The organism is Sunxiuqinia elliptica, from assembly GCF_900113005.1.
Taxonomy (GTDB): domain Bacteria; phylum Bacteroidota; class Bacteroidia; order Bacteroidales; family Prolixibacteraceae; genus Sunxiuqinia; species Sunxiuqinia elliptica.
Map to the genome: position 1 here is coordinate 820,667 of NZ_FONW01000001.1, position 57,671 is coordinate 878,337.

43 protein-coding genes and 1 tRNA gene (2 of these 44 running past the window's edge) are annotated in these 57,671 nt (G+C 42.6%); 27 read left to right on the top strand and 17 right to left on the bottom strand.

Features of this window, described 5'->3' with window-relative positions; genetic code table 11:
• The 4 genes from BM156_RS03300 to BM156_RS03315 form a co-directional block, all read right to left on the bottom strand.
• Nucleotides 1-949: the 5' portion of a DUF6850 family outer membrane beta-barrel protein gene (locus tag BM156_RS03300; RefSeq protein ID WP_399165446.1), read on the bottom strand. 620 nt of this gene lie to the left of the window's left edge; the window shows 949 of its 1,569 coding nt (coding positions 1-949); its start codon is at nucleotides 947-949; its stop codon lies beyond the left edge, outside the window.
• A gap of 60 nt (nucleotides 950-1,009) precedes the next feature.
• A complete protein-coding gene (locus BM156_RS03305) occupies nucleotides 1,010-2,227 on the bottom strand; it encodes a DUF4876 domain-containing protein (RefSeq protein WP_093918385.1) in 1,218 nt (405 codons plus the stop codon).
• 32 nt (nucleotides 2,228-2,259) lie between these two features.
• A complete protein-coding gene (locus BM156_RS03310; RefSeq protein WP_093918386.1) occupies nucleotides 2,260-5,133 on the bottom strand; it encodes a TonB-dependent receptor in 2,874 nt (957 codons plus the stop codon).
• Nucleotides 5,134-5,396: 263 nt separating this feature from the next.
• Nucleotides 5,397-5,777, bottom strand: a complete 381-nt coding sequence (locus tag BM156_RS03315; protein WP_093918387.1) for a discoidin domain-containing protein — start codon at nucleotides 5,775-5,777, stop codon at nucleotides 5,397-5,399.
• 429 nt (nucleotides 5,778-6,206) lie between these two features.
• Here BM156_RS03315 and BM156_RS03320 point away from each other — a divergent pair, with 429 nt between their 5' ends.
• A complete protein-coding gene (locus tag BM156_RS03320; protein ID WP_093918388.1) occupies nucleotides 6,207-7,829 on the top strand; it encodes a BSAP5a family pore-forming toxin in 1,623 nt (540 codons plus the stop codon).
• Nucleotides 7,830-8,063: 234 nt separating this feature from the next.
• Here the strand turns inward: BM156_RS03320 and BM156_RS03325 are convergent, their stop codons facing one another.
• Entirely contained in the window at nucleotides 8,064-9,521 is a 1,458-nt protein-coding gene (locus BM156_RS03325) for an alpha-L-fucosidase (protein WP_093918389.1), read from the bottom strand.
• A gap of 250 nt (nucleotides 9,522-9,771) precedes the next feature.
• On the opposite strand from BM156_RS03325, the gene rpsO reads away from it, so the two are divergent.
• The 6 genes from rpsO (at nucleotide 9,772) to BM156_RS03355 (ending at nucleotide 17,705) form a co-directional block, all read left to right on the top strand.
• Nucleotides 9,772-10,041 (top strand): 30S ribosomal protein S15, encoded by a 270-nt coding sequence (gene rpsO / locus BM156_RS03330; RefSeq protein WP_093918390.1) that lies wholly within the window; start codon nucleotides 9,772-9,774, stop codon nucleotides 10,039-10,041.
• Between the two features lie 106 nt (nucleotides 10,042-10,147).
• Nucleotides 10,148-12,427, top strand: a complete 2,280-nt coding sequence (gene pnp, locus BM156_RS03335) for a polyribonucleotide nucleotidyltransferase (RefSeq protein WP_093918391.1) — start codon at nucleotides 10,148-10,150, stop codon at nucleotides 12,425-12,427.
• 51 nt (nucleotides 12,428-12,478) lie between these two features.
• Nucleotides 12,479-12,964 (top strand): hypothetical protein, encoded by a 486-nt coding sequence (locus BM156_RS03340; protein WP_093918392.1) that lies wholly within the window; start codon nucleotides 12,479-12,481, stop codon nucleotides 12,962-12,964.
• Between the two features lie 66 nt (nucleotides 12,965-13,030).
• Nucleotides 13,031-15,136 carry a prolyl oligopeptidase family serine peptidase gene (locus BM156_RS03345; RefSeq protein WP_093918393.1) on the top strand — a complete coding sequence of 702 codons (2,106 nt, stop codon included), beginning with the start codon at nucleotides 13,031-13,033 and terminating at the stop codon, nucleotides 15,134-15,136.
• Between the two features lie 78 nt (nucleotides 15,137-15,214).
• Nucleotides 15,215-15,853, top strand: coding sequence for a deoxynucleoside kinase (locus BM156_RS03350; RefSeq protein ID WP_093918394.1), 639 nt, complete (start codon nucleotides 15,215-15,217; stop codon nucleotides 15,851-15,853).
• Nucleotides 15,854-15,950: 97 nt separating this feature from the next.
• Entirely contained in the window at nucleotides 15,951-17,705 is a 1,755-nt protein-coding gene (locus BM156_RS03355; RefSeq protein WP_093918682.1) for a tetratricopeptide repeat protein, read from the top strand.
• A 276-nt stretch (nucleotides 17,706-17,981) separates the two neighbouring features.
• On the opposite strand, the gene BM156_RS03360 is transcribed toward BM156_RS03355, so the two are convergent.
• The 3 genes from BM156_RS03360 to BM156_RS03370 form a co-directional block, all read right to left on the bottom strand.
• Nucleotides 17,982-19,949, bottom strand: a complete 1,968-nt coding sequence (locus tag BM156_RS03360) for an ATP-binding protein (RefSeq protein ID WP_093918395.1) — start codon at nucleotides 19,947-19,949, stop codon at nucleotides 17,982-17,984.
• Nucleotides 19,950-20,091: 142 nt separating this feature from the next.
• Nucleotides 20,092-21,543: a hypothetical protein gene (locus BM156_RS03365; RefSeq protein WP_093918396.1), complete on the bottom strand. Its 1,452-nt coding sequence runs from the start codon at nucleotides 21,541-21,543 to the stop codon at nucleotides 20,092-20,094.
• A gap of 26 nt (nucleotides 21,544-21,569) precedes the next feature.
• The gene (locus BM156_RS03370) at nucleotides 21,570-22,463 is read right to left on the bottom strand and encodes a porin family protein (RefSeq protein WP_139218200.1); all 894 of its coding nucleotides are present in this window, start codon (nucleotides 22,461-22,463) and stop codon (nucleotides 21,570-21,572) included.
• 279 nt (nucleotides 22,464-22,742) lie between these two features.
• Between BM156_RS03370 and BM156_RS03375 the strand changes: the two genes are divergently transcribed.
• Together BM156_RS03375 and BM156_RS03380 are read left to right on the top strand one after the other, a co-directional pair.
• On the top strand, nucleotides 22,743-23,153 hold the full coding sequence (locus tag BM156_RS03375) for a very short patch repair endonuclease (RefSeq protein WP_093918398.1): 411 nt from the start codon (nucleotides 22,743-22,745) through the stop codon (nucleotides 23,151-23,153).
• A gap of 277 nt (nucleotides 23,154-23,430) precedes the next feature.
• Nucleotides 23,431-24,201, top strand: coding sequence for an HNH endonuclease (locus tag BM156_RS03380; protein ID WP_093918399.1), 771 nt, complete (start codon nucleotides 23,431-23,433; stop codon nucleotides 24,199-24,201).
• Between the two features lie 103 nt (nucleotides 24,202-24,304).
• On the opposite strand, the gene BM156_RS03385 is transcribed toward BM156_RS03380, so the two are convergent.
• A complete protein-coding gene (locus tag BM156_RS03385; protein ID WP_093918400.1) occupies nucleotides 24,305-24,928 on the bottom strand; it encodes a transposase in 624 nt (207 codons plus the stop codon).
• A 285-nt stretch (nucleotides 24,929-25,213) separates the two neighbouring features.
• Nucleotides 25,214-25,957: a hypothetical protein gene (locus tag BM156_RS03390; RefSeq protein ID WP_093918401.1), complete on the bottom strand. Its 744-nt coding sequence runs from the start codon at nucleotides 25,955-25,957 to the stop codon at nucleotides 25,214-25,216.
• 1,222 nt (nucleotides 25,958-27,179) lie between these two features.
• On the opposite strand from BM156_RS03390, the gene BM156_RS03395 reads away from it, so the two are divergent.
• The 3 genes from BM156_RS03395 (at nucleotide 27,180) to BM156_RS03405 (ending at nucleotide 30,258) form a co-directional block, all read left to right on the top strand.
• Entirely contained in the window at nucleotides 27,180-27,368 is a 189-nt protein-coding gene (locus BM156_RS03395; protein ID WP_093918402.1) for a hypothetical protein, read from the top strand.
• A 604-nt stretch (nucleotides 27,369-27,972) separates the two neighbouring features.
• A complete protein-coding gene (locus tag BM156_RS03400) occupies nucleotides 27,973-28,338 on the top strand; it encodes an endonuclease domain-containing protein (protein ID WP_093918403.1) in 366 nt (121 codons plus the stop codon).
• 339 nt (nucleotides 28,339-28,677) lie between these two features.
• A complete protein-coding gene (locus tag BM156_RS03405) occupies nucleotides 28,678-30,258 on the top strand; it encodes a calcineurin-like phosphoesterase C-terminal domain-containing protein (RefSeq protein WP_093918404.1) in 1,581 nt (526 codons plus the stop codon).
• A gap of 895 nt (nucleotides 30,259-31,153) precedes the next feature.
• Here BM156_RS03405 and BM156_RS03410 read toward each other — a convergent pair.
• The gene (locus tag BM156_RS03410; protein WP_093918405.1) at nucleotides 31,154-32,329 is read right to left on the bottom strand and encodes an aldo/keto reductase; all 1,176 of its coding nucleotides are present in this window, start codon (nucleotides 32,327-32,329) and stop codon (nucleotides 31,154-31,156) included.
• Between the two features lie 221 nt (nucleotides 32,330-32,550).
• Between BM156_RS03410 and BM156_RS03415 the strand changes: the two genes are divergently transcribed.
• Together BM156_RS03415 and BM156_RS03420 are read left to right on the top strand one after the other, a co-directional pair.
• Nucleotides 32,551-33,489, top strand: coding sequence for a cyclase family protein (locus tag BM156_RS03415; RefSeq protein ID WP_093918406.1), 939 nt, complete (start codon nucleotides 32,551-32,553; stop codon nucleotides 33,487-33,489).
• A 171-nt stretch (nucleotides 33,490-33,660) separates the two neighbouring features.
• On the top strand, nucleotides 33,661-34,656 hold the full coding sequence (locus BM156_RS03420; RefSeq protein WP_093918683.1) for a bile acid:sodium symporter family protein: 996 nt from the start codon (nucleotides 33,661-33,663) through the stop codon (nucleotides 34,654-34,656).
• Between the two features lie 86 nt (nucleotides 34,657-34,742).
• Here the strand turns inward: BM156_RS03420 and BM156_RS03425 are convergent, their stop codons facing one another.
• Both BM156_RS03425 and BM156_RS03430 read right to left on the bottom strand, forming a co-directional pair.
• Nucleotides 34,743-35,495 carry a hypothetical protein gene (locus tag BM156_RS03425; protein ID WP_139218201.1) on the bottom strand — a complete coding sequence of 251 codons (753 nt, stop codon included), beginning with the start codon at nucleotides 35,493-35,495 and terminating at the stop codon, nucleotides 34,743-34,745.
• Between the two features lie 48 nt (nucleotides 35,496-35,543).
• Complete coding sequence (locus tag BM156_RS03430; protein ID WP_093918408.1) at nucleotides 35,544-35,972, bottom strand: hypothetical protein; 429 nt, start codon at nucleotides 35,970-35,972, stop codon at nucleotides 35,544-35,546.
• A gap of 389 nt (nucleotides 35,973-36,361) precedes the next feature.
• Between BM156_RS03430 and BM156_RS03435 the strand changes: the two genes are divergently transcribed.
• From BM156_RS03435 to BM156_RS03455, 5 genes are all read left to right on the top strand, one after another.
• Nucleotides 36,362-37,885 (top strand): sensor histidine kinase, encoded by a 1,524-nt coding sequence (locus BM156_RS03435; protein ID WP_093918409.1) that lies wholly within the window; start codon nucleotides 36,362-36,364, stop codon nucleotides 37,883-37,885.
• 4 nt (nucleotides 37,886-37,889) lie between these two features.
• Complete coding sequence (locus tag BM156_RS03440) at nucleotides 37,890-38,570, top strand: response regulator transcription factor (protein WP_093918410.1); 681 nt, start codon at nucleotides 37,890-37,892, stop codon at nucleotides 38,568-38,570.
• Between the two features lie 143 nt (nucleotides 38,571-38,713).
• Entirely contained in the window at nucleotides 38,714-39,094 is a 381-nt protein-coding gene (locus tag BM156_RS03445) for a hypothetical protein (protein ID WP_139218202.1), read from the top strand.
• A 64-nt stretch (nucleotides 39,095-39,158) separates the two neighbouring features.
• On the top strand, nucleotides 39,159-40,223 hold the full coding sequence (locus BM156_RS03450; protein ID WP_093918412.1) for a hypothetical protein: 1,065 nt from the start codon (nucleotides 39,159-39,161) through the stop codon (nucleotides 40,221-40,223).
• A gap of 3 nt (nucleotides 40,224-40,226) precedes the next feature.
• On the top strand, nucleotides 40,227-41,219 hold the full coding sequence (locus BM156_RS03455) for a beta galactosidase jelly roll domain-containing protein (protein WP_139218203.1): 993 nt from the start codon (nucleotides 40,227-40,229) through the stop codon (nucleotides 41,217-41,219).
• Nucleotides 41,220-41,331: 112 nt separating this feature from the next.
• Here the strand turns inward: BM156_RS03455 and BM156_RS03460 are convergent, their stop codons facing one another.
• Nucleotides 41,332-43,743: a PAS domain S-box protein gene (locus BM156_RS03460; RefSeq protein ID WP_093918414.1), complete on the bottom strand. Its 2,412-nt coding sequence runs from the start codon at nucleotides 43,741-43,743 to the stop codon at nucleotides 41,332-41,334.
• Between the two features lie 381 nt (nucleotides 43,744-44,124).
• Here BM156_RS03460 and BM156_RS03465 point away from each other — a divergent pair, with 381 nt between their 5' ends.
• Entirely contained in the window at nucleotides 44,125-45,900 is a 1,776-nt protein-coding gene (locus BM156_RS03465) for a DUF4091 domain-containing protein (protein ID WP_093918415.1), read from the top strand.
• Nucleotides 45,901-45,969: 69 nt separating this feature from the next.
• Here BM156_RS03465 and BM156_RS03470 read toward each other — a convergent pair.
• Nucleotides 45,970-46,044 (bottom strand) — tRNA-Val (locus BM156_RS03470).
• A 166-nt stretch (nucleotides 46,045-46,210) separates the two neighbouring features.
• Here BM156_RS03470 and BM156_RS03475 point away from each other — a divergent pair.
• The 7 genes from BM156_RS03475 to BM156_RS03505 all read left to right on the top strand — a co-directional run bounded on the left by BM156_RS03475 (nucleotide 46,211) and on the right by BM156_RS03505 (nucleotide 56,451).
• Nucleotides 46,211-48,778 (top strand): LamG-like jellyroll fold domain-containing protein, encoded by a 2,568-nt coding sequence (locus tag BM156_RS03475; RefSeq protein WP_093918416.1) that lies wholly within the window; start codon nucleotides 46,211-46,213, stop codon nucleotides 48,776-48,778.
• 291 nt (nucleotides 48,779-49,069) lie between these two features.
• A complete protein-coding gene (locus BM156_RS03480; RefSeq protein ID WP_093918417.1) occupies nucleotides 49,070-50,602 on the top strand; it encodes an SUMF1/EgtB/PvdO family nonheme iron enzyme in 1,533 nt (510 codons plus the stop codon).
• A gap of 14 nt (nucleotides 50,603-50,616) precedes the next feature.
• Nucleotides 50,617-51,966 carry a Gfo/Idh/MocA family protein gene (locus BM156_RS03485; protein WP_093918418.1) on the top strand — a complete coding sequence of 450 codons (1,350 nt, stop codon included), beginning with the start codon at nucleotides 50,617-50,619 and terminating at the stop codon, nucleotides 51,964-51,966.
• A gap of 107 nt (nucleotides 51,967-52,073) precedes the next feature.
• A complete protein-coding gene (locus tag BM156_RS03490) occupies nucleotides 52,074-53,006 on the top strand; it encodes a glycosyltransferase family 2 protein (protein WP_133464253.1) in 933 nt (310 codons plus the stop codon).
• Nucleotides 53,003-55,075, top strand: a complete 2,073-nt coding sequence (locus tag BM156_RS03495) for a hypothetical protein (RefSeq protein WP_093918420.1) — start codon at nucleotides 53,003-53,005, stop codon at nucleotides 55,073-55,075. The genes BM156_RS03490 and BM156_RS03495 overlap by 4 nt, the downstream gene beginning before the upstream one ends.
• A 13-nt stretch (nucleotides 55,076-55,088) precedes the next feature.
• Nucleotides 55,089-55,343, top strand: coding sequence for an LPXTG cell wall anchor domain-containing protein (locus tag BM156_RS03500; RefSeq protein ID WP_093918421.1), 255 nt, complete (start codon nucleotides 55,089-55,091; stop codon nucleotides 55,341-55,343).
• A 634-nt stretch (nucleotides 55,344-55,977) separates the two neighbouring features.
• A complete protein-coding gene (locus BM156_RS03505) occupies nucleotides 55,978-56,451 on the top strand; it encodes a hypothetical protein (RefSeq protein WP_093918422.1) in 474 nt (157 codons plus the stop codon).
• Between the two features lie 57 nt (nucleotides 56,452-56,508).
• Here BM156_RS03505 and BM156_RS03510 read toward each other — a convergent pair whose 3' ends face one another.
• Together BM156_RS03510 and BM156_RS03515 are read right to left on the bottom strand one after the other, a co-directional pair.
• A complete protein-coding gene (locus BM156_RS03510; protein ID WP_170846846.1) occupies nucleotides 56,509-57,450 on the bottom strand; it encodes a Gfo/Idh/MocA family protein in 942 nt (313 codons plus the stop codon).
• Nucleotides 57,451-57,452: 2 nt separating this feature from the next.
• Nucleotides 57,453-57,671, bottom strand: partial view of a nucleotide sugar dehydrogenase gene (locus BM156_RS03515; protein WP_093918424.1) — the final stretch only. It continues 1,089 nt past the right edge of the window; the window shows 219 of its 1,308 coding nt (coding positions 1,090-1,308); its start codon lies off the right edge, out of view; the stop codon is at nucleotides 57,453-57,455.

Consider the following 57,671-nt stretch of genomic DNA (forward strand, 5'->3'; position numbering starts at 1 on the left):
CTTTATTGGGAGTCCATTTAAAGTGTTGACTGAAATTAGCATTTGTTGACTCCCAGTCTCCTGCATAAAGTTTTTTATTTTTTACACGTTCATCGTCGGTCTGCTGTATTCCTTTATTGAATTGAATCTCAGTGAGTGATTTGAGGTCGTTAAATTGGTTTTCTATTTGAAGAGCAGCGTACAGGTTGTTTTGAGATTGGTATCGACTGGTTTGCTGGTCAATTGCACGGGTGTAGAAACCAAACCCTTTAAAATAGAAATAACTGTAGTTAAAGTTTGTTTTTTCAACTTTATAATCTATTACTTCTTTGCTTGTATGTATTCCTATATTAAAACCTATTTTGAAGGAGCTGGTTTGATAGATTAGGGAGGGAGAGATATCAATTCCATTCACTGTGTTTTCAGGACGAGGATCTAGGGCTTTAGCTGCTATTGCTGCATAGTAGCTGATATTTCCCCCGATTATCCAGCTGTCTGAAAATTGGAAAGCTGCTTTTCCTTGTAAGTTATAATCTTCGTAAGTATAGCTTGCACCAGTTAAGGTGTCGGCTATAATATAGGGACTGCCTTTGTAGGGATCATAGGTAGCGTTCCATCTGATACTATCTTTATTGGTCTTTTGGTAAGAAAAATTTCCATAAAGAACAAGTCTGTCATTTATCGAGTTATAACCTTCTGCTTTTATTTTGGTAAGGTTTCCATTATCTGTATCGTGAACTTTATGAAATGCTCCATTCATTAGTTCATAGCTACCTTCAAAGGAAGTGTAACGGGGATTGGTATTGAAGAATATCCCAGCTGCATTAGCAGTCGTTAGCCAACGGTTAGTGTTATGAAGTTGTAATTTGCTATTAAAGGTGTTCCATCTGGTACTATCGGAAGCAGAGCTGAGAGTCGTATGAAGCATTGTAATAAGCAGAAATAATATTTTAACGAAAAACCTGAACATGGTGATGGAATTGTAGCTGCCGAGATTTTATAAGATCCCGACAGCTAATATGGATAATGGTTATTTTTCAACAGTTGATGGGTGCTGGCCGGGAGTAGGAGTAAGATCATGTAAAAAGTCTTCTGATGAGTTGTTGGTGTCTTGGTAGATAACACGACCATCAACAATCATTTTAGCTTTTCGCCTTACTGATAAACCACAATAGGAACCACCTTCAAGATAGGTATAGCCGGCATCTAAGTCATCAGGTAGTCGCTTGTTACGTTTATCTTCTTCTACCCGAACTATTTCAACAGCATCAATCACCATGTTTTTGTCAATCATAAAGTATTCAGTAGCTGAAGTGCTTCCTGGCAGTGTCATATAATTGTTGGCGTTGGCGGCGTAAGTTTTCCAATCGATATCTTTGGGAAAGCGGAAGATAACAACAGCAGACCCGAATACAGAGTGAAGCCAGTCATGCATTCTAGTAGATGTTGTATACATCATGGTCATATTAGGCACCCCGGGGGCGTCTATATCTTTTCCTGAAATTTCAACGTAGCTTTCCCAGTTAGCGTTCCCCAGGTTAACTGGAGAGTTGGGGTTGCCATTTTCGTCTGTTTGATGGTCGATTCCATCTTGAGCAATAACTATACTTTTGCCAGGATAGATTGGGTAGTCTGTACCACTTCCTTTAATGGTCCAAATATGATAGGTAAGTGGAAGACGGTCCATGAAATTTCCTTCATTATTTAACCATACATTTGCTTTGGTGCTTGATTGCTGTAAAACTCCTATGCATAGTCCATCAGCATAAAGTGTATCGTTAGAGTTGTTATAAATTTCGTGAAACTGATCTGAGAAATAGCTCTTGTTCTCTGGGGTCTTAGTGCCAGAAAAATAGACTTCTTTGATTATTAGGCCCCCAGTATTTGTAGCCATAACCAATGTGATTTCTTTCGCTAAATCTGAAGATAATTGAAGGTTCGATAATTTCCCATTAAAAGTATACTGTTGGTTTGCTTGGTCGGTAACGCTAAAGCTGGTAGCAATAGAATAAACTCCTTGGGGGAGGCTTACGGTGGCTACACCTGAACTATTTGGCACAGCTTTGGTAACCCTGGAGCCCGAATCAAAACCTATTTCTATTTCTCTGGGAAAATCAAAATCAACTCCTTCAGGATAGATTAGCTGGATTGATAGATCGAACGTTGGGGTAATGTCATCATCCTCAGAACAGCTCCAGAAAGCAATGCCTAACGATAATATTATAGAAAAGAAAACTATTTTTTTCATTTTGAAGAATATTTATGTGGTTAATAATTTATCTATATTGTTAATTTTACTTCTGCTCCAAAATAGGTGGGTTGATTTGCTCGATAGTATGTGTCATTGATGCGAGATGTTCGTAGTGGTCTGTGATTTAGTATGTTGTTTGCAAAGAAGGATATTTTGGCATGCTTCCCAATTTCTTTGGTTAGTTTCATGTTTAATTGCCAGGTTGGAGGATTCTTGTCCATGTTAAAAAAATCAGCTCTTCTTTGTTTGATCATAGTTTTATAGGGTAGCTCTCTTTCTACGCTCGCATCCCAAGAGTGATAATTCATGTCGAAGTCGTAATATCCTATTGGGTCTATATAGAGCATATCTTCTCCATTTGTTACTCCATATTGTTTATTCCCCATATCATCAAGAGAGTAATACAAGGGAGTGTTATTGTGATTATTCCAGAAACGTGTTGATTTAGAATGCCAAATAAACATTCCTGTTAAAGAGCAAATCATTTTAATTTTGGGGATATGTGTGTTTATTCTCAGGTTAGAATTCAGGCGTTGTTTGGTATAACCATCATTTCCGGCATAAACGGGGAGATATGGAAACCGATCACCAAGGTAGCTAGTATTTATCCGTTCCAAAGATGTGGTGTTGTTATTTGTTCTGGTAATATGAAAATAGGCACCGTCTAGAATAACAGATGATCTTATTGGTTTTATGCGTCCAAAATCAATAATATATTCCAGCCCCTTTTTTTTGGTCTCATAGGTGTTTTGTGGCAGTTTATAACTGCTAAACTCTTGTTGCCAAGTATAATCTAGTATTTTTCTGCTGCCGTCAGGGGTAGTGTAATAAATATCACCATCCACAAATTCTGGCATAGAATCGGTATTATCAAGTTGAGCCCATTTTCGGAAATTCATTGTTGTGTATTGGTTGTTCCAGCTGAATCCATTGGTTAAGTGCTCTTTGAATGCTGTGAGTTTTAAATTAACACCTTGAATGTTGATATCAATTCCAGCTTCTAGCTTTCTGTTACTGGCTGGTTGTAGTTCGGGATTAATCATATCGTCAATTGCCAGCGTCGTAAATACATACAAGTCGGGATAATAGTTAAAGCTAATTTCATCTTTGTAAGATTTATCTGGATATAAATAAATCATAGATGGAGATTTGGAGGAGACCCCGTATCCTGCTCGAAGCTCAAGGTTTCTTAAGACACCTTTGCGCCTTTTCTTGATTAAGATGTAATTAGTATTTATTCGAGGTTCAAACGTCTGATATCCTTTTGTTGAAAAAAGTCCTTTGGGGAGGAAATTGTTGTAGCGGAATCCGGCTTGCGTTTGTAGGGTTGTTGTCCCAAGTGTAATTTGTAGTTTTTCTTCCACAAAAACAGATAATTCATCGCTGTTGGGAATCTCATTAAATGCACGTGGACGTGTAGATGTTCCTCCAAATGGAGGAGTTGCTAGATCGTATAGTTTCCCCAAACCATTATTTCCAGAAACTCGATAGTCTATACCTGTATAAAAGCTACTTATAAGATTTCCCCAAACATTGGATGTCGTAGTTTTAAGGTTTGCAAAATAACTAAATGGTCGCCCGTCTATTGTTAGTTCACTAAAGTAAGATGTTGGCAGAAGCACACCAATAGATTCTCCTGACTCCCATGATTTCGGAGTTGGAGTCGAAGCTCCTGATGTAATTTTATATTCGTAATAATCTTGTTTTTCAAAGCTGCCCGATATGTTATAAGTGATACTATTTAGCCAAGAGAGATTTGTTGCCCATTTCCCAAACAACTTAAAGTTAATGTTTTGTTCCTTGTTTTTATATAACTCAGTGGTTTGTGCATCTTCATCTTCTTTTTCGTTGTCAATAGTGCTATAAATACTCAATTTAGCATTGATGGTTAAGGGAGTACTGTTTTTTGCGATGATGTTTGAGTAGCCTAGCTGACCAGTAATGCGTTTGAAACTTTTTGTAGGAGTACGTAAGTCATTGACAGCATTTAGGTAATCCAGATCAATATTGACAGCGCCCCAGTTTTCTTTGGGAATCAGGAGTCCTTTGGAGATAGCTAATTGTTTAATATTAATGTCAGATTTCAGCTTTACATTTAATGGTGCTTCTCCAGCTTTTGTTTTTACTACAAGTGCTCCCGATGTTAAATCTCCATATTGAGCAGAAGGAATTCCTCTGATTACCTCAACTGATTCAATCTGATCAACAGGGATTTGTCTCAAATCAACTCCCTGGCCTGCGCTGGAGTATGATTGTGAGATTCCTCCACTTGACGTGTTCAGAGTTTGCATGTTAGCATCATTGCTTAGTGGAGTTCCATCAATTATAATGGAAGTTCCAAGAGAACTATTGGCATCCGGATTTTGTCCGGGCGTGTTAATATCGCGTATTGTAATTTGATTTTTTGCAGATAGATCTGGGTTGACTGTTATTTGTCCTGGCACTAATTGCATTAAATCACCGATTGTATTTGGTTGTATGTGGTCGAGGGCTGACCTTTCAATTTTAGAAGATGAACTTAAGGCACTATTCTCCTTGGCAACGATAACGACTTCCTCTAGTCCCAAACTAAGCTCTTTGAGCTTTAATTTTAAGTTTGTGATATCTCTGTTGATAGTGATCGGTAGTTCATATTTTTCATATCCTAAGCGGCTGGTCTGTAGGGTGAATGTTCCTTCCGGAACATCCCTGAACCTAAAATTACCATATTTATCAGAAACAGTCCAAGAAAGGGTCTCCTTTAGCTGGATAACAACCATTTCAATAGGTTCTCCACTTTCCAAGTGCATTACTGTTCCTGATAATTCATACTTGTTTTGTGCATGCAGTTCCGTTTTGCTCAAACCAAACCAAGCAAGAACCATCATGAATAAGAATGTCTTTTTAAGAAATTCTAGTTTCATCAATTTCGTTGTTTGTCATATTTCGTGATAAGCAGCAAAGGTAGGGGGCGTAAATCATAATAAAATCCCTAAAACTGGGGATTTTATTATGATCATATGCTATCTATTGGGGGTTTTGTAAGTACAAAAAGGGAGAAGCGATTTTGAAACGGAGAAAGAATAAGAATATTGGTGGGGAAAAAGAAGGCAGGTTTCAGGATGGGGGAGTCCGGAAGCCTGCCTTTTGGATATTTGAATCCCCAAATCGAGGGATTGCTTGCTAGTTAATAAATTTCGAGATTGGAAATTACGGGACAAGCTTTAGAGTCCTGAATTGTAATTTTGAGTTTATTGGTAACCACGCTTTCAACGGGCACAATTCGTTTATAACCAATGGTTGTTCCTTTGCCAATCGTTTGCCATTGGTCATCGATCCTGGCTTCTATGTTGAACGATTTAATACGTTGCCCTAAGGTGATGTACTCCTGAAGAAGAACATAGTTGATGGTTTGTTCCTCGGGAAATTCTATTTCAACTTCACCAGAGACTTGATCGTCATTGGTTGTCCAATAGGTTTCAGCCTGATTGTCAATCAAGTTTTGAGCGCCATATGCTGGCTCATTTCCTCGTGTTGCGGAGCTGCTTACTTTTGATTTTGGAGCCAGGTTGGATTATTTGTTCAGAAAGACATGAAAATTAGCAGAAGTACATATGAGATTCTGAGTATATCATTGACCGATAAAACTCAACTTCGAGACCTATTCTAGAGAATTAAATTTCAAAATGACAGAGAACGTTTTAGGCTTAATAAGTCAAATTTGTTTTACTATAAAAATGTCTCAATTTTAATGGGACACTAGTGTTATATCACTAGATATGGTGATATTTATTTTTATAGGGAATGGAGCTATTTGTCTTGTAAATGTCCAGTAATTGGCTTCTAGCTGATGATCGAAAAGGATATATTACTCTCAAATATCATAATAATTGGGTATTGTTATGATGTTTAAAATGAGCATAATTTCGTATTAGATTAATCTAAGGAGTATAGTAATTAGTTGTATTCCTAATTATCAACATTAAAAGTCCAAATTATGAAGAAAGGAATTTTTCCTATTGTAATGGCTGTGTTACTGACTGCAGGCTTTTATGCTTGTGACAACAGCATTGATTTGTCTGAAAAAACGGATATGCAAGACCAGAGTAAGAGTAAGGCAATCGTTTTAAAGGAACGTGATCCCAATTCGCCTCTTATTTTGTCGAAAAAGGTTGCGGATGAACCTGAAAGAAAGCTTAAATCTGGTAGTAGACCATTTGAAAAGTATTTGGGGAGGTCATTTAAAATGAGTACGCTTCCTTTAGCAGATTACAAAAATTTTGGAGGTAGAGTCATAGAAGTGGAAGACTATCTAAAAAGCAACCCCAATGGCTCAAGTACTGATAGAATAGGTTATACCAATACCTATTCATTTGCATATACCAACTTTCGTAAGTATGTCGAAAAATCGGAAGTCCAAAAGAAAGTGAAAGGTGGGTTTAAGTTAGATTTGGGTTTATTTTCAATTGGTGCAAAAAAAAGTATGGAACGTACCTTTAGTAAAACCAATGTACAGGAGCACAATCGAGTTTTTGGGGAGTTACATTATCTGTATATGGATTCTAGATATTGGCTTACAACCAATAGCTATGACGTGGAAAAAATAAAGAAATACCTAGCTAAGAACTTTTTGGAGCACCTATACAATAATACTCCATCTGAGTTTTTTGAAACTTATGGTGGTTTTGTGATGTTTGATTTTATTGTGGGAGGTAAAGCTATGGCACTCTATTCTGGTGTATATCAGGGGAACGAATCAAGTGAAACCAGAGGTAAGAAAATGGAGACAGATATAAATGCGTCTTATGGAAAAAAGGCATCAGGTGATTTTGGTTTTGGTAGAGGTTATTCAACTGGCAAAGAACTCTCTAATAATTTTGTCGATTTAAGAGCATCTGTTACAACCCTTGGAGGTATGGGGGCAATAATCAATTTTTCTAATCCAGAAAAGGTAAGTAGTATTAATATAAATTTAACGAATTGGTTGTCTTCATTAAATAACAAAAATAATCATAGTATTATTGAATTTTCAGATGATGGCTTGTTTCCTATTACTGAGTTCATAAAAGAAGATAATTTGAAGTATGCTGTTGAAAAGGGTATAAGCAGTCGTTATTTAGTTTCTAAGTTTAGAGAACCGGTGCTTGTTTATGCATACGAAAAAGACACTAATTGTGAGTTGATATTCTTGGTTACAAGATACGAGGATGCAGTAATACTACATTACAGCGAATATAAGGATGAGAATTATACAGCGAATATTTTAAAGAAATACACTTCTAAGTATAAAATTAGGACAGAGGATAGAAGTGGATGGTGGAATTCTGAGAATCCTGTACCAGGAGATCCAAGTTTGGCTCTTAGTGCTTTTCATTTAGGTTATGTTCCTGATTTTAATCCAGAAATAAATCCACTAGATCTTGTGGGGGATAAAATGAAGAAATTTATTCGAAATAATGTAACCTATTTAATATCTCAAAATTCGGCAGTGAAATTTGCATTCTCAATTCATGACGATTATATATTAGATACTTATGCAATAAGAGGATGGATAAACAATATGCCAACAACCCAATTGACAGATAGAGAATTGGATAAATATACCATCGTAGCTTTGTAAAATAGGGGTTCGATACTAGGATTAATGCCCTGTTTGATACTTCTGACAGGGTTTTTTCTTTAAATGAATCATTAATATGGGAGTGCTACATTTGACTGGACAGTAGGTCGGATTTTGAAACGGAGAAAGAATAAGAATATTGGTGGGGAAAAAGAAGGCAGGTTTCAGGATGGGGGAGTCCGGAAGCCTGCCTTTTGGATATTTGAATCCCCAAATCGAGGGATTGCTTGCTAGTTAATAAATTTCGAGATTGGAAATTACGGGACAAGCTTTAGAGTCCTGAATTGTAATTTTGAGTTTGTTGGTAACAACACTTTCAACGGGTACAATTCGTTTATAGCCTATGGTTGTTCCTTCGCCAATCGTTTGCCATTGGTCGTCGATCCTGGCTTCTATGTTGAACGATTTAACACGTTGCCCTAAGGTGATGTACTCCTGAAGAAGAACATAGTTGATGGTTTGTTCCTCGGGAAATTCAATTTCAACTTCACCGGAGACTTGATTGTCATTGGTTGTCCAATACGTTTCAGCTTGATTGTCGATCAAGTTTTGAGCGCCATATGTTGGTGCATTTCCTCGTGTTGAGGAGCTGCTTACTTTTGCTTTTGGAGCCAGGTTCGTCGCAAAAGCCTGATCCACTAGCTTTTTCCATCCTTTTAGTGAGGCAACATCATTCTCATGAATCAGGCCTCTTCGGTCTGGAGGAATGTTAAGCAACAGGTTGGCACCACGGCCTACCGATTCAAGGTAGATTTTAAACAGGTTTTCAGGTGTACGAACTTTGTCGTCTTCGTGTTGGTGGTAAAACCAGCCTGGGCGGATGGAAACATCCACTTCTGCTGGAACCCATGAGGAGCCATCTTCAGCACCACTATTAAGTAGTTCGGTAATTCCACTTTTACCCGCATACAGCGTGTCAATACTGATGGTATGCCAGTTGGTTGGTCCGGCATAGCCCCGTTCGTTTCCACACCAGCGAATATCTGGTCCGGCATCACTAAAGAAGATCACCTCAGGTTCAATGTTGCGAATCATTTTCAAGGTGGTTGGCCAATCGTAGTAGGTCGATCCATCGATACTGCGTTTTTCGTTGGCTCCACCGTAGTAGCCATCGCCTCCGTTGGCACCATCAAACCACATCTCGAAGATTGGTCCGTAGGCATTGAACAGCTCTTTCAGCTGATTTCGGTAATACTCAACGTAGGCTGGTTTGCCATATTCCGGGTGATTCCGATCCCAGGGAGACAGGTAGACGCCAAATTTCAGATCATACTTTTTGCAGGCTTCATAAACTTCTTCAACAATGTTACCTTCCCCGTTTTTATAGGGGCTGTTGGCAATATCATGATCGGTGTATTGGCTGGGCCAAAGGCAAAAGCCATCGTGGTGTTTGCAGGTAAGGATGATGCCTTTTAATCCGGCTTCCTTGATGGTGCTCGCCCATTGGTTAGCATCCAGTTCAGTTGGATTGAAAATGGAAGGGTCTTCATCGCCAAAACCCCACTCTTTGCCGGTAAACGTGTTGGTGGTAAAATGAATGAAGGCATATTGTTCCATTTCGTGCCAGCGAAGTTGACGCTCGGTAGGTACTGGCTCCACGGCTTCAGGAGGTGGAGGAACTTGTTGTTGGCAGCTTAGCAAACTGATGCAGGCCGCAAGACATGTTGTAAGGATTAGGTGTCGTTTTTTCATTGTGCTGTTGTTAAGTTGTTTCGTTCTATTCAAAAATAGTAAAAACTAAAAAGTACTTGTGCTGTGCTATCCTGCTTGAGTGAAAAACTTCATTTAGAATAAATTGCAGGATTGGAAAAAAAGAAATGGATAGTTGAAAATCAAAGAATTTTAGTTACTTTTGCGCAAGTTTTTGAAATTAATTTTAAGCGGTTGTTATTGATAGCGATGTAGCTGCTTAAAGATTGTATCACATTTTAAATCGAAAGAAATGTATTTAAGTTCTGAAAAGAAAAAAGAGTTTTTTGAAAAGTTTGGTAAAAATGCACAAGACACAGGTACTGCAGAAGGACAAATCGCTTTGTTCTCATACCGTATCTCTCACTTGACTGAGCATTTGAAAGTAAACAGAAAAGACTATAGCACTCAGCGTTCGCTGGTTCGCTTGGTAGGTAAGCGTCGTAACTTGCTTGACTACCTAAAGAAAAAAGATATCGAACGATATCGTGCGATTATTAAAGAATTGAAATTACGTCGATAATTTTACAAAAGAAAAGGCAATAAAGTTATTGCCTTTTCTTATTTTTGAAATCCCCACCACCATTCGACTAAGTTCGTATTGTTAAATTTTATTTCAAACATTGATTATGAATCAAGCAATTATTAAGACAATTGACCTTGGTGATGGCCGGCCAATTACGATTGAAACAGGACGTTTGGCCAAGCAAGCCGACGGGGCAGTTGTTGTAAAAATGGGTAACACCATGCTTTTGGCTACTGTTGTTTCTGCCAAAGACGCGAAAGAGGATGTTGATTTTATGCCGGTATCTGTTGATTACCGTGAGAAATTCTCTGCCGCAGGTCGTTTCCCCGGTGGGTTCCTAAAACGTGAAGCTCGTCCGAGTGATGATGAGATTTTGGTTGCCCGTTTGGTTGACCGTGCTCTTCGTCCTCTTTTCCCAGCGGATTATCATGCTGAAACAGCAGTGATGATTAGCCTGATTTCTTATGACGAAAATGTCATGGCTGACTCTTTAGCCGGACTGGCTGCTTCTGCTGCTATCGCTGTTTCTGACGTGCCATTTGAAGCACCAATTTCAGAAGTACGTGTAGCTCGTGTAGCAGGAGAGATGATCGTTAATCCAAGTAGCGCACAGTTAGCTGAAGCTGATATTGATATTATGGTGGGAGCCACTTATGATAATATTATGATGGTAGAAGGAGAAATGGATGAAGTATCGGAAGAAGAGATGCTGGAAGCCATTAAAGTTGCTCACGATGCCATTAAAGTTCACTGTAAAGTACAGGAAGAATTAGCAGCTGAAGTAGGCGTTGTTAAGCGTGAATATTGTCACGAAGTGAACAACGAAGAGTTGCGCGAGAAAGTACACGCTGACTTGTTCCCAGCTTGCTACGATATTGCCAAGCAACAGATTAAAGACAAACAACTGCGTATTGAATCATTCGGGAAAATCGTGGATGAGTACGTAGAAGCTTATTTAGAAGCGAATGCTGAAAACGAAGAGATGGATCTGGTACAGGATGAAAAACTGATTCGCAGATACTATCACAAAGTTGAGGGCGAGGCCATGCGTCGCATGATTCTGGATGAAGGTATTCGTTTGGATGGTCGTAAGACCGATGAGATCCGCCCTATCTGGGGAGAAACTGACTATTTGCCGGGAGCTCATGGATCTGCGATCTTTACGCGTGGTGAAACACAATCGTTGTCATCCATCACTTTAGGAACAAAAATGGATATTAAGAAAGTGGATAATGTGACTTTCCAAGGAACTGAAAACTTCTTGTTGCACTATAACTTCCCTCCATTCTGTGTTGGAGATCCAAAAACACCACGTGGCTTAGGTCGTCGTGAAATTGGACACGGTAACTTGGCTTTCCGTGCCTTGAAACGAATGATTCCTCAGGATTTCCCATATGTAACTCGTGTGGTTTCTGATATTTTGGAATCAAACGGATCATCTTCAATGGCTACTGTTTGTGCCGGAACCATGTGTATGATGGATGCTGGTATGAAAATGAAACGTCCGGTTTCTGGTATCGCCATGGGACTGATTACAGATAAAGACTCTGATAAATTTGCTGTTTTGTCTGATATTCTGGGTGATGAAGACCACCTTGGTGATATGGACTTCAAAGTAACCGGAACAGAGAAAGGGATTACAGCAACCCAAATGGATATCAAAGTTGACGGACTTTCTTATGAGGTGTTGACACAAGCGCTTCACCAAGCAAAAGAAGGACGTGAGCATATTCTTGGAAGAATCCTGGATATTATTCCAGAGCCTCGTGCTGATTACAAACCAAATGTTCCACGTGTGGAGACCATTCAGATTCCGAAGGATATGATTGGACCAATCATTGGACCTGGAGGTAAAAACATTCAGCAAATGCAGGAAGAAACCAATACCGTTATCGTGATTGAAGAGCGTGACGACTTTGGTTGGGTTGAAATCTCAGGAATCAATAGAGATGCCTTAGAAGCTGCTAAAGAACGCGTGAAGCGGATTATTGCTTTGCCTGAAAAAGGAGAACTCTACAAAGGTAAGGTGAAAAACATCACTACGTTTGGAGCTTTCATCGAGATTATGCCAGGGAAAGAAGGTTTGCTGCACATTTCAGAAATCACTTGGGAGCGTTTGACCAACGTGGAAGACGCACTTAAAGTGGGTGATGAAGTAGAAGTTAAATTGTTGGACATTGACCGGGATGGAAAATTGAAACTTTCAAGAAAAGTTCTTCTTCCAAAACCAGAGGGTTATGTCGAGCGTGAACGAACTGATCGTCGTCCGCCTCGCCGTGATGGAGGTCGCGATGGAGGCCGTGATGGCCGGGGAAATCGTGACAATCGAGACAATCGTGACCGCCGCGGGGATCGTCGTCCACCAAGAGAAAACAGAGATTAATTCAAAATCAACTATAAATGCCCGCTAGCCGGGCATTTTTTTTCACTACCTATGGAAAACTGGAGCCAAAAAATAACTGCAACCATCCGGCAAGAGCTGGAAGGCGTAAAAGATGGAGACTTGCGTTTTTTCCGAATCGCTGAGTATTTACGCATGGTTAAACGCGTGGATGAGTTCTCCGCTGATTGTACTCAGTGTCAGGCGTATCAAAAAAGCGTTGAGCAACAGGTTGAAACCATCGGAAACGCAATTCGGCATACCGGGAAGGACCGACGGAATTACGATAAGCATATTGATGAGCTGGCTCGACATATGAAAAAAGAGCATGGCTTTTTCCCTCCCTTCTATTATACCTACTCATTGAGCTTCTTTTATACGCTCGGAGGAGGGGCTGTTGGTTTTCTGCTGAGCCTGTTGTTTCCGGCTATCGATCGTTGGTTTTTCCTGATTCCAGGCATCGTACTGGGACTGATTGCCGGACAGCTGGTTGGAGGCCGTAAAGATGCCCGCATTCGGGCTCAAAATAAAATATTGTAATTATTTTGCTCCGTTTAGGACGGATAGTGGTGTTAAACAATCTCTAAAGAACCAAAACATCCGCAAATGAAACATTCCATTTATCTGTTAGCACTTGTGATTATGAGTTCATGTGCACAAAAACAATCAATTGACTATCCGGTTACCCAAAAAGAAGAGGTGAAAGATACCTACTTTGGGACCGAAGTGGCTGATCCTTATCGTTGGCTTGAAGATGATAATTCAGCTGAAACAGCAGCTTGGGTTGAGGCTCAAAATGAAGTGACTTTTAACTATCTCGAGTCCTTGCCTTACCGGGCTGAGATCAAACAACAACTGACCGATTTGATGGATTACCCAAAACATGGGACTCCTTTTAAAGAGGCTGGAAAATATTATTTCTTTAAGAATGATGGGTTGCAAAACCAGAGTGTTTTGTATGCAACTGATGACTTGAGCAAAGAGCCAACCCTGGTGTTGGACCCAAATACCTTGTCGGAAGATGGCACCGTTGCATTGTCTGGGCTGGAGCTGTCAAAAGACGGCAAATACCTGGTTTACATGGTTGCGAAGTCTGGTTCCGATTGGAATGAGATCTTTGTTAAAGACTTGGAAACAGGGGAGTTGCTGGACGATCATATCGAGTGGGTGAAATTCTCGGGTTTGGCCTGGTACAACAACGGATTTTACTACAGCGCTTACGACAAACCAGAAGCAGGAACAGAGCTTTCCGAATCAAATCAATTCCAAAAGATCTACTACCACAAGTTGGGAACAGCTCAGCAGGAAGATCAATTGGTCATGGAAGATTCCGAAAAGCCCAAACGTATGTTTGGAGCAGGAATAACCGATGATAAACGCTTTTTGCTGGTTTCCATGAGTGAGGCTTCGCATGGGAATGCTTTGTCGGTAAAAGATTTGAGCAAGAAAGGTTCGGCTTATGTTCCGCTGATGGAAAAGCTGGATTACGAATTCCATGTGCAGGATAACATTGGTGATGATTTGTATGTGTTGACCAATTATAGAGCACCGAAGTACCGGTTGCTGAAAATCAATATCAATCAGCCGGAAGAAGCCAATTGGGTGGAAACGATTCCCGAGCAGGACGAAGTGTTGCAAAGTGTGAGCTTTGTAGGCGGTAAAATTGTGGCTGAATTCATGAAAGATGCGCACAGCGTTGTTCATGTTTACCAATACGATGGCGCTTTGGATTACGAAATTGAACTGCCTGGAATTGGAAGCGTTGGATCATTCTCAGGCAAAAAGGATGAGCCGGTGGCATTCTATAGCTACACCTCGTTCAATACTCCTGGAGAGATTTATCAATACAATTTCGACACCAAAGAAACCTCCTTGTTTTACCGTCCTGAGATCAAGTTCAACCCAGATGACTATGTGGTTAAGCAGGAATTCTTCAAATCGAAAGATGGTACACCGGTGCCGCTGTTTATTGTTCACAAAAAAGGAATTGAGCTTGATGGTAGCAATCCAACCTTACTCTATGGCTATGGAGGTTTCAATATCAGTTTGACCCCTGGTTTTTCTCCTACACGAATGGTGTTTGTTGAGAATGGTGGTGTGTTTGTGATGGCCAACCTGCGTGGTGGTGGCGAATACGGAGAAGAGTGGCATCAGGCAGGAACCAAGTTAAACAAGCAAAATGTGTTTGATGATTTTATTGGTGCTGCAGAATACCTGATTGAGGAGAAATACACCTCAAGCAATAAGCTGGGAATCATGGGCGGTTCCAATGGCGGCTTGCTGGTTGGTGCCGTTACCAATCAGCGTCCGGACCTGTTTCAGGTGGCTTTGCCTGCGGTTGGCGTAATGGATATGTTGCGCTTCCATAAGTTCACCATTGGCTGGGCTTGGGCTGGAGATTACGGAACCAGCGAGGACAGCAAGGAAATGTTTGAGTATCTGCATGGCTATTCGCCTTATCACACCATAAAGTCGGGCGTTGATTATCCAGCAGTGTTGGTTACAACAGCCGACCATGATGACCGGGTAGTGCCTGCGCATTCATTCAAATATATTGCACGCTTGCAGGAACTGCATACAGGATCAATGCCAACCTTGATTCGGATTGACGTTAAAGCAGGGCACGGTGCCGGAAAACCAACCGCCAAGGTGATTGAAGAGTATGCTGACGTGTGGTCCTTCTTGTTCTATCATTTAGGAATGAAGATCTAATATTTGATGTAGCATTCCATCGAAAATATTGTACTTTTATTTCCCGGAGGTAACTCAACCTTCGGGATTTTTTTTGTTATGAAGATCAATTACTTAGTTGTTGAAGGGAATATTGGGTCGGGCAAGACGACCTTGGTGAATAAGATTGCAAACGACTTTAAAGCGCGTACCGTGCTGGAGGGATTTGATGATAATCCGTTTTTGCCTCGGTTTTACGAGGAGCGGGATAAGTTTGCCTTTCCGCTTGAGATGTCTTTTTTGGCGGACCGTTACAACCAGCTGAAGAACAATATTCGGGAGTTTGAGTTGTTCAGCTCCTTTTTGGTGTCGGACTATTATTTTATGAAGTCGTTGATTTTTGCGCAAACCACCTTATCGCCCGATGAATACCTGCTTTACCAGCGTTTCTTCAATATCATTTATGAGAAGTTACCAAAACCCGACTTGTATGTTTATTTGCATGCCGATGTCGATAAGCTGATGAAAAATATTGCCGGCCGCGGACGGGATTATGAGAAGAACATGGATCCGGCCTATTTAGAGCAAATCCGAGAAGGATATTTTCGTTTTTTCAAGCAACAAACTGATTTCCCGATCTTGGTAATTGATACCAATAAAATAGACTTTGTTCAAGACGAAAATCACTACAAGCAATTGCTGGAGGTGATATTCGAAAGCGACTATCCATGTGGGATTAACAGGGTTTTGATGGATTAAAAAAGTAATCAATATTCTTTTATTTCATTAAAACATTGCTAATTTTGTGAACAAGTACCGAATTAATACAAAATCAAATATTTTTAATACTGTCGACATGAGAAAATTTAGCTTTAAACCACTGGCCTTTTTTGCCTTGGCTGCAACTCTTTTGGCAGGCTGTTCAGGCTTGCAAAAGATGAAAAAGAATGCAGATCAAATCGATTTCAACGTAACTCCAGAGATTTTGGAAGCCCATGGTGGCGACGTGGATGTTGCAATTAACGGCCGTTTCCCTGCAAAATATTTTAATAAAAAAGCTACAGTAGTTGCTACTCCGGTATTGACTTACGAAGGTGGCGAAACTGCTTTTGAGCCTGTGACTCTTCAAGGTGAGAAAGTTGACGCGAACAACAAAGTGATTAGCTACACAAGCGGTGGCAACTTCGCGTATAAAGATGCTGTAGGTTACCAAGATGACATGCGTGTGTCTGACTTGGAAATCCGCATTACGGCTTCAAAAGGAGCTAAAAGCTTGGATTTTGAACCAATCAAAGTAGCAGATGGTGTACTGGCTACTTCAGAAATGGTGATCAACTATCCAGCTCCAATCTTGGGTGTACAACGCGAGAAAAATACAACTGGTGTTTACGATCCTAACATCGACGAATTCCAACGCATTGTTCCTGATCAATACGTAGCAGACATTCACTACTTGATCAACAGCTCTTATGTTCGCGGAACAGAGTTGAGAAACGAAGACCTTAAAGAACTTTACGCTTACACAAAAGACGCTTTTGAAGCTGAGCGCAAAGAATTGAAAAACGTTGAAGTTTCAGCTTACGCTTCTCCTGATGGAGAGTTGGACTGGAACACAAAATTGTCTCAACAACGTGAAAGCTCTTCAAACAAAGTTGTTGCAAGAGAATTGAAAAAATCTGATGTTGAAGCAGAATTGAGAACTAAGTTCACTCCAGAAGACTGGGATGGATTCAAAGAAATGATGGAAAAATCAAACATCCAAGATAAAGAGTTGATCTTGCGTGTTCTTTCTATGTATTCTGATCCTGAAGTTCGCGAGCGCGAAATCAGAAACTTGTCTCAAGCGTTTACAGTTGTTGCTGACGAAATTCTTCCAAAATTGCGTCGTGCTAAAATTGCTGCTAATGTTGACCTGATTGGTAAAACTGACGAAGAGATTGCTGCTTTGGCTGACTCTGACCCAGCTTCATTGAACCCAGCTGAATTGCTTTACGCTGCTACTTTGACAACTGACAAAAACAAAAAACTGGCTATCTATAACTCTTTCATCAAAGTTTATCCAAAAGACTGGAGAGGATATAACAACGCTGGTATGGTATTGGCACAACAAGGTAAATTTGCTGATGCAAAACCATTGTTCGAAAAAGCTGAAGGTTTGGCAAGCAACGAACCAATCATCAAAAACAACTTGGGTGCTGTAGCTCTTCGCGAAGGCGATATCGCAAAAGCGGAGTCTTTGTTCGGTGCTGCTTCAGGTGCTGGCGACGAAGTGAACTACAACTTGGGAATCGTAGCTCTGAAAAAAGGCGAGTATGACAAAGCCGTTAAATTGTTCGGCGATAGCGATTCTCCAAACGTAGGTTTGGCTAAAATCCTTTCTGGTGACAACAACGGTGCTTTGAAATCATTGGATAACTGCACTTGGGAAGGCTGCTACATGAAAGAATACTTCAAAGCAGTTGTAGGTGCTCGTACAGCTAAAGAAAACTTGATGTACGAAAGCCTTGAAAACGCGGTTAAAATGAAACCAGAATTGAAAGAAAAAGCAGCTACCGATATGGAATTTGCAAAATATTGGGACGCTCCTAAATTTCAAGCGATTGTTAAGTAATTAGAAGATATTACCAACTAGAAAGCGGCTTCGAAAGAGGCCGCTTTTTTTATGTCCTGATTTCCGGGAAATTGGTCGAATTTGAACGTGATTTCTTTCTAAGGAGCGTTTCTTTCAAGGCTTGGTATAGATGCTTGATGGACTTTCGCTTGGGAAGAGATCTTCGAGATGGTTAGTGGCCTGTCGACAAACGATAGAAACATCTTTGAATCGTGCATTCGTCTTGGAGCGAGACAAACAACTCTCGGAGTCTGGAATTAAACTGGATGCCGTTTTTTAGGATTGAGAACTTGTGTCGTTTGGCAGGAAGATGCTAAAGATTGTTCCTTTTCCGGGAGCAGACTCCACACTTATCCATCCTTGATGCAGGGTAATCAGTTCACGGCAGATGTTCAGCCCGATGCCAGTTCCCGGTTCGCCATTGGTGCCGGGTACTGATTTTCCAAATTGGTTATTGAAAAGCTGGTCTTGCTGTTCTTCGGTCATTCCCTTTCCTTGATCGGCTATGGAGATGCATAGATTGTTTGCGCTTTGAAACGAGCTTATTTGGATGGACTGCCCCGGGTGGCTGTACTTTATGGCATTCGAGATGATGTTACGCAGAACAATCTCAATCATCTTTTCATCGGCTGTAACTGTTTTCTGCCTGAGCTTTGTTTGAAGGCTTAGGTTTTTGAGATGCAGCTGTGCGCTAAGTTCGCTTTGGATGGATTGGAGAAGCTCGTCGAGAGAAAATAGCCTGGGGTAACTTTTGACCTTTCGTATGCTAAAGGCCGAGAAATTTAAGAGATTGTCAAGCAAGGCATTGGTACTATGTGTTTGCTCTTCGAGCCGGATGAAGAACTCCTTCTTTTCGGCTTGACTGAGTTCGCCGGATTTCAGTAAGTCAATGTATTGGATGATCGCAATGAATGGATTCCGCAGGTCGTGTGAGATGATGGAGATGAGTTTGTCTTTTCCGGCATTGAGAGCTGCGAGCTCTTTATTCAAACGATTGGTGCTGTAATTCTTCCAGACGAGCACTTTTACCAGCACCAGAATCAGGGCCAATAAAAGTAGGAGGTAAATGTGTTCTCGTTTTTTGCTTTTGATCTCTTCCTGAGCTTGGTTTAAATCTGCTTGAACGGCCTGTTTTTGGCTAACCTCATTTAAAATTTCAAACTGGCGAACCAGATCAAGGGAATCTTGCAGGGCGATGTATTGGTCAATCAAACTGGCAGGGGGAATATCTTCTTCCAAGAAACTATAAAACTGAAGCCGGGTTTTATAAACGTCAAGAATACGGGCTGGGGCTCCCAGCTTTTGGGCGAGTTTAAAAGCTTGCTCCAGCGTGTTCTCTCCGGCTTTACGTTCCTGGGTTTTTCCGTACAATAACGCTTTGGCCAGGTAAACTTTAAATAAGCCGTTTTTATCTTGTCGTTGTTTAAAGAGCTCTTCGGCTTGTAAGTAGCTGCTCAATGCACGTTCATAGTCTCCTTGGAAGAACTGAATTCCTCCGATCTTCTTAAGGGTACTGGCTTCAAAAGTTTTGTTTTTCATTTGGCGAGTTAAGGCCAAGTCCTTTTCGTACACCTTACGAGCTTGATCGTATTTTCCTTGCTGGGTCAACACCTGGGCCTGACCAATATGCGCTGTTGATACAATGTTTTGAGTCTGATGTTCGGGGTAGCCGTCGATGGCTAGCTGATAGTAGGCTAGTGCTTGTTGGTAGTTTTTTTGCTTCAGCTGAGCATCCGCCAGGTTGAGATAGGCATAGGCTTTCCCCTCTGCGTTGTTGAGCAGGGTAAAATAGTGTAGTGAGCTGTCGGCATAGGCCTGCGCCAATGGAATGTTGCCCGTTAAGTTGTAAATGTCTCCCAAGTTATTAAATGCATAGCCCAGCTGAATCGAATCGTTGGCTTTTAAGGCCAGTTCGTAAGCCTTGTTCATGTAGAAAAGGGCAGCAGGAACTTCCGATTGGTAAAAGAGCAGGGTTACTGCTAAGTAGTTGGAGTATTGAGCAGCCTCCGATAAGTAGCCTAAGCTGTCAGCCAGTGTGATGGCCTTTTGCCCGCAGGCGATGGATTGAGCACGGTCAGCTTCGCGTAGGAGCCAACAGTTTTTCCCTAAATAATGAATTTGCTCGCGATGGTTGAGTTGCTTCAACCTGGACTGAATACTATCGGCGATAGTAACAGTTGGTTCGAGAGCATGGGTTGAACAATAAAATAAAAGGCCTAAAAGCGTATACAGCGTACTTTTCATGCAGTTATGTCCGAATCAGCAATTTTTTCAAGCTGTTAAAATAGCAAAAATCAGCGAGACCTTCTTTCGCAGGTCGCATAACAAAAAGCAGGCTGCCGGATAACGAGTCCAACAGCCTGCTTCTGTTTGCAAAAAATAACTGTTAGTTCGAGAGGTCAAACTCTTCGAACGACCATTGTGTGTTGTTCCATTCTTCCGTTAAGCAGCGAATGGCAAAGAGCTTATCTCCTGCTTCGTTCGAAAAGATAAACCGGACAAAGTGCTGAGCGATTCGTTGCGAATCCAATAATTTTTTGGAAGGCTCCAAGGTCCGCCTTAAGCTTAAACCATCGGAGCTAAATTCCTGAATCATTGAAGGAGAGTAGTAGCTCGTGCTATTTGGCCAATTATCGGAGGTGGCAATGAAAAAGCTTTTGGAGACATCGTTTTCATCGACATGAGTAACATTCGAATTGGCCAGTTCTATCGTTCCATATTGATTGAATCCATCAATTGAGTTGTTTACTTCCGGATCGTAGGCTGGGATAAAGAATACATTTCCTCTTGAGTCGATAAATCGCTTGCCATCATTGGTGGGCCAGATACCAACAACACTTTCGTGCCAATAGGACATGGAGTCTTTCGGAATGCCCTGGCTGATGTCAAATAAAAGGACCCCAGAAGGTGAAACTTGTGTGCGTGTGGCTAGTAAGCGAGGTTCTCCTTTCACTCTTTTTATGATTGTTTTCTCATAAAAATCATGATAGGGTTTAAATCCTTTGGAGATCAGTTCTTCCGTTTCGAGATTAAGAATGCGCATGTTTCTGTCATTTTCCCCACCCGGAGAAATATAGCATAAGTTGTTTTCGCCTATGGCCAGGTCGAAGGGAATGCAGTTGAGTGCATAGGTCTGAAGCAGTTCCATATTGTCGAGCTGAAAAGCCGCAAGGAAGGCGGTAGTATAGCCCACCAGGAGTTTGTTATCCTCGGTTAATTCCAGGCAATTGGGTACTTTGTCCATCGCCACCACCGATTCGGCTCCTGTGCGCGTATCATAAATTAGCAGCTGATCCGGATTTTTGGTGGCAATAATCATCCGATCGCTGGCTTTGTCGTATGCCGCATCAACCACTATTCCCTGAAAATAGGTGGTAACTCCTTCATCCACCACTGGCGTTTCGCCGCCGTCATCGGGATCTTCTCCGCCAGTATCCGGATTTTCTCCGGGATTTTCAGTTTCAATGTTGCCGTAAACTACCTGAATGCGGTAATAGCCGACTCCCTTAATGGCAACAATCAATTCCGCCTCATAAGTCCCTGTTGCGGTAAAGTAATCAGGGTAGGAGACTGAGTAGTTGAGGGTGGTCATGCCGTTGGTAAATTTTCCCTCAACAGGATCCAGCTGCATCCATTTAGGCTGGCTGCGAAGAAAGAACGTGTGGTTAGCCCCTTCCGGAATATTTAAGGTAATGGTCCCAGAAGGTAGGCTATCGGAAATGAACAGCGGCATTTCGTTGGAGAAGATTGGAATATTTTCTTCTTGCAGAAAGTCGTTGCTGCACGCGCCCAGCGTAAAAAGCAGGATTCCCAATATTAGTTTGGCAAGTGTCTTCATGAGTTTTTGTTTTTAATCCGTGGTCATTAAAAATAAAAGCGTAAGCCGGTTGACAGATCCAGGGCACTTATGCTCTGCTGTTCATCCTCATCGAGCTTGATGGTGTCGCTGGTATAGCCATTGTCCATTTTTACCTTGTTTAGCTTGGAGGCAAACAGGTTGGCACTAAGTCCAATCGAGATTTTGGGAGTTACGAAATACTCCAGCCCAAGTTCAGTCGTTAGGGCCAAGGCTTCGCCAGTAAACAACAGGTTCCCTTCCAAAATCTCCGCCTCATCACGGTAAAAAGCAACTCCGGCAGAGATAAGGGCTGACAATTGCAACTTTTTGTTGATGGTGAGACTTTGTTGCGAAAGCACGGAGGCCCCAACATAGTTGATGTACATGCGTTCAGTCATCTGCCCATGGTACAGGTGGTTTCCATCCTGCGGGTCAAGGGTGATCCTCAGGTCCGCATCGGAATACATGAGGCGGTACTGCAAGCCCACGCCTACCGTTGGGTTAACCATCCGGTGAATGCTGGCAGAACTTTGCCAGCCCAGCATAAACTGGTCGTGGTAATCATCAATTTGCGCTTGCGTTAGGCCCTGTTCTTGCATATCCTTCCGACTGTCATCGGTGGTGCCCAGCTGGTAGGCAATCCCGCCAGAAACTGACAGACGCCACTTCTTCCAATCGGATTGGATAAAGGCAATGGGGCCGGTATCCTCCGACCGGATAAGCTGACTGACCTGCTCTTGCTTGAGCTTGCCCTGCGTTTCAATGCCTTGTTGTTGTAGGGTGAAATGAATCCAACGCCCGGAACTTTTAGTTACCTGGCAGTCGATGGTATCTCCGGAAACAGTAACAATCCGGTCTTGTGCCTGCCCCGCTAGGACGATGCCAAGCAGCAGCAGCGAAAACAGCATTATTTTCTTCATAGAAATGGGTGTTGTTGGTGTTTGTTGTTTATTCGTTTCCGCCAGCAGCAAGCTCCTAAGTTGCTCCTTTGGTGAATAGCAAGGGCCTGACTGCTTGGGAAAAGAAAGTTCAAATATACATAAAAAGGAATACGATAGTTTAAAAGAATTATTGTCCCAAACGAATAATTATTTAGACTCAATAAACGGATAGAGTCCATAGGCTTATCGAAGGCTTACTTCCTGGAGTTTTACCACCCCAACATCTCCTGCTGCCCAAACTTTTGCTAATTTTAAGGCATGGATGTACACGATCCGGAAACGAGAAGTTACAATATGAGTCGGATTAAGGGGAAAGACACCAAGCCTGAAATCCTGGTTCGGAAGTACCTCTTTGCCCATGGTTTTCGCTATCGCCTGAATGTAAAAGACCTGCCGGGGAAGCCGGATATTGTACTGCCCAAATACAAAACCGTCATCTTTGTCAATGGCTGCTTTTGGCATGGACACAAAGGATGTCGTTATTTTACCCTCCCAAAAACCAATACCGAATGGTGGCTCTGGAAAATTAAAAACACCCAAAAACGCGACAAGGAAAAAGAAATTGCGCTTAACGTTGCAGGATGGAAAGTGATTACCATCTGGGAATGTGAGTTGAAGCCAGATAATAAATTCTTAAAGAACTATCTACTTCTATTTAAGATTAATTAGCATCTAGGTTCCAATCTACTCAGTCATTTTGTGAATAACTAAAGGAATATGTGACTCATAATCTGTTGTCAATTATCCGATTTCAGAATACCTTAAACAAATGGATTTTTTAGAAATTTATCTATTCGGTGACCAACCAACAACCTGCCCCAAATGCGGAAGCAGGACCGAAATAATCAAAGATTTTTATGAATCACCTGAAAGGATGCAACTCCATGTTTGTTTAGAAAATAATTGTAGTTTTATGTTCGTAACTGAAGAAGACAACAACTAAGACATGAAAAATAAACTCTGGACGCGGGAAGAACTTATTCTGGCACTCAACTTATACCTTCAAATTCCCTTTGGAAAAATCCATCACAACAATCCCGATATTATTCACCTTGCCAAAATGCTCGATCGCACTCCGAGTTCAATATCCATGCGATTAAGTAATTTCGCCAGTGTCGATCCCTATCATCAAGAAAGAGGTGTCGGTGGATTAAAAGGGGGAATTAGACAAGTCCAACCGATTTGGGATGAGTTTATCAACAACCAAGAAGAATTGCTTTTCGAGAGTGAACGTTTATTGGCTGAATTGGAGAGCCGAACACTGGAGCAGAAATATCCAGAATTGTCCAATTTATCTGAAAACCTGAAGGGAGAAACAAAAACACGTGAAGTTAAAACCCGTGTCAACCAAAATATATTTCGAAAAATTGTGCTTGTGAATTATAACACCCAATGTGCTGTCACAAGCATTAATATCCCTGAAATGTTGCTTGCAAGCCATATCATTCCTTGGTCTGCGAATCAGGAAGAACGACTGAATCCCTCCAATGGGATTTGTCTTAGTGCACACTTTGATAAGGCTTTCGATAAGGGCTTAATTACTTTTGATGAAAAGTATAAGTTAGTTCTTAGTCCAAGCTTGAAAGATTACTCAACAAAGGATTACTTTTCAACTTGGTTCCAGCGTTTTGAAGGAGCAAGAATCAATATGCCTCAAAAATATCTTCCTCACCTAGATTTTATGGCATGGCACCGAGAGAATATTTACAAATATTAGAGATTTACAACTGATGTGACGAATAGTCCATTGATATTGATTCTCCTTTTCCCGAATTATTAAGAACCATTGATAAAGCAGTAGGCTAGGAGTATGGATTGGTTTACGATTTTCCGGGATTATTGGAAAAAGGGTTGAATTGATCGTTTTCCCAGTTAGCCGGATTGTTACGAATATAATTTGAGATTCGTTGGAACGATTGGTTGTTTCGGATGATGTGGTCATGAAACCGGGATTGCCAGGCAAAATCCGAATTAATTTTACGGGCATTGATCGTGACGACCCGTTTGTATTGATTGATGATTACCCCCAGTGTGCCTGGTTTCCATTTTTCTGATGCCGCGGCGGTTTGCCTGTTAGAGACGCCCAACTTGGGCGTCTCTAACAGGCCGCCATCAATAGCATTGGGGGCATTCATCCCGGAATTTTCATGACCGGATGTTTGATTGTTTTCCGGTTTATTGAAAATCAATATGCCGTGTACATGGTTGGGCATGATAACAAAGGCGCCTAATTCAATAAATGCAAAATGGGTGGGTATAGTCAACCAATACTGCTGCGCGATGTTGCCTGTTTCCGACAAGACCATCTTATGATTATTTGTATGTCCGAAATAGCTTACCCGATTGTGTGTGCAAATGGTTACAAAATAGGAGGCATTCGAACCATAATCCCAATTTTGCAAGCGAGCTGATGGGATGCGATATTTATGCTGAAATTTATCCATTCCTATGGGGTATTGTTAAAATTAGAAATAAAATGAGTTCGCCTGTTTCAATCTTACCCTTTCCTGCAGCCTCTTTAACCGTCCTGCGCCACTTTGGGTATTTCCTGCGGTCTTTTTTGTGATCCTGCGTAGTTTTTTTGTAATCCTGCAGCTATTTTTCTTCTCCTGCGGCTACTTTTTACTTCCCTGCAATGCAGGAAAGCCTAAAACTAGTGCAGGGAGGAGTAAAAGCACGCAGGGCGCCCCGCAGTCCTGCAGGACGCCCTGAGAGTGCGCAGGGTGTTATTATTCAGTTACTTCACTGCTTGCGCTGCTTTGCCTTCTGTGTAGTTTTCGCCAATACTGACTCGCATAGCCTTTTAAGCGGTGTTTGTCATTGCGGAAGGCATATTTTCCGGCTTCGCGGATTTCATCCACCAGCTCTTTCAGGTGTGTGTAAGCCTTGTCGCGAATGATTTTTGATTCGTTCGGGTCGGCTTTATCCCCATTCGCCTCGGCCAAAAGATCGGCCATTTCATCGGCACGCGTGGCCGCTACGGTAAGCTCTTCAAGGTCGAATCCAATGGCTGTTAGTGGATCGGGGTTTTCGCGGCCCAGTACAGCAATGTCGTTCAAGTCCTGAATCATATCAGCATGGCCCGAGCCATCGGTAATGGCGCTTACCCGGCTAAGCAGTGCATCATCTTTGCGATAGGCAAAGCGCATGGTTTGGAGCAGATCAGTGCGCATGGCATAGGCCAGCGGAGCTTGTACGGCCCATTCTTTTTGGGCTTCCTGTTGCGAACGATAATCTTTATTCCAGATGGATTGGGCTTCGCGAGCAGCCCCGGCACGTACGGGGAGGTCATAAATCATGGATTGGGTAATGCCGACTACCTGTAAGGTTTCTGCATCATTCAAACTCCAGTGATAGAGGTTTTCGGCTTCCTGTAAGGCGACTTCTACAGGAATTGTGGGTTCTTGTACTTCCTCATTGGGAATCGCCTGGATGGTGGCTAATTTGGCATTGTAGTCATCAGTGTTTGCCATTTTTCTTAAGTTTACGTTGTTAATACATTTTGTAATTGACATTTTGGGCCGCCTAAAGCTTCGTACGGCATGGGTGGCCCTTTTTTATGCAGCGGCACTTCGACCGGTGTACCTGCTTCCGCGAAAGCAAGTGGGCAGCTCGTTGGGCTGTTTCCCGGAACAAGGATTTCATACGGCAGAAAATACATCCTTTGCTTGTGGGAATGAATCACGCGTTTAATGGTGATACAATTATGATAGTCAAGTTATTAAATGAAATGATTGAAGTCAATAAAAAACACAACTGTTTGATGAACAAGCCATTTTTATGAGAGAAGTGGCTGGTTGAGCCAACGAATGAAAATATATCGTTAATTAGGAGCAGCTAAAAAGATCATTTTTAAGACCACCAACGGACAAAAAAAGGGGATTGAAGTGATTTTTTGCGGGAATTTTGGCTTGAAGAGGGTTCAATGAGAAAATTTGTTGTAAGAGGTATCACAGAAAAGATAAACTCACCCCAGAGTCTCATTCAATCCTGTCGGATTTCACCGACTCATCCCCTCTCTTCCGGAAGAGCGAGGCAAAGTGCGTGCAACGAGCTTGGGGAGAGTCTGTAAAACTATTAATTCGGATTGTGTTTGAGCCATTTATCAAATCGATTTGTTTTAATGATCCCATACGCTTTTAACCACCTCGTCACCGATTAATCGGTGCCACTCCTCCTTGAAAAGGAGGAGAAACGGCAAACTGCTTTTGATTATTATATCGATGGTGTCAATTCAGTTTGTGTGGCGTTGGCACGTCAAAGTAATCTGATCAGGCAAGGCGCGAATGATTTTAGCAGGAATTTTGGCTTGAAGAAAGATTAATGAGAAGACTAGTTGCAAGAGGTCTCGCAGATAAACTCACCCCAGAGTCGTTTCCAATCCTGTCGGATTTCACCGACTCATCCCCTCTCTTCCGGAAGAGCGAGACAAAGTGCGTGCAACATGCTTGGGGAGAGTTTGTAATATGAGTAATTTGGAATGTAGTTGAATTATCTATCAAATCGATTTTCTATTAATACTCGTTCATTTTAATTGACTCACCCCAGAGTCATGCTCAATCCTTTCGGATTTCACTGACTCTTCCCCTCTCTACCAGTAGAGAGGGGCAAAGTGAGCGTAGCGAACTTGGGGAGAGTCAGTAATGTCAGCAAAATTGAATGTGTTTGAGCCATTTATCAAATCGATTTGTTTTAATGATCCTATACGCTTTTAACCACCTCGTCACCGATCAATCGGTGCCACTCCTCCTCGAAAAGGAGGAGAAACAGCAAACTGCTTTTGATTATTATATCGATGGTGTCAATTCAGTTTGTGTGGCGTTGGCACGTCAAAGTAATCTGATCGGGCAAGGCGCGAATGATTTTTGCGGGAATTTTGGCTAAAAGAGGGTTCAATGAGAAAATTTGTTGCAACAGGTATCACAGAAAAGGTAACTCACCCCAGAGTCATGTTCAATCCTGTCTGATTTCACCAACTCATCCCCTCTCTTCCAGAAGAGTGGTAAAGCACGTGCAACGTGCTTGGGGAGAGTCTGTAATATGAGCAAGATGGAATGTAGTTGGATCGTTTCTCAAAGCGATTTATTTTAATGATCCATACGTTTTTAACCACCTCGACACCGATCAATTGGTGCCACTCCTCCTCGAAAAGGAGGAGAAACGGCAAACTGCTTTTGATTATTATATCGATGGTGTCAATTCAGTTTGTGTGGCGTTGGCACGTCAAAGTAATCTGATCGGGCAAGGCGCGAATGATTTTTGCGGGAATTTTGGCTAAAAGAGGGTTCAATGAGAAAATTTGTTGCAACAGGTATCACAGAAAAGGTAACTCACCCCAGAGTCATGTTCAATCCTGTCTGATTTCACCAACTCATCCCCTCTCTTCCAGAAGAGCGAGACAAAGCGCGTGCAACGTGCTTGGGGAGAGTTTGTAAAACTTTCAAATATTCTTCAAGTTGTTGTAAATTAGTGTGTCAATCCAACTGTTATGAGTGATCAGTCACCAATAGGAAGAGCGCGGCGTTTGCGTCAAAATATGACTCGTGAAGAAACCAAACTCTGGGGATGGCTTCGTGCTCGGAGGTTTCACGGCTATAAATTTCTTCGGCAACACCCGATTATTTATCAACCAGACAATAAGCATCCACAATTTTTCATTGCTGATTTCTATTGTGCATCGAAAAAGCTGGTCATTGAAGTTGATGGAAAGATTCACGACTTTCAGAAAGAGGATGACCAACATCGTGATGATATTTTAAAAGGTCTCGGCTTACGGGTTTTGAGGATTAGAAATGATGAGCTCAAGGATGTCGTTAACGTTCTCGACAAAATAAAGTCAGTGCTTGATTCGTGATTCTTTACAATTGGCTTCTCAGAAAAGGAACTCACCCCAGAGTTGTTTTCAATCCTATCGGATTTCACCGACTCATCCCCTCTCTTCTGGAAGAGAGGGGCAAAGCAAGCGTAGCGTGCTTGGGGAGAGTCAGAAATACCATATTACTCTTCTTGCCCCATCTCGCGTGGTCAATTTCAGCTTCTTTGCCTTGTTTTTTATTCCGCAAGCTTAACTTTTTGTTGATGCAGAGCTTAGGTAGCGGTAATCTTTTTCGATTTTGTTTTGTTAATTTAGACGAGCCTTAACAGGCTGATTAGTTATTGTATAACCTGCACTTGTGCACAAAACCACTTAACCGTGAAAAGAATTATTTTGCTGGCCCTGCTGGGCCTTTTTTCAAGTTATTCTGTGTATTCCCGCACTCAGTCGGTGGTTCGGGGTGTTGTCTACGAAGACAGCAATCAAAACAACAAAAAGGATCGTAAAGAAAAAGGAATTGCCGGTGTGGCGGTTTCCAATGGTGTTGCGGTCGTTGAAACTAACGAACGTGGCGAGTATACGCTTCCGCTGGCCGACGACCAGATTATTTTCGTGATTAAACCTTCAGGTTACACCCTTCCGGTGAATGAATACAACCTGCCTCAGTTTTACTACATCCACAAGCCCAATGGCTCGCCCGAGTTGAAGTATGAAGGCACTGCCCCAACAGGAGATCTCCCTCGTTCGGTTGATTTTGGCTTGTATGCGGATGACGATCAGAGCCAGTTTCGCATGCTGGTCTTTGGCGACCCGCAACCCTACAACATGAACCAGATCGATTTCTTCTCGCGCGGCATTGTTGAGGAGTTGAAAGGGATCGACAATGTGGCTTTTGGTTTGAGTCTGGGTGACCTGGTAGGCGATAATCTTGATCTGTTTCAACCTTATAAAGAAGCAGTGCAGCCCATTGGCGTTCCTTGGTACAATGTGATGGGGAATCACGATATGAACTACGATGGGGAGGAAGATCACCTGACGGATGAGTCGTTTGAAAAGCATTTCGGGCCGGCCAACTACTCGTTTAATCATGGTAAGGTGCACTTCATTGTGCTGGATGATATCCTGTATCCGGATCCGCGCGATGGAAAAGGCTACTGGGGCGGATTTCGTGAAGATCAGCTGCAGTTTGTGGAGAACGACCTTCGCCTCGTGCCCAAGGATTACCTGGTGGTGCTGGCTTTCCACATTCCTATTAGCGAGCCAGCGGGTGACCCCTACCGCGATGCTGATCGCGAACGCTTGTTTGAGCTGCTGAAAGATTTCCCATACACCCTGTCCTTGTCGGCACATACCCATTTGCAGCGTCAGGATTTGTTTGACGAGAAGGCCGGTTGGCAGCAGGATGGTTTTCACCATCACTACAATGTGGGAACCACTTCGGGCGATTGGTACAGTGGTCGTTTAAATGAAAATGGTGTGCCTTATTCCACCATGCGTGATGGTACTCCTAAGGGCTATGCCTACCTGAACTTTGATAACAACCAATATCGCATCAATTACAAGGTGGCTGGTCGTTCGGACGATTACCAGTTCGAGATTTATGCCCCCAAAGTGGTGGAGCAGAACAAGGGAACTTCAGCCGGTATTTTTGCCAATTTCTTTATGGGGAGTGAGCGCGACTCGGTGTTTTACCGGGTGGATGATGGCCCTTGGGTGCAAATGCATCGGGTGAATGATTCTGATCCATCCTACTTGCATGTACTGCATGAGTATGATTTTACGGAAGAGCTGTTGGATGGACGTCGTCCGTCGAATGCGGTGGACTGTACCCACCTGTGGCGCGGACGGATCCCAACCGACCTGGAAGTGGGGGAGCATACCATTGAAATTAAAGCAACCGACCTGATGGGCCAAACGCATACCCAGACCAGTACCTATCGGATTGCGACTAAAGAATAGGAGGACGGAAATCGGAGAAGGGAAACAGGAGATCGAATGGACCATTTGGAGAAAGCAATACCTTCAATACATTGCTTAATGAAAAGCCCTTGATCAGGAAGATGTATGTTCTTCGGATCAAGGGCTTTTGATGTTTATAATAATGGATAAAGGAAAACGGGAACCGGAGAAAAGGGAATAGAGGATGAGTCCCTTTGGCTTGAAGAGAGATTAAAGAGAAGACTAGTTGCAAGAGGGAGCACTGGTAAACTCACCCCAGAGTCATGCTCAATCCTGTCGGATCTCACCGACTCTTCCCGTCTCTTCCAGAAGAGACGGGAAAAGCGAGAGCAACGAGCTTGGGGAGAGTTTGTAAAACAAGCGATGGGAAAGATCCTGAGACAAGTTCAGGAAGATGCTAAACTCAAAGAAGACACGAATCCAACTACTAATTATCGGAAAAAGGATTGGCCTACGAGGGTTTTGAACCAGAAAACAAGGGAAGGAATTCGCATAGGTACTCGCTAAGAAAAACCTGTTTGACGACCAAAGGGAGGAGTTGGTTTTCGGGGAGTGACTGATCCGTGGTTTTCATTCAAAAGCATCGTCAGCCTTGATCTTTTCGTTCTTTTGGATTAAGCCAAAAGGACAAGTCGGTTTAATGTGATCGGAAGAGTTAGGAAGGAATGGAACTCCAGACTGATAAAGAAAAGTGAACCACCTCGTCACCGATTAATCGGTGCCACTCCTCCTCGGAAAGGAGGAGAAACAGCAAACTGCTTTTGTTTTGTAAGCAAGAGATACGTTTGCCGCCATCCTTTCAGCGTCTCCAAGACCTGAAAGGTTTAAAAGCAAGAAGAAAAACCAAGCCTTTTCTTAAGTTCCAAACTATGGAAAAGCTCAAGCAATAGCCAAACTATTTGGGGCGATAAAGTCCTTCGTGCGTCTCCCGGATCAGTTCGGCTAGCGGAACGCCTTCCGGGCAGCGGCTGAGGTCAATCTGTTGCAGGTTTTCCTTGGTTGGAAACTGCCCCGGGAACCAATGGCTCTTTTCCTGGAACATGTTGTAGCGGTATTCGCCAAAAGCCTTCATGTCGTAGCACTTCCAGAGTTTCCGGAAGCGTAGGATCTCGGGGATATTCAACCCGGAAGGATCATTTTCCATGACATATCCATCAAAATCGGCAAAGGGCACTTGTGCAACTTGCTTATCGAGCAGCTTTTTGATGCGCAAATCATCGACTGACAAAGGCGATGGCGCCGGGAAAATTCCGTTTAACGGGTCAAAGTGCTCGGGTTCATTCAATCCAAAGGACAGGGTGTGTACACCGGGATTGCTTAGGCAGAAGCGGGCATTCCATTGAAGGGGCGAAAGCGGAGCCGTCAGCTGCTCGAGCTTGGGTGGTGGGCTAAACAAACGTCCGCCCTTGTCGTTCGGCGAGATGATAAAAACACCCATGTCTTTTTGTTGGGCCAGGGCAATGGCCGGCTCGTTGCGCTGAAAGAAGTAGTAATAGTGCAGGTTGACAAAGTCGAACAAATCTGTTTCAATGGCTTTCAAAATAACATGAAGCGGTGCGTGTGTACTAAATCCCACGTGACAAATCACTCCTTCCTCTTTCAGCCGAAGCAAGGTTTCCACTGGGCCGCCAGGAGCACAGGCCTGTTCAAGCAACTCCAGGTTGTTGATGCCATGCCAGCCGTAAAAATCAAAATAGTCCGTTTGCAGGGTTTCCAACTGTTCCTCCACCAGTTGACGGGTTTCGTCGGCTGTTTTCGGGTTACCCTTGGTCATCAGGAAATAACGGTCACGTTGGATGTTTAGCTCTTCATTCAGCACGCGTCCATAAACGGTCTCGCTCTTTTTATAGCCATAAGCAGTTTCTATCAGGTTGATGCCTTGTTCCAGCGCTAGGCTAACCGTTTGGCGACATTGTGTCAAGGTGTCTTCCGGAATTTCGTGCCGGGGATCGTCCCAGCCATGCTTGAAGCGCATGCCCCCAAGGGTAATAACACTGACTGCTTTATTACTTTTCCCAAACCGGCGGTAAGCCATTTGGGGGCGGTACATGCTCATGTTGGTATAATCCATCGTGTGTTGAGGAATAAATTAAAGGCATCAAAAGTAATCAATCCCAACAAGACGAAAGCCGGAATGTTCAGGTTTGGAGGAGGAAGATGCAGCGAGCTTTTAAAAAAAAGTTTGAGGATTGGAGTGTGCTGAATGTAAGCGGGCTAACTAAACAATTTGTTTGAACTAAAGGTTACTAATGCAAATGATCTAAAACAAAAATCAAATTAAACCAAACAACGATGCAACGAGTAACCATCCTGCTATTATTCTTAATCGGACATTCCCTGTTTTCTTCTTGTCAGCCAATTGAGCACTCCGAATGGGGTGAGGGAGACCAGCGTGGAGCGATGAACCGCTTGGGACCTGAACAAGTGCTGGCTGCTTCCAAATTGATTCGACAAGGAAAAACCATCGAGCTGGGACGCCTTTACAGCAACGACATGCCTTTGCCGGGAAAGCGTTCTTACCAGCTCCAAATTCCCGATTCTCTTCGCTTTGGGCCTTATGGCGATAATCAAGTTGTTTTCAATGTTGATGTGGTCGCAAGTACCTTGACTCAGATTGGAACCCAGTTTGATGGCTTGGGACATGTTGGTCGGCGAAGTTTCTGGACCGATTATTATTACAATGGCTTTAAAGGCTCGGACATTGTTACGGAGAATGGGCTGACCAAGTTGGGTGTTGAGCAGGTTGGTGCTTTTTTTACGCGTGGAATTTTAATTGACATTCCGGCCTACAAGGGAGTTAAGCAGTTGGAGAAGGGATACATCATTAGTGAAGCCGATGTGCGTGGGTGCTTGGAGCAGAAAGGACTGAGCCTGCGTGAAGGCGATGTGGTGTTGGTACGTACCGGGCAGGGGCAGCTTTGGAATCAAGGGGTGAAGGCGATGAGCCAGGCTCCGGGATTGGGAATTGCCGCCGTGCGATGGTTGGCTGCTCAAAAGATTGTTATGATTGGTGCCGATAATAATGCGGTGGAGGCTACTCCGGGAGAACATCCGAAGCATGCGATTGAAGGGCATGAGGAGCTGCTGATCAAACATGGAATTTACCTGTTTGAAAACCTGGATTTGGAAGCCTTGTCGCGTGAGCAGGTTTATGAATTTGCTTTTTCGTATGCCCCGTTAAAGTTGAAGGGAGCTACGGGATCTCCTGGTAATCCGGTTGCCATTTACTAATGGAGACTGCCAGCCCGAGAACGCTCTCGTTTTTTGTAACCACGCTTCATGTGCCCGAACGAATAAGCTAAGTATATTTTCTCAGCGTAGCATCCTTCTAAAATGTAAAATAGGAGTTTGCTGGTGTTTACAGAAATAAGCCCATCTTTGCAGGACGATAAGTTTTCTGCGATGGCTAAAATAAATGTACATGCACTGAAACGCTTTCTTCCTGACGGATTTATTAGCGGAATTATTGGGATGATTCTACTGGCTTACCTTGTTCCGGGAATTGGCAAGGAAGGCAGTTTGGTGGAATTGAAGACCTTGATCCGTTACGGAATTTCCCTGCTTTTTTTCTTTTATGGCTTACGGCTGAGTCCTGAAAAATTGAAAAATGATTTGAGCAATTGGCGCCTGCATTTGCTTATTCAATCCATTACCTTTTTGGTGTTTCCATTGGTTGTTCTGGCTTTTCGTCCGTTGCTTGCAGGCACCGAAAATGAATTGTTGTGGTTGGCTGTATTCTTCTTAGCTGCTTTGCCTTCAACGGTTTCCTCTTCGGTGGTGATGGTCTCCATTGCCGAAGGAAATATTCCCAGTGCAATTTTCAATGCCAGCATATCGGGAGTTATCGGTATCCTCATTACGCCTTTGTGGATGGGCATCTTTATGGAGAAGCAACAGGAAGCTTTTGCTTTTGCTGAGGTCATTCAAGACCTGGTTGCTCAGATTTTAATTCCCGTTTGTTTGGGGCTGATTCTGCATCGTTGGTGGGGGCAGTGGGCCATTCGAAACAAACGCTATTTTAGTCTGTTCGACAAAACAGTGATTCTGACCATCGTTTACCGTAGTTTTAGCGATTCATTCTTGAATGGGGTTTTTACGAGCATTCAACTGCATGAACTCTTGATTCTTGGAGCGAGTGTCATTGCCTTGTTCTTTTTTATTTTTGAAGGAACCAAGCTGGTGACACGTTTGATGCACTTTAATCGCGAAGACCGGATTACAGTTTTATTTGCAGGCTCCAAAAAGTCCTTGGTTCACGGTTCGGTGATGGCAGCCGTCTTGTTTGCCGGGAGTCCGCTGGGGAGCCTTTTCCTGGTTCCCGTCATGATCTACCATGCCTTCCAGCTTTTCTTCATCAGCATCGTTGCCCGCCGCTATAGTAAAGAATTACATGCATAGGCTGAAATAGAAAACCCAGCCTCAGGGAATGAAGCCGGGTTGGGAAATCTACTTTAAGGGGAAGGAAATAGTGATTGGTCTTTTGCTTATTCTTTTACATAGCTAAAGGCCTTTTTATAGAATACTTCGCCCGATTTTACACTGGCAATGCAGTTAATAAATCGTTTATTCAATGGCTTGAAAGCTTCGCCAAATTCGTCTTTAAATTTTTGATCCTGTTGGTAATAGTCCAACACATCTTTGCCGTAGGACCAACCGATGTAGCTGGGGGTTTGCAGGCCAATGCCAGCTTTCCCAATATACCAGGGATCGTTGTAGTTGTGCTCGGCCAATAGTTGGTTGGCCTCCTTAATGACGGCTTCCATTTCTTTTTGCATGGCTGGGATGATCCGGAATTCCTGGTATTGCAGGTACTCGGCTTCAGCAATCTCTGGTCGTGGATTTTCGGGCATGTAGGAGAGCTCATGCATGGCGGTCATGGTAAAAGAATTGTTCTTGCTCTTGGTCTTGCCAAAGGCTTTCGCTTTTTCCTCGCCCCACTTTTTCATAATCTTGTTCCAGCTTGCCTCAATGGCATCAATGTCTTTAAGTGAATTGATTGGGTACCAAACTTCATAGTCGAGATCCCGCGAAGCCCAAACATAAAAGCTGAATGGAAAGTCATTCTCTTTCGCTAAAACAGCAAGCTCTTTGCTCATCTCCTGGTAGTCGAAAAGTGATTGCGGATGAACGGTTTCGACATAACAGTACCACAGCTGTTCGTTGTTTTTTTCCTGGGCATTGATGCTTAGTGAAAGTGCCATGAGCAGGAGAAATGTAAATAGGTATCGTTTTTTCATAACTCAATGTGTGTTTAATGAATTTTTGGATGAAATAAATGCTTGTGTTTATAGTTCTTTGTGGGTAATGTAACTGGTTGTTTTCAGAACCAGGCTGGCATACTCTTTTTGAAGTGCCTCGGCTGCTTCTTTGGATCCCTGCTGTTTGATGAATTCCGTCCACCATTTAACACCATCCGGAGATCGGCGCCATTCCAAATCGGCAGGGCCGCCTTTCATGGTCCAAATCAACATCATGTTGTATTCTCCAGTCATCAACCAGTGAGTTTCTGGTCCGGTAACACCAGCTGCTTTGCCAGCAGCTTTATACTCTTCGATAATCTCTTTTGCACGTTCTACCTTGCCGGGTTTAAAATCGATAAAAACGACTTCATGCCAACTAACGTTTTCAAATTTGCTCGGCTTTATTTCGTCTTGAGCAAAAAGACCCGATGCCAGGAATAGTAGCATCACTAGAAGTAAATTGATTCTTTTCATACACCTTGATTTTAATTAAACTGCGTTTATCTTGACTTTAAAAGTCATTCATTAATTACCACGCTGGTGTATGTAAAGGTTTTGAGAAAGTGTTGTTTGCTCTTAGCAATAAGCAAATTACGGCTTATTTAGATTGAATCAAAATAACTATGTTTAGCTGTGGCAAATGAATGGCGTTTTTTTGTTAGAACTTGCGTCCTTAAGCGATTTCTGAAAATTGAAAAAGCGTTTTTTAGGATTGACAAAGTGGATTTGTTGAAGGGGAGCAAGGCATTCATGAATCTTTGCATGCCTTAGAGGAGCATTCGTTTTATTATCAAAAAAGATGATCGGAATTTTCAGGTTGATTTAATACCTTTATCGGGTTGCAGTAAATTCAACAAACTTCTATGGTTCGCACACTTGCAAAAATAAGTCTGGTCTTGTTGGTCATTGTGGCCTTGCCAATGAGCTTTTACCTGGTGCGCGAATTTTCGGCTTTGAGCAAAAATGAAGAGATGGTTGAGCGGGTGTTCAGCACGCAGCTGGAGTCGATTTTGTATTCCATTAACCAGTATTCCGAAAATGTGGTTCAGCAATGGAGCTTAAGTGTTGATCAGCCTGTTGAACCTCAAAGCGAACTGATGGAAGGTTTGGTGGATAACTTGTTTCAGTACAATGCGGCAGTGCAGGCTGTTCGGTTTATCGACTTGGAAAGTAAGCAACAAGAGGCTATTTACTTCAACGATTCCATATTTGAACTATCAGTTTGGCCCGATGAAGAGCAGGTAGAGCAGCTGCAGGCTTACCTGGAGAGCAGTTATCAGCAAATCCGGGTGGATGTTTGGCATGAAAGTCTGTTGCTTTATTTTCTTCCGCGAAATGGGCAGGGAAAGCAGGCCTGTCAGTTGGTTGTTGAACCTTCAACATTTTTGATGCGAAACCTGAGTCCCATCATTCAAAAGGTTGCCCAGGATTTGTTCTATGTTAGCATTACGGATTCGATTTCGGGACAAACAATCTATACAACGGGAGATGAGGGGGATTTGTCTGACTCGTGGAGCAAGGCAAGCATGTGGTATCTGCCGGGCTATGAGCTGGGCATTCGGTTGAAATCAAAAACATTGGAAGAGCTGGCTTCGGAGCGTTCACAACGTGATAACTACTTGCTGATGGCCATTGGCTTGATGGTGGTTATCGGCTTTATCTTTGTGTTGGTCAATATCCGCAAGGAAATGAAGTTGGCTGAGATTAAATCTGAATTTGTATCGAATGTGTCGCATGAAATTCGAACGCCGCTGGCACTGATCAGTATGTATGCTGAAACCTTGCTGTTGAAGCGTGTGAAAACGGAAGAAAAGCAAACAGAATATTTGAAAACCATTCAGCAGGAGAGTTTCCGTCTGACAGGAATTGTGAATCGAATTTTGAATTTTTCCCGTCTGGAAAAGAACCGAATCAAATACCGTTTTGAGAAAATTGACCTTCGTGAGGCTATCCCGGAAGTGGTGGGCACGTTCAGAACCCACCTGGATGCAGCAGGCGTGGACTGCTGTTGCGAGGAAAACAAGGAGGAAGCTTGGGTAATGGCCGACTGGGAGTCGTTGAAAACCATGCTGAATAACCTGTTGGATAATGCGATTAAATACAGTGGTTCTGAGAAAAAGATCAGGGTTCGGCTGGAGCACAAGCCGAAGCAAGTATGGGTTGAAGTGGAGGACAATGGGATTGGGATTGCGTCCAAGAATCAGAAGTATGTTTTTGACCAGTTCTACCGGGTGACTGATGGTGATCTGGCACATCAGGCGAAAGGTTCGGGCTTAGGGCTTAACCTGGTGAAACGCATGATGAAAGCGCATGGTGGATCGGTTGCAGTAAGAAGTAGGCTGGGTGAAGGAAGTACTTTTGTATTGAAATTTCCGAGAAAAAAATAAGCACATGTCAAAGATTTTAATTGTAGAAGACGAACAAGCCATGTTGATTGGGTTACATGATAACCTGGAGTTTGAAGGTTACGAAGTTGATACGGCCAGTCGTGGCGATGATGGCTTGAAAAAGATCCTCACTGGAGGCTTTGACTTGGTCCTGCTTGACGTGATGTTGCCGGGCTTGTCGGGTTTTGATGTGTGCAAAAAAGCGCGGGCAGGGGGAATTGATACGCCCATCATTTTACTGACCGCACGAGGCGAGGAGCTGGATAAGGTCTTGGGCCTTGAGCTTGGAGCCGATGATTATGTGACCAAGCCATTCAGCTTGCGAGAGTTGCTGGCACGCATCAAGGTGATTCTTCGACGGGCAGGAAATGGAACGCCATCAGGCAGTAGTTTTTTGACAATTGGGCAAATTCAGGTTTCGTTTGATGCTTATGAAGCCAAAACTTTGAATGGCGATGTGGTGAAAATGTCACACAAAGAATTTGAAATTCTGCATTACCTCCATCGGCAAACAGGGCGTATTGTTACCCGCGATGACATTCTGGATCAGGTGTGGGGCATGGATTATCAGCCTACTGCCCGGACCGTCGATAACTTCATTGTTCGCTTACGAACCAAAATCGATACTGACGAAAGCCAACACATTATTACGGTGCATGGGGTTGGCTACAAGCTGGTTTTATAGCAAAAACATACCTTTTTCGCTCTTGTGACAAAACTGTGACAACTTATTGCATTCGGTGACCATCGTTTGACAGGGAGGTTACATTGCTGCTGTTTCTTTGTAATGTAAAACAATGAAAACAGAAACATTTAAAGCTCAAAGCAATGAAAACACAAAGAATCACAATGATGGTTGTCGCTTTTTTTATGATGACCGGTTTGGTCGCCGCTGGCGAAACAGAATCAGCAGTAAACATGGCCAAAAAAGAACTCTACCAAGAAATTAAGACTTGTTTTAAAGATGATATTAACAAGCCGTTTAATTACTTCTACCAAAACAACATCAACCGGGTTGATGACCGGGTTCAAATTTGTTTTGTAGTCGATCATGATCAAAGTCTGCGTATTGTCCGTCTGCGTTGCGATGATCCAGACGCTCGTGACTATGTGAAACATGTATTTAAAAACAGAACGTTAACAGCAGACAGTGTGCTTGTGGGGAAAGCATATATTGTTAACATGACTTTGCGTTATGGTGCCAAATAAGCACTAATCAGCCTTTCGAATTGATTTTGTTTTAATATCTTGTAGCCTAAAGTTACTTTCAATTATGACCACTAAATATTTAATCGGTTACCTGTTTCTGATGCTGGCTTTTGGCTCGTTGGAGCTAAAAGCCTCTGATTGGAAAACATTGGTTGATTTGCGTGGTAATTGGTCATTTACGGTAGGAGATGATCCGGCTTGGGCCAACCCAAATTATGCCGTTGATGACTGGGATCAGGTCATAGCACCCCGCCAATGGGAGCACTATTATGAAGGATACAATGGTTTTGCCTGGTACCGAAAGAACTTTGGAGTAGCATCGCTTCCTCAAACGGAGATGGTTAGTCTCTTTTTAGGATATATTGATGATGTGGATGAAGTGTTTATCAATGGCCGAAAGGTGGGGCAATCAGGTAGTTTTCCGCCTAATTTCGAGACGGCTTACAATCAGGAACGCCACTATCTTGTTCCTGTTAAATGGCTAAAAAGGGAAGGCAATGTTATTGCCATACGGGTGTTCGATGAAGGCCGGGAAGGTGGTCTGATTCGTGCTGGGAAGCTCGGATTTTACTATGATCTGGATCAATCGTTGATGACCGTTGACTTGAGTGGTAAGTGGAAATTTTCAACCCGTGACTTTGGGAACATGCACAACCCACAAACTGATGATGAGCAGTGGGATGAGATTTTTGTGCCCATGGCATGGGAAAATCAAGGTTATTCGGGGTACGATGGCCATGCCTGGTATCGGAAGCGTTTTATAATCCCGAATGACTTACGCAATGAAAAGCTTTACCTCGTATTAGGAAGAATTGATGATTTTGAAGAGGTATATCTGAATGGAAAGAAAATAGGTGGGGTAGAGGATTTGGATGGGTATTCCCGCTTTCAACGAAATGATTCTTACCAGCTTTTCCGGATTTACCCAATTCCGGCTGATGTGTTGCGAACCAAGAATATGATTTCGATTGAAGTAGAAGATATTTTTGCCGATGGTGGAATTTACGAAGGCCCTGTCGGGATTGTGAAAGAAGGGATAATGAATGAATTGAAGGATCGAATGCGATGGGAAGAAGACAATGGTGGATGGAAATCATTTGTTCGCGATTTGATTCGTTTATTTGACTAGATTATGAACAGACCAAAGATCATAATAGGAGGCATGTGGCTGTTGGTATTGCTATTAACAGGCTTGGGTGGATTGGCCAGTGAACCCGATGAGCAAAGCTTAAAAGGGTGGTGGAAATTTCGCATTGGGGATAATGATGAATGGTCTTCAACGACATATAACGATGCCAATTGGCAGGAGATCAAAGTGCCTGCAAGATGGGAGGACGAAGGCTTTCGAGGTTATGATGGTTATGCCTGGTATCGGAAAACGGTTTCTTTAGGAACTGAGCTTAAAAACAAGAACTTAATTTTAGAGCTTGGCTACATCGATGATGTGGATGAAGTATTTATCAATGGCGTTAAAATTGGACAGTCAGGTGCTTTCCCTCCGCGTTTTGCAACAGCCTACAATGCCAAACGAACATACCAAATCCCTCCGGATGTTATTCGGGTGGGTCAAGAAAATATCATTGCCGTTCGTGTTTATGATGCCTTGTTGGAAGGCGGAATTGTGTCGGGTAATATTCGAATATATTCAGAGGGAACCTTGCCACCTTTTTCAATTAGCCTGACTGGAACATGGATGTTCAACAAGGGAAGATCATTTGATCCGAATGATTACGATGAGATTCAAGTGCCTGCGGTGTGGGAAGACCAAGGATATAATGACTATGATGGATATGCGGTATATACTCGGCGGTTGCTAATTTCTGAGGCCCTGGCCTCACAACGGTTAATACTGTTGGCTGGTAAAATTGATGATGCAGACCGACTTTATATCAATGGGCAGTTGATTGGTGGAACGGGAGAGTACGATCGGCGTTATGATCGTGGCCTTTATGATGAATTTAGGAATTACTTCATCCCTCCGGGGATGTTGAAAGCAGGAGAGGAGAATATTCTAGAGATTCGGGTGAATGATATTGGAGGTTTTGGCGGTATCTATGAAGGACCAGTGGGGATTATGACTTTGGACCAGTTTCGAAAATACTGGCAAGCAAAACGACGAAATTAATTTTTGCAAATAGTTTTTCAGATTAGATTTAATGTTTAGTTTGAGGCAGGCTGGAAACAGGCTGCCTTTCTCTTGTTATGCCAAGAACTGTCGTTTCGAGCAATCGGATGAATTAACGTGGAATCCAAAAGTGAAAGGTCGTTCCTTCGCCCTGCTTCGATTGCAGTGTGATGTTGCCGCCCATCAAATTGGCCAGGTTTTTTACAATGGCCAGGCCTAAACCATTGCCGGATTGGAGTCGCGCAGTTGATTCGCCGGCTTGCCGGAAGCGCTCAAAAATATTGGCTTGGTCTTTTTCTGAAATACCTATTCCTGTATCCGAAACAAAAAAGTCAATGCGTTCTGGTGTGGCATTTGAAATACCGAAGGTGATTTCACCTTCCTCTGTAAATTTTACAGCATTATCCAATAGGTTGGTGAAGATCTGGACGAAACGAGTTTCATCATTGTCAAGCAGCGGAACCGATTGAGCAATCTCCAAATTCAGGTTGATGTGCTGTTTGTTTTCATAAGCCAGTTTTTTGATGTAACGAGCTTTTAAGCTTTCAAGAACCTGTTCTAATTCAAATGGTTTTTTAAAAATCTTAACCAAACCGGTTTCCAGCTTCGAAATATCGAGAATGTCATTGATAATTTGCAATAAGCCTTCGGCACTCTTGTTGATGATGAAGACATACTCTTCCCGCGACTCTTGAGATAAATTGGTGTTGCTGGTTAGCATGTTCGTAAATCCGAGAATCGCATTTAGTGGTGTTCGGATTTCATGACTCATATTGGCAAGGAAAGCTGATTTTAGTCGTTCAGCCTTCTCTGCTTTTTCTTTCGCTTCTAGAACTTCCTTGAGCATACGTTTTTGTTCCGTAATGTCTTCTTTCACACTGATGAAGTTGGTAATCTTTCCATTGGTGTCTACAATTGGCGAAATGATCTGGCTTTCCCAGTAGCGCTCTCCATTTTTCCGTCTGTTTTCACTTTCTCCAACCCAATCTTGTCCACTTGAAATTGTTTGCAAAATATGTTTGTAGACTTCACTTGAAAATTGATCCGGGTTTAGTTTGTAGAGTTTTTCTCCAATAACTTCGTCCGGGGTAAAACCACTTATTTCGGTGAACTTTGGATTGACATACTCAATCTTGCCTCGAGGATTAACAATGGTGACACTTACCGGGCTTTGCTCAAGTGCTTTACTTAGAAGTTTCAACTTTTCTTCAGCTTCTTGCTTTTCTGTGATATCATGGATGATGCAGTGACAGCAATCTTTGCCATGAAAGCGGATTTGATTAATAAACAGTTCAACAGTTCGTATTTCTCCATTTGCCAATTGGTGTTTGGCTTTTTGGGTGTGACCATTTTGTCCCCTGCTGGGATGGGAAATGGTTTGATAGGTGAGTTCAATTTGGTCAATTTTCATGTCAACCAATTGCTCAACCGACCATCCGTAGAACTTAGCGGCCGCCTTATTTGCATTTATGATCTGTCCGGTATCCGGGTCAACCATGAGCTTGATTGCCGGATCATTCTCAAATAAGTTCCGGTAGTTTTGCTCGTTTTCGCGCAGGGCTTCTTCTGCTTTTTTGCGTTGAGTAATGTTCGTGAGCGTTCCAATATAGCCCAGCAGCTTACCCTCATCGCCAAACTCGGGAACAGCTTCGCCATACACTGAAATGACTTCACCATCCTGGCGCAGGAAACGGTATTCAGCCAACGATCGCCCTTCGTTTAAGGCAATTTCTTTCCACCTTTTTTCCAGGTTGTTCCGATCATCTGGATGAACGGCTTCTAGCCATCCGTCACCTAAAGCTTGCTCTTTTGATATGCCCGATAATTGACTCCAGCGGGGATTGACATAAGTTGTATATCCATTGGGGAGTGTTCGGAAAATACCAACCGGAGAATGTTCGGAAAGTGCCTGAAAGCGCTCTTCCGTACTTTTGATTTTGGATAATGCGTTGAGCCTTTTTTCCTCTGTTTGAAGTAGCATGCCAGCAATCAGGGTTGCAATGGGAAATATAGTGAGTATCGGTGCCCACAAGCGCATGATGATATCCAGCCCGGTAGGCCAGGGTAACAATAATTGGAGTGAGAGCATGATTACGTGAGAAAGAAAACCCAGGGTCCAGAGCTTGAAAAGAGAAAGGTTTTCCGGATTGTTATGGTAGAACTTCCGGACGGCAAGACCGATGATGGCACAAATCGGAATGGTGATGATTCCTGTCATTACGCCCACTCCTCCAAGGAAGAGTCGAAATGCTCCAGCCATTAAAACAGCAACAACTGATGCGATTCCACCCCCGAAAAGTCCTGATAATACAAGAATAACAGAGCGTGCATCGTAAATGATTCCAGGTTCGTAGTAGACAGGAATGTTCATGCCTGCAATGGCAATCGCTCCAAAAAGAAGACCAACAAGAATGCTGTATTTGGTACGATTCTGCTGGCGAAATCTCGAAAGTAAGCTATATAAAACAGACAGTGCAACTAACAAAGCTGCATTTTGAGTGAGTGCTATGAAAAGTTGAAGCATTTGGTTTCTTTACTAATTAGTCCTGAGTACTTGGTCGTCGTTGTGACGCAATTTTGCCCTAGTTTGGTTTCCTAATATAATTATTTTGAGGAGTAGTTTTTATTGATTTACTCGAATAAATCGGGAGCCTGGTGTTTTCATTTTGTTTTAGTCTGTTTTATGTGATTGAAATATAGTGCAATATGAGCTGGGTAGAAATGACTTTTTTCTTCTTTTCGTGCTAGTTGAAGAATGAATTCTCAAAAAAATCCTCAAACGTATTTGCTTATGAATTTGACTAATCGTTATTTTTATGTTTATTGTATGATGTTTCTCAGATGCCTTAGATGATAGGCTTTTGTAAGTTGAGTTTTCCGAAAAGAGAATCATTAACGATAAACTATGGAAAGAATAAAGAAACTTTTTGTTTGGTGTTTTTTAGGGATTGTATTGTGTATTTCATGCCAGGTAAAGGTGGAGAGTACCGGCTTTGACGAACCTGAAAATCCGAATCCTGTTGCTCCAGAAGCATGGAGTGGGGTAGAAGGAGGCTTTCATGCTGCTTTTGGAAGCGTGGATGAACGCTATGATTATGCGTTGTCGCCAGAAGGAAATATGGCGAAGGAATGGGTTGGAAGTGCTTGGAAAGGCGAACGGGTAAATCTTCAGTTGGTGTTGTGGAGTTCTGATCCGGTAGCTACGATCGAGGTGGAGCTGTCAGAGTTGAGTGGACCAGATGGACAGATTATTGCCGCAAAAAGCCTGGGAGTACATCCGGTGCGATATGTTATTACAGATGAGTTTTTGAATGGCTGTGGGTGGCGTGATAAAGATACAATTGCAGCTTTCTTGGCTGCTGATATTTTGGAAACAAACCAGGTGTTTAACCTGAAAGAGCGTACAACTCGCCCGGTTTGGCTAACCATTGATGTCCCAGCTTCTGCTGTTGCAGGAGTTTACACGGGAAGTGTGAATGTGTCTCGTCAAGGAGGACGTGACGTCCAGTTGCCCGTTAGCTTGGAAGTGCAAAACATGGAATTGCCTGCTCCTGCTGATTGGAGTTTCCATCTTGATTTGTGGCAAAATCCATTTGCTGTAGCCCGTTATTACGATGTTGAGCTATGGTCGGATAAGCATTTGGAGCTGATGAAACCTTATCTGGAAATGTTGGCTGATGCCGGGCAAAAATGCATTACAACAAGTATTTTACATCGTCCTTGGGGAGGTCAAACTTACGATCAGTTTGAATCCATGATTCAATGGACGCACAAGGGAAATCAGGAATGGGAATTTGACTATTCTATTTTTGATCAATGGGTTGAATTGGCAATGGATGCCGGTATTACGAAGCAAATTAATTGTTATTCGATGGTTCCTTGGGGGAATCAGGTACGCTATTTCGATACCGATTCTGCAGATTATGTAACGGTAGAGGTTACTCCAGGAAGTAAAGAGTATAAAGCTGTTTGGGAGCCGTTCCTGGTGCAATTTCGAAATCATCTTGCGCAGAAAGGCTGGTTGGATAAAACCTTAATTGCGATGGATGAGCGTAAACTGGAAGAGATGCAGAGCATGATTGAGCTGCTGAAACGAGTGACTCCTGAAATCAAAATTGCTTTAGCCGGAACTTATCATGCTGAGATTACAGATGATCTTTATGATTTGTGTGTTTTCCATGATCCTGAACTGGAGAAACAGTATATTCAAGCTCGCGCTGAAAAAGGACAGATCACAACATTTTATACGATGTGCAGTAAGCCTGAGCATCCAAACAATTTTACCTTTTCGCCTCCGGCAGAACAAGCCTTGCTAGGTTGGTATGCCGCTGCTCGTGGTTTTGATGGTTTTCTACGTTGGGCTTACAACTCGTGGGCTGAAGACCCCTTGCATGACTCCAGGTTTAGAACTTGGCCAGCAGGCGATACCTACCAGGTTTATCCCGGCCCTCTAAGTTCAATTCGTTTTGAACGCTTGCGTGAGGGAATCCAGGACTTTGAGAAGATCCGGATTGTTCGCGAAAAACTGGAAGCAGCGAATAAGCTGGATCAATTAGCCAAGCTGGATGACGCGCTGGCTACTTTTTCTGAAGAAACAATTACCAAGCCTCAAGCGACTAAGCTAGTGAATGCAGGAAAAGAGGTTTTGGATGAATTGGTGATTGATTTGTTGGAGCAATAAGCAAAATCAAAGCAAGAAGACATAAAATAGAAAAGACCGGGAAGTAAATTTCCGGTCTTTTCGTTTCTGTGGGTTGTACTGGATTCGAACCAGTGACCCCTACCCTGTCAAGGTAATGCTCTAAACCAACTGAGCTAACAACCCCTTCGAGCCACAAAAATAGAAAAAAAATAGTTCTGCAAATGGTTTTTTGTTTAAAATGGTCTGATTTATGTGAACCTTTAATCAGATTAAAATGCTATCGTGATGAATCAAGCCTTTTTATATCTTTGTTTGATCAAATTATGACTTGAGCTTGCGTTTTGATTTTATGAAGAACCATCCATTACTAAAATATTGGTCATTGATAATTGCTTTTGTGTTGGCGTCAACAGTGGTGAAAGCTGCCGAAGATGTCGTCTTTAAGCATTATGATGAAAGTATTTTTGTGATTTCCAATTTCTCGGGGACAGACGCTACGGTGAAAGAAAATAAGTCTGTTCAGCAGCTGTTGGATGTTAATATCGGTGGTTTTCGATTTTATTTGGAATGGGAAAGGCAACAAAGTCAGCTCATGCTGCGAAATGCTTATGGAGGTTCTACGCCATTTGTCGATCAATTGATAACCATCCGCAAGCATTTGGAAGAGAAGCCAGATAAGATACTTACCTTATTTTTGGATTTCAATGTCAACACCAATGAGCTAACGAAGGTTATTGAAGAATCGGGTATTCTTCCTTACCTCTATGTTCATGAGTCTGGAAATGACTGGCCAACCTTGAAGAACATGGTTGAGACCGGAAAGCGAGTGGTGATTTTCATGATGCAGGAACATCGGAATAGTCCGGATTGGATTCATTATGTTTGGGACTATGCTGTTGAGCCATATTTCTCGATTTTGGAGGCCCCCGACTTTATTGGCGAGTTTTTGAAGGGCGATCCCAGAAATAATCTGCTGATTTATAATGACTATAACTTTCCTAAACGGGCTGGTCGCCCCGAGGAATCTTTCTTTAATACCACACAAAATCCATACTTGATCGAGCATGTTAAGAATGTGTGGAAAAGTACTGGGAAAACGCCAAACTTTATCATGCTTGATCGTTATCAGAATTGGATTATTCAAGTGCTCTATCAACTTCGAAGTTTTCAGACAATCAAAGGGACTGTGACTTTTAATGCCCAAACCTTGAGTTATGTGAGCTGGGACGGAACCAATAGTTTGACCAGTGGGAAGTATTGTTTCCCCGTAGGCCCTGGAGAAACGGTAACGTTGACTCCGAAAAGCCCGGGATACCAGTTTAAGCCTGAAACGGTGGTTTTTGAAGAGCCTGTCCAGAATAAAGAACAGCATTTTGTGGCGTCGCCTTTGGAAATTACAGAAGGGCTGGAGGCCTACTACAGCTTTGAAAATGGTGCGATGGATTACAGCATCAATGGCTTCGATGGGAAGGATATTGGGGTGAATTACCAAGATGATGCTCAGCGAGGAATGGTAGCTGTTTTTAGTAAGGAGAGCCATATTGTTCTTCCAAAAGCCGAAGACTTAAAGCTCCGGGATCATGATTTTACGATTGCAGCCTGGGTAAAGGTTCGAAGTTACAATGTTGAAAATAGGGATATTAGTATCATTGGGACGAAAGGAAGTTCCTACCAGCAGTCTATTCATTTAGTATTGCGAAACCAGAAACCCTATTTCGGTTTCTATGCGAATGACATGGAAGGCAAGACGACTTTGGAGCCCGGAAAATGGTATCATTTGGTTTGGCGGTACAATAAACTGACTGGAGAGCAGTCCATTTTTGTGGACGGTAAACTGGATCGACGTTCCTTGGGGCATCCCTCCTATAAAGGACGAGAAAATATCTATGTGGGAATTGCAGGCTATAATGCCAGCACGTTTATGAATGGTGAGATTGATGACTTGGTAATTTGGTCACGAACCTTGGGCGAAGAAGAGATTTGGAGCCTGAGTAAAGACTTGGTCGATCTGGCTCAGAGCCGGAGTATCTTCTTGCGTTATCCGGTTTTGTCGAAAGTTGGCTTTATTGTGGTGGCCTTGTTGGTTTTGTTGCTCATTTATCTGAAGTTGCCCGCAGGGATGGGGCGTAGACGTTACTTGTCATCTGAAAAACTGAAAGAACTGGAAAATACTGCTAGCGATTATCCTGAAACAAATTACATTCAGCTCTTTGGTGATTTCCAAGTGGTAGATAAGGAAGGGAAAGATATTACAGGGCAATTTACCCCTAAAATAAAGCAGTTGTTTTTGTTGATCCTGGTTTATGGGCAGCACCATCGGAAAGGGATATCTACGAAAGAATTGTCTCAAATTTTGTGGCCAGGCTTAAGCTATCAAAATTCCAAAAACAGCCGTGGTGTTACCATCCGGAAGCTGCGAATTATTTTGGAACAGTTGGATACCGTTGAGGTTGTGTTTAATGTTGATTGTTGGACAATTCGTTTTGGCAAAACAGTTTATTGTGATTATGTCGAAGCATTGAGATTGTTGAATGAGAACAAAGAGCATAATCCGGAGTTTTTCCTGAATTTCTATCGAATTATTCGGGGAGGGGAGGTGTTTAAAGACGAATCTCATGACTGGTTGGATGATTTTAAAGGGTACATGGGGAACAACATTGTAGACAACCTGCTAAAGTTTATTCATTTGTTGGATCTAGACAGTGAGAAAGACCAGGAATTGATTTTAAAACTGGCTGATCGTATTTTAGTAGCAGATCCAATCAACGATCAAGCGTTGTCATTTAAGCTTCGAGCATTGGTTTTACAGAACAATATGAATACGGCCAAATATACCTACGAAAAGTTTGCTTCGCTTTATGAAGAGCTCTATGGCGAAAAATTGGACCTTACTTTTGATGATTTACTTCGCTCTTGATTCAAATCTCCGTTCTTGAGGGTTAATTTTTTTTATTAATCTTTTATGTTGCTGATTGTTAGTATATTTTGATTTTTAAAAGTTGCTGTTCAGCATAAAATTAACCCAAATATTAACCTATTGATAACCCCTGTGTAAGCCTAAATTAAAAGGTGGGTAAGTGGTTTGTGGTAGCTTTAAATCGCTTAAATTGGCAGATCTGTCTCGTGAGATCATGTTGATTTCGGTGAACCATAAAACGTGAAAAAGATTTGGGTGCTGCCAGTTGATGCAGCCAAAAATTAGGAGCTAATGAAACTGAAACTTGGAAATCTATTCAATGGGAAACGGGCTTACGCCTTCTTTATCCTGTTAGGTGTTGTTGCTTGCCTGGTTGTATTGAGCTTGGGAAACAAGGCAATGGAATATACCTCGACAGATGATTATTGCATGTCGTGCCATGTTCACCCGCACGCTGAAGAGAGCTGGAAACTTTCAACACATTATAATAATGAGGCTGGAGTAATTGTGCATTGCGTTGAATGCCATCTTCCTCCAAAAGGGCACGGACATTTGGTCGCAAAAGCCAAGCATGGATTTAAAGATGTGTATGGAATGCTTTTTAAAGACAGTGCCGACTTTAATTGGGAAGAGAAGCGTAAGGTCGAGAATGCACAGCACTTTGTTTATAAAGAGTCTTGTTTAAAATGTCACCAGAATTTATTTCCAACAACACTCTCTCCAGAGGGTGATGATGCTCACTTATATTACCTGACTAGTAAAGAAGAATTGCGCTGCATTAATTGTCACTTGCATGTTGGTCATCACGATCCTAATGCCGCGCATGAGCACAATATGAATTTTGGAACGATTGCTTCTGCTGAAGAAGAAGTTTATGAGCAACCTACCTCTGTGAATCGTTTTGAGAATTTTACAGAAAAGATTCCTGGAACCAGTGTGAGTTTTGAAATGGTTGCTGTTCCGGGTGGTACTTTTCAGATGGGAAGCCCCGAGAAAGAGCCACTTCGCGACAAGGATGAAGGTCCGGTTTTTAATGCTAAAGTCGGCAATTTCTGGATGGGAAAAGTGGAGGTTAGCTGGGAGGAATACTTGGCATTCTTTAAAGCGACCTCGTCGCAAGGACGAAAAGAAGCGATAGAGGTTGATGAAGAAGTCGATGGAATTACGGGGCCAACACCTCCGTGGGGAGCACCAGACCAAGGTTGGGGAAAAGGATCCCGGCCGGCGATTACAATGAGCTGGCATGCTGCGAACACCTATTGCCGGTGGCTGACTCAGGTTACGGGGAAAAAATACCGCCTACCAACGGAAGCTGAATGGGAGTATGCTTGTCGTGCAGGTAGTCAAACTCCTTATCCGTTTGAGGGCAGTCCAAAAGATTATACCAGCAAGGGGTTTTTGAAAAAGATTTTTTCACCGGATACCGCCATTATCAATAGCTATGTCGCTTACGAGTTGAATAGCGATGGGATGACCATGGCTCCTGAAGCTGTTAAACCGAATGCGTTTGGATTGAAAAATATGTTAGGGAATGTCGCCGAGTTTTGCTTGGATTATTACGATCCAGCGATTTATCAGGAGTATAGTAAGGCGAAGGTGGTTGAGAATCCTCGGGGACCTAAAAAAGGAAGAGAGCATGTTGTTCGGGGAGGTTCTTTTAAAAGCGATGCCAAGGATGTGCGTTCTGCGGCGCGTGATTATACCCGAACCAAGGCTTGGCTGATGACCGATCCCCAAATGCCGAAATCGATTTGGTGGTACTCGGATGTAATGGAAGTCGGATTTCGGGTTGTGTGTGAAGTAGATGAATCAATTGAGCAATAAAAAATACCAATGTCATGACAGATAACTCAAAAAATATTAATCGACGCCGATTCCTGGAGGCTACTGCTTTGGCGGGAGTCGGTGTGTTGGGGGCTGGCGCTGTGCTTTCTTCTTGTAAAGGCAAAAAGGACGCAGCAGCACTTGGTCTGCCTCCAATTTTAAGTGCAGCTCCTGCTGGTAAGAAGTTGAGAGCCGGATTAGTTGGGGTTGGAAACCGGGGAACCGGAGCTGCAATCAACTTTATTAGTGCAGGTCCGGATTTGGAAATTGTTGCTTTAGCAGATGTTTTTCAGGATAAGATTGATGCATGTCGGAAGCGTTTTGCCGGATATAAGCGTCCGATCCCTGAGGAGAACTGTTTTGTGGGCTTTGATGGTTACAAGAAGTTGATGGCATTGGAAGAGGTTGATGTTGTGCTGTTAGCAACTCCACCGCAGTTTCGGCCTTTGCACTTTAAGGAAGCTGTCAAGCAGCAAAAGCATGTTTTTCTTGAAAAACCGATGGCTGTTGATCCGGTTGGTATTCGCTCGGTGATTGCCTCGGCAAAGAAAGCTGCTGCCATTGGCTTGAATGTGGTGACCGGGACTCAGCGTCGTCATCAGGAAGATTATATTGAAACCTACAAGCAGGTAGCTAACGGAGCAATTGGACAAATTACTTCGGCTAAAGCCTATTGGAATCAGAATCACGTTTGGTTCCGTACCCGCGAGGAAGGTTGGGATGATATGACTTATATGATGCGCAACTGGAACAACTTCTGTTGGTTGTGTGGTGATCACATTCTGGATACGCATGTGCATAACATCGATGTGGTGAACTGGTTTATCGGGAAGCAGCCTGAAAGTGCGATTGGCTATGGAGGTCGTGCTCGACGGTTGACTGGAGATCAGTATGATTATTTCAGTATTGATTTTGAATATGGAAATGGCGTGAGCTCACACAGCATGAGCCGTCAGATTGATAATTGTGCCAACGGAACCGGAGAGATGATTGTTGGAACAGAAGGTTATACCAACTGTCAAAATACAATCTGGAATTTGGATGGTACTGTGAAGTGGAAATTTGAATACCCGATTGGGGAAGATGGACAACCGATGAATAAAGTGAAGATTCCTCCTTACGTTCAGGAGCACATGCACTTGGTTCATGCAATTCGAACCGGGGAATATGTGAATGAAGCAGAAACAACAGCGATTTCAACCCTGACTGCAATTATGGGTAGAACAGCTGCTTACACCGGGCAAAAAGTAACTTGGGACGAGATTTTTAAATCAGATATGGATTTAGGGCCAAAAGAAATGAAGTTTGGTCCTGTAGATATGGAATTCCCTGTTCCTGTGCCAGGAACAGCACACAAAGCTTGACAAGAACTGCCGAGCCAATTAAACCACTATTAACCTAGTATTGGGGAAGTTTCGGCTTCCCCTTTCAGCCCATGTGGCTAGTTGAAACTAAATTAAACGAAAAGCTTATGGTCTCTTTGGTAGTTCCGATATTTAATGAAGAGGAGTTGATTGATGAATTGGTTCCTCGAACCGTAAAAGCCCTGGCAAATATCAAGAATGAGTTTGAATTGATCTTTGTCGATGATGGGAGTACAGATGATAGTTTGAAACGGCTGATTGCTTTCCAGGAGCGAGATGATCGAATTCGGGTGATTTCGCTTTCCAAAAATTTTGGTCATCAGGCTGCTTTTACTGCGGGGCTGGAACATGCAACTGGTGGCTATGTTGCCATGATGGATGGAGACTTGCAAGATCCTCCGGAATTGCTCAAGGAGATGCATGATAAGCTGGTTAATGAGGATTTTGATATCGTTAGTGGACGAAGGTCGGCACGTAAGGGTAATAAGGCTAAAAACGCAGTTACAGGAGTTTTTCATAACCTGTTTAAAAGCGTTGCGAATATTGAAGACCTGGAAAATGCCGGAAACTTCTCCATGATGAACCGGAAAGCACTGTCGGCATTGCTGTCACTCGAAGAGCGGGTGCGTTATTTGCCTGGATTACGAAGTTTTGTTGGTTTTAATCAGGGGTTTGTGGATTATGTGCGCGAAGATCGTTTTCAGGGGAAACCTAAAATGACTTTCGGAAAGCTGTTTGTGTTGGCTGCAGATGCTATTTTTTCGTTTTCGAAGTTCCCAATTCGTGTGTGTTTGGTGTTGGGATTGATTGGAACTATTGTTTTTATGCTGGCTGGTATGTATGTGTTGGTGGCCAAGTTTCTTGGTTTTGCCATCATGGGCTGGTCGTCAACCGTGCTGAGCATTTATTTTTTAGGATCAATTCAGTTGATCTTTTTGGGGGTTGTGGGTGAATATGTCTATCGTATTTATAAAGAGTCACAGCGACGCCCACTCTATTTTGTGAAGAAGATTTATCAATCAAAAGATAATAAAGCATGAATGAGCGTCACCTGAAAGTATTGTTTTTCTCGCTGGCTGCAGCTTTGCTGTTGGTATTGCTGGTGGTGAGCCGCGATGCAGGAATTTCGGGTGACGAGGAAGTTCATTACGTTCATTCTGAGAAAGTTTACGATTATTTTGCATCCTACGGGAAAGACCGCGATGCGCTGAAAACCCCCAAAACACATTTGCAGTACTATGGGCAAACGCCGGATAACCTGGCTACCATTTGTATGCATTGGTTTGGGATTGATGATGTGTATGGTTTTCGGCACTTGTTTAGCAGCTTTATAGGTTGGTTGTGTATTCTGGTGGCCGCCCTGTTTGCCACATGGCTGAAAGGCTATCGTGCCGGAATTATAACACTGCTGCTGTTTGCTGTTTCACCGCGTTTTATGGGACACTTGCAAAATAATCTGAAAGATATTCCTTTTGCCCTGGCCTATATTGCTGGAGTGTATTATACGCTGAAATTAACCTATGCCAGATTTAAGCCAAGCTCTTCGATTTCGATTTTGCTTTTAATAGCGAGTATTGCTTTTTCCGTCAGTATCAGGGCAGGAGGAATCTTATTAGCCTTTTACCTACTTTTCGCGGGGGTGCTTTTCTATTTTTACGAGTACCTTGATGGGCGGGAAGTAAGGTGGGCGCATGTCCAGCGGACTTTTCTAAAGTTGCTGGTCTTTTCTTTCGCAGGTTACCTGCTAGGTCTGTTGCTCTGGCCATATGCGCTTCAAAATCCATTTATCAATCCTTGGAAATCGTATCAGGTAATGACTGATTTTCCAACGACAATTCGGCAAATTTTTGATGGAGAGTTCATTTGGTCAGACTTTAGGCCTTGGTATTATTTGCCCAAGTATATGTTGATCACCATTCCGCTGGTGGTTCTGGGTGGACTTGTTCTGTTTGCAGTTTATGGCAAGTCGCTAATTCAGGGTAAGCATCGGTTGACTTATATTTTGCTGGCCTTTACGACACTTTTTCCGGTCATTTTTGTCATTCTTACCAAATCAAACCTGTACGGTGCGTGGCGCCACTTCCTGTTTGTTTATCCTGGAATTGTTGTGCTATCGGCTGTTGGAATTAACGAGCTGTTTGGCCGTTTTAAGAAACAAGGGGCGAAAGTGTTGGTTGCAGTCGTTCTGGTTGGCTTGTTGATTCATCCGGTTGCTTTTATGGTGCGTTCGCATCCCTATTATTATTTGTATTACAATCAGCTGGTGGGTGGTTTGAATGGTGCCTATGGGCGCTATGAGACCGATTATTATTATCACACCATGCGAAGTGGCGCCGAGTGGCTGGGAGATTATTTGAATAAGCAGCATCAGAGTGAACCCTTGGTTGTTGGAAGCAACTTTCCGGTGCAGTGGTATTTGTGCGATCATGCGAATTTGAGTTTCCGCTATTTTCAATACCAGTTTCGAAGTGATGCTGACTGGGATTACGCGATTATTGGAAATAGCTACATTCAGCCAGGGCAGCTTACAAATGGCAATTTTCCTCCAGAAGGAACAATACATGTTGTCGAGGTTGATGATGTTCCTGTTTGTGCGGTGGTCAAGCGGAAGTCGAAAGCTTCATTGCGGGGTGTTCAGGCTTATTCTGATAAGAATTATGAGCTGGCGGAAGCGAGCTTTAAAAAAGCGTTACAGTCCTATAAAAGAGATGAGCATATTTATTCTCGTTTGGGAAAAACCTTAAGTTTGCAAAATAAAAGGCAGGAGGCGGTGGATGTTTTGCAGACCGCATTGAGTATTAATGGGAATTATGAGCCGGCATTGAAGTTGATGGGGCAATTGTCCGTTGAAACAGGTGATCAGGCGAAGGCGAAAGCTTATTTTGAGCACTTGCTTGACGTTAATCCCAAATATTTTAGTGCCTATGTGGAGCTAGCTTCAATTTACGGGCAGACCCAGCCGGAAAAAGCCAGGCGGCTGTTAAAGGACTGCTTGCAGATTTATCCAAAGTATGAACCTGCAATCCGAGCACTGGCAGAGACCTATCAGGAAACACATCCTGAAATTGTGGATAAGTATAGGGAATACCTGAATACAATTAATGACTAAAAAATAAATACGAATGAAAAAACTAATGTTGATTTTAGCCCTATTCGGAATGTTGGCCGTAGGAGCTTTGCAGCCAGTAGCTGCACAAGAGCAGGAAGAAGATTTATTTGAAATGGAGGATACCTTGTCGATTGATGATATGGATCCTGTGTTTTATGAAGCAGAACAAGAATCTGGAAGTAGCAGCACAACTACTGTATTAATTATAGTCGCAATTGTTGTTGTGGGTGCCGGTGTTTACTTCGTTGCTAAAAAGAAGAAAAAATAGGCCTGTTTTAGGTTTATAAGAGAAAAGGGAAGCTCTATGTATATCATAGGGCTTTTTTTGCAATAGGGCGGCTTAAAATGGCTTTTGAAGGATTGAATCTTGTCGTTTTGTATTGTTTTTCGCTTTTTGAATTCAAAAAGTTTGAAAAGAAACAGGAACGGGCGAATTGTTGGCACGATTTAATAATTAGTTAATATTTGATTTTTCTTGTCTGTGTCTCTAGTTATATTATCATAATAGTTTAGCATTCAAATAATTTGTAAGGAGCGTATCGTGTCAGTGCTTTCAAATTGAAAGCAAAAAAAACAATTTGATGATATTTGTTTTGTTCTGATTGAGAATATTTGGATGTTAATTAAAATTTTGCTCTGTTTTTGCGTGTGTTTTAAGCGTTTGTGTGTTTTTTAACATGTTTTTAAAAACTGTAAGCTGTACTCGAAAAGTACTTGCTCAAAATGACCTTTTTTAGCTTTTTAATAAAACTTTGAAGCTTCTATCTTGTTTTTTACTTTCATTTTAAAACTAATTTTCTTTTAACAAAAATTATTCATGCTCTTTGTCAGGTTTTTGGGTGAAAAGCGGCTATACATTTGCCCTTGTTATTACAACAAATTAACGATTAAAACCATTTGTCATGAAAAGGAAAAACAGAATTATCGGCTTTTTATTTGCTGCTATGTTTGTGGCCTCTTTGAGTGTTTTTGCAGGAGAAGAAACAGCTTTTGTTGATGATTATAAAATTTCCTCGAAAGTAGATTTCGAACCAAGCAAGGTTTATCAAAAAAGTTGGGAAATCACCTACGGCGAATCAAAGCGTCCGGTTCAGGTTTTCTTGAAAGAAACCAAAAAAGGTGAAGAATATATTATCCGCACCAATTATTTTGAAGTAAAGTATGTAAACTCCGAGAAGGGCTTTGGAGCCCGTTCAATGAGGGTATCGGAACTAGTTGTACCGGAGAGCTTGAATGAGCAGGTATTGAATCAAGATCAGCTATCAAGACAGAAAGTGATTACAATGTCGCAGATTGATCGTCAGGAAGCCCTTGATTTAATTGCCGGTTTTCTTCCTGAGCTCGTAAATGACCAGTACAAGAATATCCTCAATTAATAATTAAACAGCTATTAATTTATAAGCCGCTTCCCCCCAGAAGCGGCTTCTTTATTTTTAGGCTTTTAAGAATGGGTGATAATCGCCCTTAGCCCCGATGGGGTGGCTGTTTCTTAGTTCATGCGTCAGCAGGATGCATGGCTTAGCTTCTTGAAGCCCAAAACCATTTCCCTCAAGAATGTGCTGATAGCTTTGTGTGTGTAGATCTGTAAATCCACCGCTAAACTCAATTTCTTCATTTTCAACGGTGATTGAACGGTAGGTTCTCATGCCTTTATCTTTTGCCTCTTGGGGAATACTGTTGTAGTCGAGACTTAAAAACCAACGAACCCGAGCGTTTTTTAGTTGCAGGAAACCAGCTGCTTTATCAGCTTCATAGGTGTGGACAACACTGTGTTGAACTTCTCCGAAAATCCATTGGAGCATATCAAAGAAGTGGATGCCGATATTGGTGGCTACACCGCCGGATTTGCTTGGATCACCTTTCCAGCTTTTGTAGTACCATTTCCCTCTGGAGGTGATGTAGGTCAGATCAATGTCAAAAATTTTGTCGGGTGCCGCTTGCTTAACCTTTTCTCGTAAAGCAATAATGGTTGGATGCAATCTTAGCTGAAGGATATTAAAGACTTTCTTGCCAGTGGTTTGTTCCGCTTGTTCAATGCGTTCCAGCTCTTCGGGATATAAAACAAGTGGTTTTTCACAGATTGCAAAGCTCTGATTTTTAAGTGCAGCTTGAATGTGGTCTGCATGTTTGTAGTTGGGAGAGCAGATGCTTGTATAGTCGATTGGTGTCACATGGCTCTTTTGCCATTGAGCTACAAAAGTTTCAAACTCTTTTTCATTCAAAAAAAACTCTGCTTCGGGAAAAAAGCTATCCATTCTTCCCATCACGTCAAACTGATCGGTTGCCGCCACGATGGTGTTGCCAGTTTCACGAATGGCACGCATATGGCGTTCAGCAATGTAGCCGGCTGCACCGACTAGCACAAAATTCTTCATTCTTATAATTTATAAACTTTTTCAGATGGGTTTTTAATCATGTTCCTCAGGTCAACAACGAGCTGGGCATGTTCTTGGATAAATTCTGCATCAAACGTTGAATGGTTCGTGCTCAGAACAACGCAGTCGGCTTGCTTGATTGTTTCGGCCGAATAGTTCGAAGCATCAAATTGACGTCCCTCATCAGATGTTATTGAGGGAACAAAAGGATCGGCATAGCT

Bases quoted from the DNA above. Each gene is read 5' to 3' on its own strand.
- rpsO (WP_093918390.1), top strand. From the start codon at position 9,772: ATGTATTTAAGTTCTGAAAAGAAAAAAGAGTTTTTTGAAAAGTTTGGT.
- pnp (WP_093918391.1), top strand. From the start codon at position 10,148: ATGAATCAAGCAATTATTAAGACAATTGACCTTGGTGATGGCCGGCCA.
- BM156_RS03360 (WP_093918395.1), bottom strand. From the start codon at position 19,949: ATGAAAAGTACGCTGTATACGCTTTTAGGCCTTTTATTTTATTGTTCA.
- BM156_RS03440 (WP_093918410.1), top strand. From the start codon at position 37,890: ATGTCAAAGATTTTAATTGTAGAAGACGAACAAGCCATGTTGATTGGG.
- BM156_RS03495 (WP_093918420.1), top strand. From the start codon at position 53,003: ATGAATGAGCGTCACCTGAAAGTATTGTTTTTCTCGCTGGCTGCAGCT.
- BM156_RS03375 (WP_093918398.1), top strand. From the start codon at position 22,743: ATGGATGTACACGATCCGGAAACGAGAAGTTACAATATGAGTCGGATT.
- BM156_RS03415 (WP_093918406.1), top strand. From the start codon at position 32,551: ATGCAACGAGTAACCATCCTGCTATTATTCTTAATCGGACATTCCCTG.
- BM156_RS03465 (WP_093918415.1), top strand. From the start codon at position 44,125: ATGGAAAGAATAAAGAAACTTTTTGTTTGGTGTTTTTTAGGGATTGTA.
- BM156_RS03385 (WP_093918400.1), bottom strand. From the start codon at position 24,928: ATGGATAAATTTCAGCATAAATATCGCATCCCATCAGCTCGCTTGCAA.
- BM156_RS03455 (WP_139218203.1), top strand. From the start codon at position 40,227: ATGAACAGACCAAAGATCATAATAGGAGGCATGTGGCTGTTGGTATTG.
- BM156_RS03345 (WP_093918393.1), top strand. From the start codon at position 13,031: ATGAAACATTCCATTTATCTGTTAGCACTTGTGATTATGAGTTCATGT.
- BM156_RS03305 (WP_093918385.1), bottom strand. From the start codon at position 2,227: ATGAAAAAAATAGTTTTCTTTTCTATAATATTATCGTTAGGCATTGCT.
- BM156_RS03320 (WP_093918388.1), top strand. From the start codon at position 6,207: ATGAAGAAAGGAATTTTTCCTATTGTAATGGCTGTGTTACTGACTGCA.
- BM156_RS03325 (WP_093918389.1), bottom strand. From the start codon at position 9,521: ATGAAAAAACGACACCTAATCCTTACAACATGTCTTGCGGCCTGCATC.
- BM156_RS03420 (WP_093918683.1), top strand. From the start codon at position 33,661: ATGGCTAAAATAAATGTACATGCACTGAAACGCTTTCTTCCTGACGGA.
- BM156_RS03425 (WP_139218201.1), bottom strand. From the start codon at position 35,495: ATGAAAAAACGATACCTATTTACATTTCTCCTGCTCATGGCACTTTCA.
- BM156_RS03450 (WP_093918412.1), top strand. From the start codon at position 39,159: ATGACCACTAAATATTTAATCGGTTACCTGTTTCTGATGCTGGCTTTT.
- BM156_RS03475 (WP_093918416.1), top strand. From the start codon at position 46,211: ATGAAGAACCATCCATTACTAAAATATTGGTCATTGATAATTGCTTTT.
- BM156_RS03485 (WP_093918418.1), top strand. From the start codon at position 50,617: ATGACAGATAACTCAAAAAATATTAATCGACGCCGATTCCTGGAGGCT.
- BM156_RS03490 (WP_133464253.1), top strand. From the start codon at position 52,074: ATGGTCTCTTTGGTAGTTCCGATATTTAATGAAGAGGAGTTGATTGAT.
- BM156_RS03505 (WP_093918422.1), top strand. From the start codon at position 55,978: ATGAAAAGGAAAAACAGAATTATCGGCTTTTTATTTGCTGCTATGTTT.
- BM156_RS03355 (WP_093918682.1), top strand. From the start codon at position 15,951: ATGAGAAAATTTAGCTTTAAACCACTGGCCTTTTTTGCCTTGGCTGCA.
- BM156_RS03400 (WP_093918403.1), top strand. From the start codon at position 27,973: ATGAGTGATCAGTCACCAATAGGAAGAGCGCGGCGTTTGCGTCAAAAT.
- BM156_RS03500 (WP_093918421.1), top strand. From the start codon at position 55,089: ATGAAAAAACTAATGTTGATTTTAGCCCTATTCGGAATGTTGGCCGTA.
- BM156_RS03510 (WP_170846846.1), bottom strand. From the start codon at position 57,450: ATGAAGAATTTTGTGCTAGTCGGTGCAGCCGGCTACATTGCTGAACGC.
- BM156_RS03350 (WP_093918394.1), top strand. From the start codon at position 15,215: ATGAAGATCAATTACTTAGTTGTTGAAGGGAATATTGGGTCGGGCAAG.
- BM156_RS03395 (WP_093918402.1), top strand. From the start codon at position 27,180: ATGATCCTATACGCTTTTAACCACCTCGTCACCGATCAATCGGTGCCA.
- BM156_RS03480 (WP_093918417.1), top strand. From the start codon at position 49,070: ATGAAACTGAAACTTGGAAATCTATTCAATGGGAAACGGGCTTACGCC.
- BM156_RS03380 (WP_093918399.1), top strand. From the start codon at position 23,431: ATGAAAAATAAACTCTGGACGCGGGAAGAACTTATTCTGGCACTCAAC.
- BM156_RS03340 (WP_093918392.1), top strand. From the start codon at position 12,479: ATGGAAAACTGGAGCCAAAAAATAACTGCAACCATCCGGCAAGAGCTG.
- BM156_RS03310 (WP_093918386.1), bottom strand. From the start codon at position 5,133: ATGAAACTAGAATTTCTTAAAAAGACATTCTTATTCATGATGGTTCTT.
- BM156_RS03370 (WP_139218200.1), bottom strand. From the start codon at position 22,463: ATGAAGAAAATAATGCTGTTTTCGCTGCTGCTGCTTGGCATCGTCCTA.
- BM156_RS03435 (WP_093918409.1), top strand. From the start codon at position 36,362: ATGGTTCGCACACTTGCAAAAATAAGTCTGGTCTTGTTGGTCATTGTG.
- BM156_RS03445 (WP_139218202.1), top strand. From the start codon at position 38,714: ATGAAAACACAAAGAATCACAATGATGGTTGTCGCTTTTTTTATGATG.
- BM156_RS03430 (WP_093918408.1), bottom strand. From the start codon at position 35,972: ATGAAAAGAATCAATTTACTTCTAGTGATGCTACTATTCCTGGCATCG.
- BM156_RS03460 (WP_093918414.1), bottom strand. From the start codon at position 43,743: ATGCTTCAACTTTTCATAGCACTCACTCAAAATGCAGCTTTGTTAGTT.
- BM156_RS03365 (WP_093918396.1), bottom strand. From the start codon at position 21,543: ATGAAGACACTTGCCAAACTAATATTGGGAATCCTGCTTTTTACGCTG.
- BM156_RS03410 (WP_093918405.1), bottom strand. From the start codon at position 32,329: ATGGATTATACCAACATGAGCATGTACCGCCCCCAAATGGCTTACCGC.
- BM156_RS03390 (WP_093918401.1), bottom strand. From the start codon at position 25,957: ATGGCAAACACTGATGACTACAATGCCAAATTAGCCACCATCCAGGCG.